This is a genomic window from Streptomyces sp. NPDC027663, assembly GCF_055566415.1.
Genome location: NZ_JBVHSK010000018.1, coordinates 37,922 through 95,592, shown reverse-complemented (window position 1 = coordinate 95,592; position 57,671 = coordinate 37,922). Strand labels below are relative to the sequence as shown.

General features: G+C 73.5%; 46 protein-coding genes and 1 pseudogene (1 of these 47 cut by a window edge). 24 read left to right on the top strand and 23 right to left on the bottom strand.

The window, feature by feature from the left end:
* On the top strand, positions 1-195 hold the end of the coding sequence (gene tuf / locus ACZ4SF_RS33095) for an elongation factor Tu (RefSeq protein WP_468391922.1). The gene continues 975 nt to the left of window position 1, outside the view; 195 of the gene's 1,170 nt are visible here — the last part of the coding sequence; its start codon lies beyond the left edge, outside the window; the stop codon is at positions 193-195.
* A 27-nt stretch (positions 196-222) separates the two neighbouring features.
* Complete coding sequence (locus tag ACZ4SF_RS33090) at positions 223-1,068, top strand: spermidine synthase (protein ID WP_468391920.1); 846 nt, start codon at positions 223-225, stop codon at positions 1,066-1,068.
* Here the strand turns inward: ACZ4SF_RS33090 and ACZ4SF_RS33085 are convergent.
* From ACZ4SF_RS33085 to ACZ4SF_RS33065, 5 genes and pseudogenes are all read right to left on the bottom strand, one after another.
* Positions 1,030-1,294: pseudogene (locus ACZ4SF_RS33085) on the bottom strand (MFS transporter); the annotation flags it as partial. The gene ACZ4SF_RS33090 and the pseudogene ACZ4SF_RS33085 overlap by 39 nt on opposite strands.
* Positions 1,295-2,662 (bottom strand): tetratricopeptide repeat protein, encoded by a 1,368-nt coding sequence (locus ACZ4SF_RS33080; RefSeq protein ID WP_468391918.1) that lies wholly within the window; start codon positions 2,660-2,662, stop codon positions 1,295-1,297.
* Positions 2,659-3,603, bottom strand: coding sequence for a helix-turn-helix domain-containing protein (locus ACZ4SF_RS33075; protein ID WP_468391916.1), 945 nt, complete (start codon positions 3,601-3,603; stop codon positions 2,659-2,661). The genes ACZ4SF_RS33080 and ACZ4SF_RS33075 overlap by 4 nt, the downstream gene beginning before the upstream one ends.
* A gap of 61 nt (positions 3,604-3,664) precedes the next feature.
* Positions 3,665-3,865, bottom strand: a complete 201-nt coding sequence (locus ACZ4SF_RS33070; protein WP_468391914.1) for a hypothetical protein — start codon at positions 3,863-3,865, stop codon at positions 3,665-3,667.
* Positions 3,866-4,102: 237 nt separating this feature from the next.
* Entirely contained in the window at positions 4,103-5,176 is a 1,074-nt protein-coding gene (locus ACZ4SF_RS33065; protein ID WP_468391912.1) for a DUF8017 domain-containing protein, read from the bottom strand.
* A gap of 62 nt (positions 5,177-5,238) precedes the next feature.
* On the opposite strand from ACZ4SF_RS33065, the gene ACZ4SF_RS33060 reads away from it, so the two are divergent.
* On the top strand, positions 5,239-5,700 hold the full coding sequence (locus ACZ4SF_RS33060; RefSeq protein ID WP_468391910.1) for a DUF4442 domain-containing protein: 462 nt from the start codon (positions 5,239-5,241) through the stop codon (positions 5,698-5,700).
* A 103-nt stretch (positions 5,701-5,803) separates the two neighbouring features.
* On the opposite strand, the gene ACZ4SF_RS33055 is transcribed toward ACZ4SF_RS33060, so the two are convergent.
* Complete coding sequence (locus ACZ4SF_RS33055; RefSeq protein ID WP_468391908.1) at positions 5,804-5,980, bottom strand: cold-shock protein; 177 nt, start codon at positions 5,978-5,980, stop codon at positions 5,804-5,806.
* 541 nt (positions 5,981-6,521) lie between these two features.
* Here ACZ4SF_RS33055 and ACZ4SF_RS33050 point away from each other — a divergent pair.
* From ACZ4SF_RS33050 to ACZ4SF_RS33020, 7 genes are all read left to right on the top strand, one after another.
* On the top strand, positions 6,522-8,633 hold the full coding sequence (locus tag ACZ4SF_RS33050; RefSeq protein ID WP_468391906.1) for an RICIN domain-containing protein: 2,112 nt from the start codon (positions 6,522-6,524) through the stop codon (positions 8,631-8,633).
* Positions 8,634-9,053: 420 nt separating this feature from the next.
* Positions 9,054-16,175 carry an SDR family NAD(P)-dependent oxidoreductase gene (locus tag ACZ4SF_RS33045; RefSeq protein ID WP_468391904.1) on the top strand — a complete coding sequence of 2,374 codons (7,122 nt, stop codon included), beginning with the start codon at positions 9,054-9,056 and terminating at the stop codon, positions 16,173-16,175.
* Between the two features lie 4 nt (positions 16,176-16,179).
* Positions 16,180-21,201 carry a type I polyketide synthase gene (locus ACZ4SF_RS33040; RefSeq protein ID WP_468391902.1) on the top strand — a complete coding sequence of 1,674 codons (5,022 nt, stop codon included), beginning with the start codon at positions 16,180-16,182 and terminating at the stop codon, positions 21,199-21,201.
* The gene (locus ACZ4SF_RS33035; RefSeq protein ID WP_468391900.1) at positions 21,198-21,518 is read left to right on the top strand and encodes an acyl carrier protein; all 321 of its coding nucleotides are present in this window, start codon (positions 21,198-21,200) and stop codon (positions 21,516-21,518) included. Before ACZ4SF_RS33040 ends, ACZ4SF_RS33035 begins: the two co-directional genes overlap by 4 nt.
* 3 nt (positions 21,519-21,521) lie before the next feature.
* Complete coding sequence (locus ACZ4SF_RS33030; RefSeq protein WP_468391898.1) at positions 21,522-22,325, top strand: alpha/beta fold hydrolase; 804 nt, start codon at positions 21,522-21,524, stop codon at positions 22,323-22,325.
* Complete coding sequence (locus ACZ4SF_RS33025; RefSeq protein WP_468391896.1) at positions 22,322-23,503, top strand: glycosyltransferase; 1,182 nt, start codon at positions 22,322-22,324, stop codon at positions 23,501-23,503. The genes ACZ4SF_RS33030 and ACZ4SF_RS33025 overlap by 4 nt, the downstream gene beginning before the upstream one ends.
* Positions 23,500-24,567, top strand: a complete 1,068-nt coding sequence (locus tag ACZ4SF_RS33020) for a class I SAM-dependent methyltransferase (RefSeq protein WP_468391894.1) — start codon at positions 23,500-23,502, stop codon at positions 24,565-24,567. The genes ACZ4SF_RS33025 and ACZ4SF_RS33020 overlap by 4 nt, the downstream gene beginning before the upstream one ends.
* A gap of 209 nt (positions 24,568-24,776) precedes the next feature.
* Here the strand turns inward: ACZ4SF_RS33020 and ACZ4SF_RS33015 are convergent, their stop codons facing one another.
* Positions 24,777-25,730 carry a lysylphosphatidylglycerol synthase transmembrane domain-containing protein gene (locus tag ACZ4SF_RS33015; RefSeq protein WP_468391892.1) on the bottom strand — a complete coding sequence of 318 codons (954 nt, stop codon included), beginning with the start codon at positions 25,728-25,730 and terminating at the stop codon, positions 24,777-24,779.
* A 375-nt stretch (positions 25,731-26,105) separates the two neighbouring features.
* Here ACZ4SF_RS33015 and ACZ4SF_RS33010 point away from each other — a divergent pair, with 375 nt between their 5' ends.
* Positions 26,106-26,753 carry a DedA family protein gene (locus ACZ4SF_RS33010; RefSeq protein ID WP_468391890.1) on the top strand — a complete coding sequence of 216 codons (648 nt, stop codon included), beginning with the start codon at positions 26,106-26,108 and terminating at the stop codon, positions 26,751-26,753.
* A gap of 64 nt (positions 26,754-26,817) precedes the next feature.
* On the opposite strand, the gene ACZ4SF_RS33005 is transcribed toward ACZ4SF_RS33010, so the two are convergent.
* Positions 26,818-27,345 (bottom strand): gamma carbonic anhydrase family protein, encoded by a 528-nt coding sequence (locus ACZ4SF_RS33005; protein ID WP_468391888.1) that lies wholly within the window; start codon positions 27,343-27,345, stop codon positions 26,818-26,820.
* Positions 27,346-27,453: 108 nt separating this feature from the next.
* On the opposite strand from ACZ4SF_RS33005, the gene ACZ4SF_RS33000 reads away from it, so the two are divergent.
* From ACZ4SF_RS33000 to ACZ4SF_RS32990, 3 genes are all read left to right on the top strand, one after another.
* The gene (locus tag ACZ4SF_RS33000) at positions 27,454-28,218 is read left to right on the top strand and encodes an acyltransferase (protein ID WP_468391886.1); all 765 of its coding nucleotides are present in this window, start codon (positions 27,454-27,456) and stop codon (positions 28,216-28,218) included.
* Positions 28,219-28,408: 190 nt separating this feature from the next.
* Positions 28,409-28,981, top strand: coding sequence for a helix-turn-helix domain-containing protein (locus ACZ4SF_RS32995; protein ID WP_468391884.1), 573 nt, complete (start codon positions 28,409-28,411; stop codon positions 28,979-28,981).
* 43 nt (positions 28,982-29,024) lie between these two features.
* Complete coding sequence (locus ACZ4SF_RS32990; protein WP_468391882.1) at positions 29,025-29,582, top strand: YbaK/EbsC family protein; 558 nt, start codon at positions 29,025-29,027, stop codon at positions 29,580-29,582.
* A gap of 47 nt (positions 29,583-29,629) precedes the next feature.
* Here ACZ4SF_RS32990 and ACZ4SF_RS32985 read toward each other — a convergent pair whose 3' ends face one another.
* Complete coding sequence (locus tag ACZ4SF_RS32985; protein WP_468391880.1) at positions 29,630-30,880, bottom strand: cation diffusion facilitator family transporter; 1,251 nt, start codon at positions 30,878-30,880, stop codon at positions 29,630-29,632.
* A 60-nt stretch (positions 30,881-30,940) separates the two neighbouring features.
* Between ACZ4SF_RS32985 and ACZ4SF_RS32980 the strand changes: the two genes are divergently transcribed.
* Positions 30,941-31,300, top strand: a complete 360-nt coding sequence (locus ACZ4SF_RS32980; protein ID WP_468391878.1) for an ArsR/SmtB family transcription factor — start codon at positions 30,941-30,943, stop codon at positions 31,298-31,300.
* Here ACZ4SF_RS32980 and ACZ4SF_RS32975 read toward each other — a convergent pair.
* From ACZ4SF_RS32975 to ACZ4SF_RS32965, 3 genes are all read right to left on the bottom strand, one after another.
* Positions 31,294-32,514, bottom strand: coding sequence for a 4-hydroxybenzoate 3-monooxygenase (locus ACZ4SF_RS32975; protein WP_468391876.1), 1,221 nt, complete (start codon positions 32,512-32,514; stop codon positions 31,294-31,296). The two genes, ACZ4SF_RS32980 and ACZ4SF_RS32975, sit on opposite strands and share 7 nt — an antisense overlap.
* A 98-nt stretch (positions 32,515-32,612) precedes the next feature.
* Entirely contained in the window at positions 32,613-34,247 is a 1,635-nt protein-coding gene (locus tag ACZ4SF_RS32970; RefSeq protein WP_468391874.1) for an APC family permease, read from the bottom strand.
* 205 nt (positions 34,248-34,452) lie between these two features.
* Positions 34,453-34,860 carry a CoA-binding protein gene (locus ACZ4SF_RS32965; protein ID WP_468391872.1) on the bottom strand — a complete coding sequence of 136 codons (408 nt, stop codon included), beginning with the start codon at positions 34,858-34,860 and terminating at the stop codon, positions 34,453-34,455.
* Between the two features lie 143 nt (positions 34,861-35,003).
* On the opposite strand from ACZ4SF_RS32965, the gene ACZ4SF_RS32960 reads away from it, so the two are divergent.
* The 5 genes from ACZ4SF_RS32960 to ACZ4SF_RS32940 all read left to right on the top strand — a co-directional run bounded on the left by ACZ4SF_RS32960 (position 35,004) and on the right by ACZ4SF_RS32940 (position 41,378).
* Positions 35,004-35,744 (top strand): hypothetical protein, encoded by a 741-nt coding sequence (locus ACZ4SF_RS32960; protein ID WP_468391870.1) that lies wholly within the window; start codon positions 35,004-35,006, stop codon positions 35,742-35,744.
* The gene (locus tag ACZ4SF_RS32955) at positions 35,741-36,283 is read left to right on the top strand and encodes a SixA phosphatase family protein (RefSeq protein WP_468391868.1); all 543 of its coding nucleotides are present in this window, start codon (positions 35,741-35,743) and stop codon (positions 36,281-36,283) included. Before ACZ4SF_RS32960 ends, ACZ4SF_RS32955 begins: the two co-directional genes overlap by 4 nt.
* Before the next feature lie 207 nt (positions 36,284-36,490).
* Positions 36,491-37,117 carry a YigZ family protein gene (locus tag ACZ4SF_RS32950; protein WP_468391866.1) on the top strand — a complete coding sequence of 209 codons (627 nt, stop codon included), beginning with the start codon at positions 36,491-36,493 and terminating at the stop codon, positions 37,115-37,117.
* 107 nt (positions 37,118-37,224) lie between these two features.
* Positions 37,225-38,388: an exonuclease SbcCD subunit D gene (locus tag ACZ4SF_RS32945; protein WP_468391864.1), complete on the top strand. Its 1,164-nt coding sequence runs from the start codon at positions 37,225-37,227 to the stop codon at positions 38,386-38,388.
* Complete coding sequence (locus ACZ4SF_RS32940) at positions 38,385-41,378, top strand: AAA family ATPase (protein ID WP_468391862.1); 2,994 nt, start codon at positions 38,385-38,387, stop codon at positions 41,376-41,378. Before ACZ4SF_RS32945 ends, ACZ4SF_RS32940 begins: the two co-directional genes overlap by 4 nt.
* 165 nt (positions 41,379-41,543) lie before the next feature.
* Here the strand turns inward: ACZ4SF_RS32940 and ACZ4SF_RS32935 are convergent, their stop codons facing one another.
* Positions 41,544-41,990, bottom strand: coding sequence for an Lrp/AsnC family transcriptional regulator (locus ACZ4SF_RS32935; RefSeq protein ID WP_468391860.1), 447 nt, complete (start codon positions 41,988-41,990; stop codon positions 41,544-41,546).
* A gap of 94 nt (positions 41,991-42,084) precedes the next feature.
* Here ACZ4SF_RS32935 and ACZ4SF_RS32930 point away from each other — a divergent pair, with 94 nt between their 5' ends.
* The gene (locus tag ACZ4SF_RS32930; protein ID WP_468391857.1) at positions 42,085-42,561 is read left to right on the top strand and encodes a rhodanese-like domain-containing protein; all 477 of its coding nucleotides are present in this window, start codon (positions 42,085-42,087) and stop codon (positions 42,559-42,561) included.
* 48 nt (positions 42,562-42,609) lie between these two features.
* Here ACZ4SF_RS32930 and ACZ4SF_RS32925 read toward each other — a convergent pair whose 3' ends face one another.
* The 6 genes from ACZ4SF_RS32925 to ACZ4SF_RS32900 all read right to left on the bottom strand — a co-directional run bounded on the left by ACZ4SF_RS32925 (position 42,610) and on the right by ACZ4SF_RS32900 (position 48,920).
* Complete coding sequence (locus tag ACZ4SF_RS32925) at positions 42,610-43,848, bottom strand: cytochrome P450 (protein ID WP_468391854.1); 1,239 nt, start codon at positions 43,846-43,848, stop codon at positions 42,610-42,612.
* 32 nt (positions 43,849-43,880) lie between these two features.
* A complete protein-coding gene (locus ACZ4SF_RS32920) occupies positions 43,881-45,272 on the bottom strand; it encodes an NAD(P)/FAD-dependent oxidoreductase (protein ID WP_468391851.1) in 1,392 nt (463 codons plus the stop codon).
* The gene (locus ACZ4SF_RS32915) at positions 45,262-45,510 is read right to left on the bottom strand and encodes a ferredoxin (protein WP_468392036.1); all 249 of its coding nucleotides are present in this window, start codon (positions 45,508-45,510) and stop codon (positions 45,262-45,264) included. Before ACZ4SF_RS32915 ends, ACZ4SF_RS32920 begins: the two co-directional genes overlap by 11 nt.
* Positions 45,511-45,672: 162 nt before the next feature.
* A complete protein-coding gene (locus tag ACZ4SF_RS32910; protein WP_468391848.1) occupies positions 45,673-46,350 on the bottom strand; it encodes a hypothetical protein in 678 nt (225 codons plus the stop codon).
* A 340-nt stretch (positions 46,351-46,690) separates the two neighbouring features.
* Positions 46,691-48,382, bottom strand: coding sequence for a DUF885 domain-containing protein (locus ACZ4SF_RS32905; RefSeq protein WP_468391845.1), 1,692 nt, complete (start codon positions 48,380-48,382; stop codon positions 46,691-46,693).
* A 52-nt stretch (positions 48,383-48,434) separates the two neighbouring features.
* Positions 48,435-48,920: an Lrp/AsnC family transcriptional regulator gene (locus ACZ4SF_RS32900; RefSeq protein ID WP_468391842.1), complete on the bottom strand. Its 486-nt coding sequence runs from the start codon at positions 48,918-48,920 to the stop codon at positions 48,435-48,437.
* Positions 48,921-48,980: 60 nt separating this feature from the next.
* Between ACZ4SF_RS32900 and ACZ4SF_RS32895 the strand changes: the two genes are divergently transcribed.
* The gene (locus tag ACZ4SF_RS32895; RefSeq protein WP_468391839.1) at positions 48,981-50,180 is read left to right on the top strand and encodes a trans-sulfuration enzyme family protein; all 1,200 of its coding nucleotides are present in this window, start codon (positions 48,981-48,983) and stop codon (positions 50,178-50,180) included.
* 81 nt (positions 50,181-50,261) lie between these two features.
* Here the strand turns inward: ACZ4SF_RS32895 and ACZ4SF_RS32890 are convergent, their stop codons facing one another.
* From ACZ4SF_RS32890 to ACZ4SF_RS32875, 4 genes are all read right to left on the bottom strand, one after another.
* Positions 50,262-51,698 carry a GNAT family N-acetyltransferase gene (locus tag ACZ4SF_RS32890; protein WP_468391836.1) on the bottom strand — a complete coding sequence of 479 codons (1,437 nt, stop codon included), beginning with the start codon at positions 51,696-51,698 and terminating at the stop codon, positions 50,262-50,264.
* A gap of 293 nt (positions 51,699-51,991) precedes the next feature.
* The gene (locus tag ACZ4SF_RS32885) at positions 51,992-53,578 is read right to left on the bottom strand and encodes an alkaline phosphatase D family protein (RefSeq protein WP_468391833.1); all 1,587 of its coding nucleotides are present in this window, start codon (positions 53,576-53,578) and stop codon (positions 51,992-51,994) included.
* A 133-nt stretch (positions 53,579-53,711) separates the two neighbouring features.
* Positions 53,712-54,542 (bottom strand): alpha/beta fold hydrolase, encoded by an 831-nt coding sequence (locus tag ACZ4SF_RS32880; protein ID WP_468391830.1) that lies wholly within the window; start codon positions 54,540-54,542, stop codon positions 53,712-53,714.
* Between the two features lie 96 nt (positions 54,543-54,638).
* Entirely contained in the window at positions 54,639-55,292 is a 654-nt protein-coding gene (locus ACZ4SF_RS32875) for an NADPH-dependent F420 reductase (protein ID WP_468391828.1), read from the bottom strand.
* A gap of 122 nt (positions 55,293-55,414) precedes the next feature.
* Between ACZ4SF_RS32875 and ACZ4SF_RS32870 the strand changes: the two genes are divergently transcribed.
* Together ACZ4SF_RS32870 and ACZ4SF_RS32865 are read left to right on the top strand one after the other, a co-directional pair.
* Positions 55,415-56,299: an RNA polymerase sigma-70 factor gene (locus ACZ4SF_RS32870; protein ID WP_468391825.1), complete on the top strand. Its 885-nt coding sequence runs from the start codon at positions 55,415-55,417 to the stop codon at positions 56,297-56,299.
* A gap of 259 nt (positions 56,300-56,558) precedes the next feature.
* On the top strand, positions 56,559-57,320 hold the full coding sequence (locus tag ACZ4SF_RS32865) for a GntR family transcriptional regulator (RefSeq protein ID WP_468391822.1): 762 nt from the start codon (positions 56,559-56,561) through the stop codon (positions 57,318-57,320).
* Positions 57,321-57,671: the final 351 nt, after the last annotated feature.

Here is a 57,671-nt window from a genome sequence, read left to right as displayed (position 1 = left end):
CCGCAGTTCTACATCCGCACGGCGGACGTCGTCGGCGCGGTCGACCTCGGCGAGGCCGGCGTCGCCCGGCCCGGCGAGACGGTGGAGATGACCGTGGAGCTGGGACGGGAGGTGCCGTTGGAGCCGGGGCTCGGGTTCGCCGTCCGCGAGGGCGGCAGGACCGTGGGGGCGGGAACGGTCACCTCGGTGGGGTGACGCCACAGGTGACCCCACAATGGAGGCGTGAACGAAGCCATACCCGTCACCCGGGCCGTCGACCACGGCACCGCCAAGCTGATGCCCGATGTCGACCGGGAGCGCGCCTGGCTGCTCACCGTGAACGGGGCGCCGCAGTCGTACGTCGATCTCGATGATCCGGCGCATCTGGAGTTCGAGTACGTGCGGCGGCTGGGGTATGTGCTGGACACCGTCGCCGAGGCGGGCCGCGCGCTGGACGTGGTCCACCTCGGCGGGGGTGCGCTGACACTGCCCCGCTATGTGGCGGCCACCCGGCCGGGGTCCCGGCAGGACGTGGTCGAGGCCGACCGGGGGCTGCTGGAGCTGGTCGGAGAGCAGTTGCCGTTGCCGGCGGGTTCGGGTGTCGTCCTGCATGCCGGGGATGCCCGGGCCTGGCTGGAGGCGGCGCCGGACGATCACGCCGATGTGCTGGTCGCCGACGTCTTCGGCGGTTCGCGGGTCCCGGCGCACCTCACGACGGTCGGCTGCATCCGCGAGGCCGAACGCGTGCTGCGGCCCGGCGGGGTCTATCTGGCCAACCTCGCCGACGCGGCACCGTTCGACTTCCTGCGTTCCCAACTCGCCAATCTGGCTGCCGCCTTCGAGGAGACGGCGCTGATCGCGGAGCCGGCGGTGCTGCGCGGGCGGCGGTTCGGCAACGCGGTGGTCGTGGCCTCCCACCGGCCGCTGGACATCGCCGCGCTGGCCCGGCGCACCGCGGCGGACGCCTTCCCCGCGCGGGTCGAACACGGGCTGACCGTGAAGGAGTTCACCGGCTCGGCCCGGCCGGTCGAGGAGGCCGACGCGGTGCCGTCACCCGAGCCCCCCGACGGAGCGTTCGGCATCGGCTGACGCCGCCGGAGCGGCGGTGACCGGCAGGCCGCGGCAGGTCAGCGATCGGGCGTCCGGGAGCAGCAGCACCAGGGCGGTGACCAGGACCACCAGGGCGGCGCAGCCCCACAGCGCTGCCGTAGGCCCGCACGCCGTCTCGGGCCGGTCCTGCCGGGGCCGTGGCGAGCGGCACGAGAGAGACCGAGCCGAACCCGTCGTACGCGGAGACCCGGGAGCTCTTGTCGTCCTACTGCTCCCCGCACCAGTCCCTGAAGGCATCGAAGTCGGGCGACGGATTCCCGTACACCGCTGATACGGCGCGGAACAGCGGGTCGCCCGTCGCTGCGAACGCCCTCTCTGCCGCGGGGGCGAGTTCTTCGGCTGTCGTCGCGGAATCGAGGCACTGGAGCCCGTCCAGGTCGAACCAGAGGGCGGCGGGAAGAGGAAGCACGTGCTTGAGCGACTCCGGGTCGACCGTCGGCAAATCCATGCCCACCCGGCGGATGAGCTGCCGGGCCCGTGCGCTGTCGGGCGCAGCGCGCTGCGCGTACAGCGCGAGACTGACTCGGCACGGGCCATGGAGGGGCGACGGGAGGAAGCGAAGCGCGTACATCAGCATCTCCCCGGCGTCCGGCAGATCGCACTGCACCCGCAGCAGCGCTTCGTTCACGACCAGCCAAGGATCTCCGGGGTCGAGTGACAGGGCCTGGTGAAGTGCCGCGCGTGTCGCTTCGGCGTCCCTGGCCACCACGGCAGCGCCGGCCCGTTGCCAGACCCCGGCAGCGCGCTGCCTGCCCTCCCGCAGGGCGGTGGCACGTTCTCGGATCGAGGCAACCGTTTCCTCGTCCAGATCGTCCCGGCCGGAGTCGGCGATGATGTCAAGGGCCTCGTCGGGCTCGCCGCACGTCACATAGGCGGCCGCCGCGATCTCGTCCAGTGCCTCCTGGTAGGGGAAGCGCTGTTTCATCGCCTCATAGGCCTCGATCGTCTTGAACGGCACCTGCAGCTCGTACGCGAGCGCCGCGAGGCTCATGTAATAGGCGCAGTAGTTGGGTTCGACGTGCAACGCCCGCTCGTGCAGGAAGAGGGCGTCCTCCGGATGACCGAGTTGCGCCTCCACGCGAGCGGCGCCCACCAGCGTGGCGGTGTGGTCCGGTGTGTGCCGCAGCCCCTCCTGATAGTGGCGCAACGCCTCCGCTGCACGTCCAGCGCGCTCGGCAGCGAATCCCGCCGCGTGGGCGACGTCGGCAGGTGACGGCTCACAGGCCGGCAGCAGCGCGTCGAGCGCGTCCTGCACCTCGAACCATCCGTTGTGGGATTGCTCCATCCAGGAATCCGGTACGGATGCTCCGAAATAACGCCTCAACTCAGTGAGGTGTCGCTCGCGCGTGGCTGCCTGCCCGGCGATGCCCTGCTGGTCGCGGAAGATCTTGATGACGTGGAGGGTCAGCCCGGACGCGGTGTTCGTCAACGGGTGGACGATCTTCTCGGCGCCCTGGCCGAGACACGGTCCGATCCGGTACCGGCCTGTCCCGATCGTGACGACCTTGCCCTCGTACTCGTGGGCCCCGCATGCCGCCAGATCCAGCGGAATCTCCTCCGGCGAAGCGCTCACAGGGCCACGTCCGTTCCTCCGCTGTAGAGCTTGAGATAGAGCGGGCTGCCGATCACCGCCTGCTGTGTGCGGCTCAACAGCACGAACACCGTGTCGAAGGCGAGTTCTCCGCCACCGGACAGGAATGCGCTGGTCTCCGAGGAGACGGCATACCTGCCGTCCACTGCTTCGCTGAAGTACCGCAGTGAGCAGTCCAGCAGCAGGCCCGGCCGTGTCCGGCACTCCAGCCTCACCACGTCGACAGCCGGATCAGCGAGACCGGCCCCGGGGCGCTGCCCGGCCCGGAAGACCCCGGCGTGGTGCACGTACTGGGCGACAACCGCAGGGCCCGCGGCGTCAAGTTCGGTGATGGCTCCCCGCTGGGCCAGCCCCGTGAGCACCTGACGCAGCCGCCGCATGAGTTCGGCCCGGTCGAGGGCCCCGCCGTGCAGCAGATGCGGCCGCCCGAACGTCCCGCCCTCCCGGAAGAGCGCCTCCACCGCTGGGTGCGCGGGGCCGGCCTGCCCTGCCGAAGCCACCATCGTCGCGTGCAGCCGCTCCACCTTGGAGTGCGACACGTAGCAGAAGTAGTCCACCGACGCGACTGCGGAGGCTCCCAGCGTTGTCCTCCGGCCGCCATCGGCAGACGCCGAGCGGTCGCCACCGCCAGGCTGCTGCGGCTCGCCGGCCGTAGGGGCGCCGAGCCGCTCGTCGTCCGCCGCCAGCCACAGACGGCGAAATTCCTGGAGGTCACCGTGGAGTGCCTTCACCACGGGCTCCAGCGACTGCCAACGGGGCACCCGCTCCCCCCGAATGATCTCGCGCACTGTCGCGTGACTCACCGCATGCCCGGTACGCCGCGCTACGTCCCGTGTCGACGGTCTGGCGTTCTCGCGGTGCAGGTGCTCAATGCTGCGACGCAGTAAGTCCTTTGCACTGAGCCCGGCTTCGGTGTCGTCCATGGCTCCTCATCCTGCAGGCCCGGCAACCCGTTTGTTGCCGTTTTCGGACTGTTCCTCCGCCTCACCCCCGCCCACCGCGCCAGAACCCTGGAACGCGCAGCGTGCTGTAGGCACGCAGGATCGCGGCTCTGTCCGCCGGCGCGCTGCCGCGTAGCGCCAGCACCAGTCCCACCAGCCACACCGCCAACGCCACCACCGCGACTGCGCTGGCCACCAGCAGGCCCATTCCCACAGCACCCGGCTCGATGAATCCCTGACGCACAGAGGCCCCCTTCCGGCTCGGTAGCCCGAAACCCGTTCCCTCCGAGCATCCAGGACGGCGGCGCCCCGCGGCCGACGCGCTTACGAGTCCTTCCAGTCCCTTCCGGCCCTTGCCGCTCTCTTCCATCTGCCGGCCGCTCCTTCGGCCCGCGCCCGACGATGAGCAGGGACACCGCCTCCGGCACGATGCGGGAGGCGGTGTGCCGAGCCGGTTTCACCGCTGCCGGGGCGCGCCCGGTCACTGCACCGTCGGGTCGCCGTGCAGCCGTACCGTGCTGAGGATCTTCTTGATCGTCGCGTCGGAGACCTCGTCCTTGACACCCTTGGCGCCGTAGAAGGTCCAGGAGACGAAATTGCCCGCCGAGTTCTTGAAGGCGAACGTAGTCGCCTTGCCGTCGGTGTCGCACTTGCGCTTCTTCGGCGTGCCTGTGGTGTAGGACGTGGCGACGCTGCCCTTGATGCCGGACGCCGTCGTGAAGTCCTTGGCCTTGCCGGCCTTCAGGTACTTCTTGGAGGAGTCCTTCTGGTCGGTGTAGCCGCCGAAGGCGAACGCGGCCGCGTCGCCGTAAGCGGTGCTCGCGGTGTCTTTGGCGCCGTTCTCGCCCTTGGTGCCGGCCGCGGCCAGCGACGACGTCTCCTCGTTGCCGTCCTTGTCGTCGTCGGAGGTGCAGTACTCCGGCTTCAGGAACGCGGGTGCGGAGAAGCCGATGTACGCCGAACCGTCGCCCTTCTCCTGGTCCTCGAAGAACGTGAAGACGCCGGGCCGCCTCACCTCCCAGTCGGGGGGCACGTCGAAGGCCGTGCCGTACTTGGGGTTGACCACGACCTTCCAGCCCGCGACCGTCGGCTGCACGGTCTCGTTCGCGCGCGGGTTGTCGGTCGCGGACGACGTGGGCGTGGCGGACGAGGTGGCCGTCGGGGACGGACTCGTGTGCCGGCCGTCCTTGCCGTTGTCCGCCTCGTCCTTCTCCGAGCCGCCCAGCACCAGGTAGCCGGTCACGGCGGCGGTGACCACGACGGCGGTGGCCGCGACGATCGCGATCAGCTTCGTACGGCCGCCGCCCTGCGGGGGCTGGGACATCGGTGCGGTGGGGGGCTGCTGCTGCCCCCACTGCGGCTGCTGTCCGTACGGCCCGGCCTGCGGCTGCTGCCCGGACTGGCCGCCCTGCGGCTGCTGTGCGTACGGCCCGGCCTGCGGATACTGCTGATATCCGGGCTGCTGGTACGGGTTCGGCTGCTGGTTGCCCGGCTGCTGGTACGGGTTCTGCTGCGGGTTTTGCGCGCCCCCTGGCGGCTGCTGATCTGGCCACATGGCGAATAACCCTAGTGCTGTTCACTGGCCAGGCTGGGCTACTCGTGAGTAACATGAACGGCATGAGCGCAGACCAGATGTCGATCGGCGAGATGCTCGCCGCCACCGTGCCGATGGCCCGGACCCTGAACCTGGAGTTCCTGGAGACCACCCCCGAGAAGGCCGTGGTGTCCCTGCCGGACCAGAGCGCGTACCACAACCACGTGGGCGGCCCGCACGCCGGTGCGATGTTCACCCTCGGGGAGTCGGCGAGCGGGGCGATCGTGCTTGCCGCCTTCGGGGACCAGCTCACGCGTGCCGTGCCGCTCGCCGTGAGCGCCGAGATCTCCTACAAGAAGCTGGCGATGGGCGCCGTCACCGCCACCGCGACGCTGGGCCGCCCGGCCGCCGCGGTCGTCGCCGAACTCGACGCGGGGCAGCGTCCCGAGTTCCCGGTGTCGGTCGAGATCCGGCGCGCGGACGGCGCCGTGACCGGCGAGATGAGCGTGCTGTGGACGCTCCGGCCTACCGACCAGGGGAAGTGACCGCGCGGCGGCGGCACGACCCGAGCGGCACTGCGCCCCGTCCCGGTGATTCCGGGGCGGGGCGCCGGTGATTCCGGGGCGGGCGCCGGTGTTATGGGGCGGTTCAGCGAACCGCGATGACGTTGGTGGCCTTCGCCCCGACGACCTCGAAGACGACCCGCTGTCCCTCGCGGGTGGTCTGCGTCTCCATGCCGGAGAACGGGTGCTTCGCACCGTCCTCGTCGGCGATGATGCCCACGCCGTCCGCCTTGTTGTAGACGGCAATCGTCCCTAGAGGCATCGTCTTTTCCTCCGTGATTGGTCGTGACTGCTGATCTACCCCGGTGAGCAGAGCATCACGCACCGTGTCCGAGGGAGGAAGGGGCGGGGCGGCGCGTCGGCCACGGTTTGACCGGAAGGCGGCGGGGTGCGCCCGGAGATGTGCGGGAGTGGGCTGCGGGTGTGCGCCGGGGGGTTGACCGTGGGGTTGCGCCGGGGGGTTGACCGTGGGTGTGTGCCGGGGGGTCGGCCGCAGCTGTGCGTAGGGAAGTTGGAGATTTCGTGCGCCATCCGGCTTGTGGTGCAGGTGAGTTGACGGATCTGGCGAAGCCGGCGCCGGTGATACCGGCGGTAACCATTGTGCGTTAAACCGACGTTGCCGCCCGGGCTTTCGAACTTCTTGTTTCCTGTGAGGCGCGTGTGCGAAAGTGAGCCTCCCCGCGGGAGGGCAAAGGCCGACGTCGACGTCGTGGCCGGCTCATTTGGTACGCACCAGTCAGGCACTGCTTTCCGACAGGACGCCGTTGTGTATGCCGTCCTGCGGGTGGAAAGGAAATGGTTCCGTGCAGTCCCCTTACCCCCCACGCCCGCCGTACCCGCCCCTGCCCGGCCCGACAGGCGAGTCCGACCGCACTCTCGTCGCCCGGCTCGGCGGCCCGGACGACGCCCGCCATCACGCCGTCGCCCTGCTGCTCGCCCGGCACTGGCGCGCCGCGTGTGACCATGCCGTCGTCTGCCTGGCCACCGCAGGACCTTCCGCGCAGCTGGTCGCCACCGCAGCCTTCCACCAGGTGCTCGGCCGCATGGCCGGCGGTGTGATCGGCGGTGCCCTGCGACCGCAACTGCTGGTGGCCGTCCGTGACATCGTCCGGGCCTGGGCCGCGGACGACGTGGCCTGTGCCACCCTGCCGGAACTGCGCAAAACCACCGGCGGCCGCGGTCTTCGTGCGACAAATCCCGGAACGCCGGAAAGCAGGCAGCTCGCCGCACGCGCATTCCGGGCGCTTCCCGGTGCCGCACAATGCCTTCTCTGGCACACCGAGGTGGAAGCCGAACCCATAAACATACCCGCTGGTCTGCTGGGGGTGGACACAGCCGCCGCGACGACCGCCCTGGAGCAGGCGCGAGAACAATTCCGCGCCGGTTGCGTACGCGCGCACCGGGAACTCGCGCCGTCCAAGGAATGCCGCTTCTACAACCGGCTCCTCGACGTCCCCATCCGCCGCGGCGGGGACCTGCTGCCCGACGTACGCAGGCACCTGACGGTCTGCGGTCACTGCCGGCACGCCGCCGAGCAACTCGGCCGCTTCGACGGTGGTCTGCCCCTGCTGCTCGCCGAGACCGTGCTCGGCTGGGGCGCCCGCCGCTACGTCGAATCGCGCCCCGGCCGCTGCGCACCCGAGGAGTGGCCACCCCCGCAGGCCGTACCCCCGGCGGCCGGCGGCCGGCACCGCACCGGACCGGAGCACCGCCACCGCAAGGCCGTGGCCGTCGGCGCCGGACTGACCTCCCTCGTGCTGCTCGCCACCGTCCTGCTGGCCAGCAGCTGGTCCGATGACAACGGTGTCCCCGCCCCCGGCGCAACCTGGGGCGCCCCCGCCGGCCAGACCACCGGACCGGACCTTGCCGGTGCACACCCCGGCACCTCGCCCTCCGCCGCCTCGGTCGGCGCGCCCGTCGAGATCGCCCACGGCACCCTCCGCGCCCTCGACTCCGGGCGCTGCCTGGACGCGGACGGGGGCCGGGTGGCCACGGGCGCGGGCGTCCGGCTCGCACCGTGCACGTCCGCCGCATCGCAGCAGTGGTCCTACCAGGACGACGGGCTGCTGCGCAGCGCCGTCGATCCCGCCCTCTGCGTCGCCGCCGAGCCTGGCACGAAGCGCGTCCTGCTGGGCGGCTGCGTCGTGCATGCGGGCGAGGTGGCGTACGACTTCACGGTCCGCGGCGAGATCCTGCTCCGCTGGCACAAGGGCCTGGCTCTCACGCCGGGTTCCGGCCGTTCCGCCACGCGGGTCGGGGTGGCGGAACGGGACGGATCGCGGGAGCAGCGGTGGGTGCTGGAGTCCGGGACGGAGGCAGGCGGCTTGCCGCGTTCCGAAGCCGGACGGGAGGGCGCGGGCGCGCCGGGCTCGCCGGGCGGGCCGCATGGGCCGGACGGGCCGGATGGGCCGGATGGGCGGCACGGGCCCCGGGCCGGAGGGTCCGGGCGGACAACCGATGGTGCCGGTGCCGGCGCCGGCACCGGGCCGGATTCCCGTGGGCAGGGGCACGGGAACGCGTCGGGCGGGAAGCCGGGGCATGGTGGAGGGCAGGCCGGCGAGGATGGCGAGCCGCAGGTCGCTCAGGTGCGCGCCGCACGCGAGCGCGGAGCCGGCGGGGACGGAGCCCGGGGTGCCGGTGGCACGGTGAGCGCGGTGGACGCGCCGGGGAGGGCGGGCGGCGTCGTGGCGCCGATGGCCGACGCGGTCACCACGCCGGTCGTGTCACGCGTCGTCTCGCCCGTGGCCTCACGGGCCGCCTTGCCGGTCGTGCCGCACGTCGTCTCGCCGGTCGTGCCGCACGTCGTCTCGCGCGTCGCTTCGCCGGTCACCCGTACCGCCGGAGCCGGAGCCGGAGCCGGAGCCGGAGCCGGAGCCCGGGCCGGGATCGGGGCGGGGCGGCCGTTGCCGGGCTGACCTGCGAAGGGGTCGGCCGGTGGCGGTCGGCCCCGCCCGTACGGTCGCCGGTTGCGCAGGGCGCGCCGGGATCGAGCCAGTGCGCGAAGGCCATGCGGAATTTACAGACTTCGGCGGACTGTCCCGGCGCATAGCACCGAGGTGAGTGCACGGCAAAGGGGGTGGGTGCTTTGGCAGGCTTGTGCCGGTGTGGCGTATGCGGCTGGACGGCGCCAACGTCCGCGTCCGTGAAGGGAATCGCTGGATTTACCGTCCCTTGCGGGGAATTCGGCGCGCTGGCCGAATCGGAGTCTCCGCACGCGGAAAGGTTGCAGCGTTATTGACCCGCGAGTAATGACCTCGCTAGTTTCCAGCCCTCGCACCAGAGTGTCTCCCCGCACACCCCCCACCGTGCTGTCTCGCCGATCGTGCCGGAGCATCATGACCTCCCCTGTGCGTGCCCATGACCTGATCCTGTGCCTCACCCCCTTCGGGGAACCCGACGCCCGTCTCGCCGCCGCCGCATCCGCCGCCGGCGGGCTCGGCATCCTCGACCTGGGCGCAGGCGGCAGAAGAGCCTGTGAACAGCTGTCCCGGCTGAGACGGGCGGCACCGGGACCGTTCGGGATACGGGTGACCGGGCGCTGTGCCCTCACCCCCACGGATCTCGGCGGCGCCGTGGACACCGTGGTCCTCACCCCGGACGCGACCTGGAACGTGACCGAACTTCCCAACGAGACACGGTTGTTGGCGGAAGCCGGTGATCTCACCCAGGCGCGTGCCGCCGTCCGTGCCGGCGCCCACGGGCTGATCGCCCGCGGAGCTGAGAGCGGCGGCCGGGTCGGCGAGCTGAGTACCTTCGTGCTGCTCCAACAGCTGCTGGCCGCCGAGGAGTTGGCCGGCCGCCCGGTCTGGGCCTGTGGCGGGATCGGCCCCCGTACAGCGGCCGCTGCCGTGGCCGGCGGGGCGGCCGGAGTCGTCCTGGACAGCCAACTCGCGCTGCTGGCCGAGTCGGGGCTGCCCGAGACGGTCCGGGCGGTGCTGCGTGCCATGGACGGTTCGGAGACCGTGATGCTGGGCGGGCACCGGGTTCTGCGGCGACGCGGTCCGGACGCCCCGCGACCGCCCGCCGACGACCCGGAAGCCGTCGCCTCCCTGCTCGGCGCGCGTGACCTGCGCGGCCGGCTGCTCCCGGTGGGCCAGGACGGCTTCCTCGCCGCCCGGTTCGCCGAACGGTGGCGGGATGTGCGGGGCGTCGTGCGTGAGCTGTCGGCGGCGGTGCGGGAGGTGGCCGGCGCGGGAGTGCCGACGGGACCCGCCGGCCCGGCCCTGGGGCCCGGCGCGGCCATGAGCGCCGCGCTGGGAACTCGCCTGCCGATCGCGCAGGGACCCATGACGCGCGTCAGTGACCAGGCCGGTTTCGCCGCCGCCGTCGCCGAGGACGGGGCGCTTCCCTTTCTTGCGCTGGCCCTCGCCGACGGCGACCGGGCCCGGGCGATGCTGACCGAGGCGCGTGCCGTGCTGGACGGCCGGCCCTGGGGCGTGGGCGTGCTCGGCTTCGCGCCCGAGGACATCCGCGACGCCCAGCTCGACGCCGTACGGGAGCTGCGTCCCACGCACGCGATCGTCGCGGGCGGCCGGCCCGCACAGGCCGAGGCGCTGGAGCGGGCCGGGATCCGCACGTTCCTGCACGTACCCTCGCCGGGGCTGCTGCGGCAGTTCCTGGACGCCGGTGTGCGCAGGTTCGTGTTCGAGGGGTCCGAGTGCGGCGGGCATGTCGGACCGCGGGCCTCGTTCCCGCTCTGGGAGGCCCAACTCGCCGTACTCGAGGATCACCTGGCGGACGCGGCGGCCGATGCCGGGAACGAGGCGGCGCGGCGACTGGAGGTGTTCTTCGCGGGTGGCGTCCACGACGAGCGGTCGGCGGCGATGGTCGCCGCGCTCGCCGCGCCGCTCACCGCCCGGGGCGCCGCCGTCGGCATACTCATGGGCACGGCCTACCTGTTCACCGAGGAGGCCGTCGTCCACGGCGCCGTCCGGCCGCTGTTCCAGCGGCAGGTCCTCGCCGCCACCGGCACCGCCCTGCTGGAGACCGCGCCCGGCCATGCCACCCGGTGCGTGCCCAGCCCCTTCACCCACGACTACCGGGACCGGGAAAGCGCGTTACGCGCGCAGGGCCTGCCCGACCGGGAGGTCTGGGAACAGCTGGAACGGCTCAACGTCGGCCGGCTGCGCATCGCCAGCAAGGGCGTGACGCGCGCCGACGGCGGCGCGTTGCAGACCGTCGGCGAGGAACGGCAGCTCAGCGACGGGATGTTCATGGCGGGCCAGGTCGCGGTCCTCCGTTCGACGGCCACCACCGTGGCGGCCCTGCACCGCGCGGTGACCGACGGCGCGGCCGGCTTCCTGACGGCAGGGGCCGCGGCGACCCTACGAGGCGCACGCCGCGCCGGAGCCGTCGGTGCCGCACGGCCGGCCCCCCGGTCCGCCGCCGAACCCCGGCTGCCCGCCCTGCCCCCGCCACCCCCGCCGCTCGACATCGCGATCGTCGGTATGGCCTGCATGTTCCCGCAGGCCCCCGACCTCGCCACCTTCTGGGCGAACATCGTCGCGGGACGCGACGCCGTCACCGAGGTACCCCCCGACCGCTGGGACCCCGCAGTCCACCACACCGCAGGCAGCACCGTGTCGAAGTGGGGCGGCTTCCTGCCCCCGATCCCCTTCGACCCGCTGCGCTACGGCATCCCGCCGGCCTCGCTCGGCAGCATCGAGCCCGTCCAGCTGCTGTCCCTGGAGGCGGCACGCCGGGCCCTGGACGACGCCGGATACGGCGAACAGGGACGGGAGTTCGACCGTGCCCGCACCTCCGTCGTGTTCGGAGCCGAGGCGGGCAGCGACCTGTCCAACGCCGCCACCCTGCGCGCCGTCCTTCCGTCGTACTTCGGCAGGGTCCCGGACGGACTGGAGGAGCAGCTGCCCCGGCTCACCGAGGACTCCTTCCCCGGCATGCTGGCCAATGTCATCTCCGGCCGGATCGCCAACCGCCTGGACCTGGGCGGCGCCAACTACACCGTCGACGCCGCCTGCGCCTCCTCCCTCGCCGCCCTCGACGTGGCCTGCAAGGAACTCGTCTGCGGCACCAGCGACCTCGTGCTGTGCGGCGGCGCGGACCTGCACAACGGCATCAACGACTACGTCCTGTTCTCCTCCGTCCACGCCCTCTCGCCGACCGGCCGGTCCCGCGCCTTCGACGCCACCGCCGACGGCATCGCCCTCGGTGAGGGCGTCGCCTGCCTGGTCCTCAAACGGCTCACGGACGCGGAACGCGACGGCGACCGTATCTACGGCGTGGTCAAGGGGCTCGGCTCGGCCAGCGACGGCCGTTCCCTCGGCCTGACCGCGCCCCGGCCGGAGGGCCAGCGGGCCGCACTGGAGCGTGCGTACCGCAACGCCGGTGTCCCGCCCGCCGCGGTCGGCCTGGTGGAGGCCCACGGCACGGGGACCGTCGTCGGTGACCGGACCGAACTGACCGTGCTCGGCGACGTGTTCACCGAGGGGGGCGCCGAGACCGGCGGGTGTGCGCTCGGCTCGGTCAAGTCGCAGATCGGCCACACCAAGTGCGCCGCCGGACTCGCCGGCCTGATCAAGACCGCCCTCGCGCTGTACACCGGGGTCAAGCCGCCCACCCTCCACCTGGAGCGGCCCAACCCCGCCTGGGACGAGGGCTCGGGTCCGTTCGTCTTCCACACCCGCGCCCGGCCCTGGGCTGCACCGGCCGCCGAACGCTTCGCCGGCGTCAGCGCGTTCGGCTTCGGCGGCACCAACTTCCATGCGGTGCTGGCGGCGTACGGGAACGGCCTGCCACCCCGGCAGTGCCTGGACGCCTGGCCCGCCGAGCTGTTCCTCTTCCGGGGCCGGGACATGGCGGTGGCCCGCAAGGAGGCCGCGGAGATCCTCCGCGCCGCCGAGTCCGACGGCAGCCCCTGGCGGCTGCGCGACCTCGCCCTGGCCGCGGCCCACCGCGCCGATGCCTCGCACGAGCCGGTACAGGTGGCGTTCGTGGCCCGCGACACCGAGGACCTGGCCGGGCAGTTACGGCGCCTCCTCGCCGGGGAGGACGAACCGGGTGCCGGGGAGCGCCGTGCGGCCCCCGGTGCCACCGCGGCCCCGGGCCCGGTCGCCTTCCTCTTCCCCGGCCAGGGCAGCCAGCGCACCGGCATGCTCGGCGACCTCCTGATCGCCGTCCCCGAGCTGCGGCACTACCTGCACCTCGGCCGCGACCACGCCGACCGGCTCTATCCGCCGGCCGCCTTCGACGACACCGTCCGCGAGCGCCACCGGGCCGCCCTCACCGACACGCGGGCCGCGCAGCCCGCCCTCGGCATCACGGGACTGGCCGCCCACGCCTTCCTCACCTCCGCGGGCGTCGAGCCGGACCTGGCCGCCGGGCACAGTTACGGCGAACTGGTCGCCCTCACCGCGGCCGGTGCCCTCGATCCCGAGACACTGCTGGAGCTGAGCGCCGAGCGTGCCGCCGCGATCCTGGCGGCGGCCGGCGACGAGCCCGGCGCCATGGCCGCCGTCGGCGCCCCCGCCGAGGACGTCGAACGTGCCCTGCGCACGGCCGCGGCACCCGAGTCGGTCGTGGTCGCCAACCTGAACTCACCGGCGCAAACCGTGATCTCGGGACCCACGGACGACGTGGACACCGCCGTACGGTCGCTGCGCGCGGCCGGGCTCGGGGCACGTCGGCTCCCCGTGGCCTGTGCCTTCCACAGCCCGCTGGTGGCCGCCGCGGGGGAGCGGTTCGCCAAGATCCTCGCGGACAAGACGGTCCGGGCGCCCGAGTTCCCCGTCTGGGCCAACCGTACGGCAGCGCCCTACCCGCCCGATCCCGAGTCGGTGCGCGCCGGACTCGCCGCCCAGATCGGCGCCCCGGTCGCGTTCGCCGCCCAGATCGAGGCGATGTACGAGGCCGGAGCCCGGATCTTCGTCGAGGCGGGCCCGGGCACGGTCCTCACCCGGCTCGTCGGGCAGATCCTCGGCGACCGCCCGCACCGCACGGTCGCCTGCGAGCCCCGGCCCGACAGCGGTCTGGCCGGCTGGCTGGACGCCCTCGCCCGACTCGCCCTCGCCGGGCTGCCGGTGCGCACCGCATGGCTCTTCCAGGGCCGCGACGCCGTCGACGCCCTGCGCACCCCGGCACCGAAGCGGCCCGGCTGGACGGTCGACGGACACCTCGTCCGCACCGCCGACGGGGCACTCCTGCCCGGTGCCCTCGCACCGGCCCGACGCGTCGTGGAGGCGACTGTGACCACCGACCAGCCCAGCGGCGCCCCGGCCGGCCGAGAGGCACTGATCTCCGAGTTCCTGCGCACCAGCCGGGAGATGATCGCCGCCCAGCGCGACGTGCTGCTCACGTACTTCGGCGGCGGCACGCCACCACAGGCACCCGTCGGGCAGGTGGCACCCGCACACGCTTCGGATGTCGCTCAGACCGTGGCGCCCGCTCAGGCCGCTCAGGCCGCTCAGGCCGTGGCGCCCGCACACGCCCTGGAGTCCGGCCGGACCATGGCACCGGCGCATGGTGCGGAGCCCGTCCAGCGTCCCGCCGCCGAGCCGCAGCCGGGCCACCCGGTGGCGGCCCGCCCGCCGGACGACGTGGAGCGCGTCGTGCGGGAGATCATCAGCGAGCGCACCGGCTACCCCGTCGACATGATCGAACCCGGACTGGACCTCGAGGCCGACCTGAGCATCGACTCGATCAAACGGGCCGAGATCGCGGGGGAACTCGCCAAGCGCCTCGGCATCGCGGGCGGCGCGGAGGTCCTGGACGACACCGAGCTGGAGGAACTGGCCAAGGCACGCACCACGGCGGCGGTGACCAAGTGGCTGACGGAGCGGATCGGCACGGGCGGCGACCGTGCGACCGAGGAGCAGGAGCCGGTGAGCCCGCCCGCCGACGGCACCCCGGCCCCGGCCGGCCTCCCCCGCGGCGTCCCGGCACCGGCCGGCGTTCCTCTCGGTGTGCCGGCACCGGCCGGCTTCCCCCTCGGCGTCGCCCCCCGGCGCTACGAGCTGCGCCCCGTCCCGCTGCCGAGCCCGGACCGCGCCGCCGCCCTGTCCGGCCGGCGGTTCGTCATCCTCGGCGGCGAGGCGGAGGACGAGAACACACGCGGCGGCAACGGCCACGGCAACGGCGTCGCGGCCCGGCTCGCTGCGCAGCTCGCCGCGCACGGCGCCGACGCGGTGCCCCTCGACCGCGGCCACCTCCTCGGCCCGGCCGACGGCACAGTCGACGGCGTCCTCTACCTCGGCGCGCTGCCCGGCCCGGACCTGCCGGTCCTGCCGGACGCCTTCCCGGTGCTCCGGGCCGCGCTGGCGTGCGCCCCCGGGCTGCTGCTGGCCGTACGGCCGGCAGCCGGCGCCGGCGCGCTGCGCGCCGCGGGCCTGGACGGTCTGTTCCGCAGCGTCGGCCGCGAACACCCCGGCCTCCTGGTACGGGTGCTGGCGGTCGCCGACACCACCCCGGCGGCCGTCGCCGACGCAGTGCTCGCCGAGTTGGGCGCGCCGGAACCGGCACCCGTCGTGCTGCGTACGGCGAGCGGAGGGCGGCAGGGCCTGGACCTGGTGCCCGTGCCGCTCGGCCCGCTCGCCGGCACCGGAGCAGGACCGGCCGGGGAAGGCGCCGCCGAGGCCGCCGCACTGGGGCTCGACCGGGACTCCGTCGTGCTGCTCGTCGGCGGTGCCCGGGGCATCACCGCCCGGTGCGCGGCCACGCTGGCCGCCGCCTCCCGGTGCCGGATCGAGCTGCTGGGCCGTACGCCCGCGCCCACCGCACCAGAGGCCCCGCACACCGCAGCCGCGCGTACCCCCGCCGAACTGCGGGCAGCGCTCGCCGCGGGACCCGGCGCCCAGCAGCCTGCCGAGATCAACCGGCGCGCCGAACTGATCCTCGCCCAGCGGGAGATCACCGCCACGCTCACCGAACTAGCCGCCCTCGGCAGCGCGGTGCGCTACCGCTCGGTGGACTTCCGGGAACGGGACGCCGTCCTGCAGGCGGTCAAGGAGATCCACGCCGAGCACGGACGGCTCGACGGGGTCGTCTTCGCCGCCGGAGTGATCGAGGACCGGCTGATCGCCGAGAAGACGCCCGAGTCCTTCCAGCGGGTGTACGGCACGAAGACGGCCGGGGCCGGCGCGCTGTTCGCCGCTCTGGACGACCTGCCCACGGCACCGGCGTTCACCGTGCTGTTCGGCAGCATCGCCGCCGTCCTGGGCAACCGCGGGCAGAGCGACTACGCCGCCGCCAACGGCGCCCTGGAAGCGCTGGGCGCCGACTGGGCCGCCCGTACCGGCCGGCGAGCACTCACCGTCCACTGGGGGCCCTGGGCGCCGGACGGGAACCACCCCGGCATGGTCGGCGCGGAACTCGGCCGTGAGTACGCCCGGCGCAAGGTCGCCCTCATCGACCCGGACGAGGGCACCATGGCCCTGCTCAAGGAACTCGCCTGGGGCGACCCGGCGGCCCGCGCCGTCGTCTACACCGCGTCGGGCTGGTAGTCACATGACGGAGCGTCATATCGCGGTCGCCATCGTCGGGATGGCGGTGCTGCTGCCCGGCGCCCGAGGACTGGACGCCTACTGGCGCAATCTGCGGGACGGTGCCGACGCGATCAGCCAGGTTCCGGCCGACCGCTGGGACCCCGGCCACTACCGGCCCGGATCCGCCGCCGGGCCCGCCGTCGCCGGCCAGGTGTACTGCCGGCGCGGCGGGTTCCTCGACGGTCCGGCCGAGGTGGAGGTCACCCGCTACGGCATCATGCCCTCGGCGGTGCCCGGCACCGAGCCCGACCAGCTGATCGCCCTCGACGTGGCCGCCGCCGCGCTCGCCGACGCGGGCGGCACCGAGCGGCTGCCCGAGCGGCACCGGGCCGGGGTCGTCCTGGGCCGCGGCGGCTATCTCACCCCCGGCCTGGCCCGGCTGGACCAGCGGGTCCGCACCGCCACCCAACTCGTGCACACGCTCGGCGAGTTGCTGCCCGGCCTGGCACCGGACCAGCTCGACCACGTCCGGGAGGCGTTCACCCGGCAACTCGGCCCCGACAGCCCCGACGCGGCGATCGGCCTGGTCCCCAACCTCGCCGCCTCCCGCATCGCCAACCGTCTCGACCTGCGCGGACCCGCCTACACCGTGGACGCCGCCTGCGCCTCCTCACTGGTCGCCGTCGACCAGGCGGTCACCGCCCTCACCACCGGCCGCTGCGACCTGATGCTGGCCGGGGGAGTGCACCACTGCCACGACATCACCCTGTGGAGCGTCTTCTCACAGCTGCGCGCCCTGTCCCCGACGGAGCGCATCCGCCCCTTCCACCGTGACGCCGACGGCATCCTCATCGGCGAGGGCACCGGCGTCGTCGTACTCAAACGGCTCGCCGACGCCGAACGCGACGGTGACCGTGTCTACGCCGTGATCCGCGGTACCGGCGTGGCCGGCGACGGCCGTACGGCAGGACTCGTCTCGCCCGATCCCGGCGGGCAGACGCGGGCCGTACGCGAGGCCTGGCGGGCCGCCGGACTCGATCCCGCGGCGCCGGATGCGATCGGCCTGCTGGAGGCGCACGGCACCGCCACACCCGCCGGTGACACAGCCGAACTCACCACCCTGGCCGAGGTGTTCGGCCCCGGCGCGGGGTACGGGTGGGACGACCGTCCGGTCCTCGGCTCGGTGAAGTCGATGATCGGCCACACCATGCCGGCCGCCGGAGCGGCGGGCCTGGTCAAGGCCGCGCTCGCCCTCCACCACCGCACCCTCCTGCCCACCCTCCACTGCGACGACCCGCACCCGGCCCTCGCCGCCACGCGCTTCCGCACGCTGGAGCGGGCACTGCCCTGGGAGACCGGGGCAGGGCGGGCGGTCAGGCGGGCCGCCGTGAACGCCTTCGGGTTCGGCGGGATCAACGCGCACGTGGTCCTGGAGGAGGCCCCGAGTGGCTATCCGGCTTTGCCGATCTCGACGGAGGCCCCGGGTGGTCATTCGGCTTTGCCGGTCCCGAAGGAGGCACCGGGTGGTCATTCGGCTTTGCCGGTCCCGAAGGAGGCACCGGGTGGTCATCCGGCCTTGCCGGTCCCGAAGGAGGCCCCGGGCGGGCACCCGGCCTTGCCGGTCAAGGAGGCACTCCCGGCGGCATCCGTGGGCGTCACCGAACCCGAGCGGATCCTCCTCCTCGCGGCCGGCGACACCGACGGCCTCGCCGCACTCCTCGACGCCGACGACTCCGCCGTCCTCGCCGCCGGACTCGACCCCGTCCTGCCGCACGCCGGGGCAGGTCCGGCACGGCTCGGTGTCGTGGACCCGACCGGCAAGCGGCTCGCCCTGGCCCGGCGCGCGCTCGTCAAGGGCCGCCCCTGGCAGGGCCGCAGCGATGTGTGGTTCCGGCCCGGACCCCTGCTCGGTCGCGCCGGCGGCAGGCTGGCGTTCGTCTTCCCCGGTCTGGAGGGCGAGTTCACGCCCCGCACCGACGACATCGCCGCCCACTTCGGCCTGCCCCCGGTCGCCGGCGCCGGCCCGGACGTCCAGGTCGGCGATGTAGGCCGGCACGGCTTCGGCGTGGTCGGCGTGGGCCGGCTGCTGGACCAGGCGCTGCGCCGCATGGGCGTCGTGCCGGACGCGGTTGCCGGGCACAGCGTCGGCGAATGGACGGCCATGGCCGCGGCGGGACTGTACTCGGCCGGCCAAGTGGACGCCTTCATGGCCCGGTTCGACCCGGACGCCGTCAGCGTGCCCGGCCTCGCCTTCGCCGCCGTCGGTACCTCGGCCGCCCACGTCCGCACCACCTTGGCCGACGCTTGGGCGGACTCGGGGATCGTCCTCTCGCACGACAACGCGCCCCGCCAGTCCATGATCTGCGGCCCGGGTGCGGCGGTGGAGGAGTTCGTCCGGTCCTTGCGATCCCAGGGCGTGCTCTGTCAGGTGCTGCCGTTCCGGTCCGGCTTCCACACGCCGATGCTCGAACCGTTCCTCGCGCCCATCAAGGCGGCCGCCGACCAATTCCGGCTCCACCCGCCGACCGTGCCGGTGTGGTCCGGGACGACCGCGGCGCCCTTCCCGCGGGACGAGGCTGCGGTACGCGAACTGTTCGTACGGCACCTGCTGGAGCCCGTCCGCTTCCGCGAGCTGACCGAGGCCCTGTACGCCGCCGGACACCGCGTCTTCGTCCAGACCGGTCCTGGTCGGCTGACCTCACTGATCGGTGACACCCTCGGCGAGCGTGATCACCTGGCCGTAGCCGCCAACTCGCCCCACCACAGCGGAGTGGGCCAACTCCGGCGCACCGCCACCGCGTTGTGGACAGCGGGGGCAACCGTGGCCCCGGCGACACCGGCCCCTGCCACGGCGCCTGGTGCGGGGGTGGCTCCGGGCGCGCCGGCCCACGCCGCGGAGGCCCCGCCGACCGGTGCCCGCACGCCCGTCCGCCTCGACCTCGGCAGCGCCCTGGTCTCGCTGGAGGGCCCGGTCCGCGACGCACTGCGGGCGGAACTGCGCCTGGCGGAGACGGCTCCCGAACCGGCCCGGCCCGGCAGCCCCGCCCTCGAGGACCTCGCCCTCCGTCACCCGGCTGCCGCCGAGCTGAGCGCCCTCCTGCGGGACACCGCACACACCGCGGCGGAGCTGATCGCGGCGAGCCACCGGCCCGACAACCGGACGGCCTCGGCTCCCACCCCGCCCGCGGTGCCCCCGGTCATGCCCCCGCTCACGTCCGCGGTCCCCCCAGCGGTCACCTCGCTCACGCCCCCGGTCACCCCCGCCCAGCCCACGGTCACCCAGGTCACCCCCACACCCACGGTCCCTCCGACGCCCCCCACCACCGCCACCACCTCCCTCCACGTCTCCACTCACACCATGCCCCACCTCCTGGACCACTGTTTCTTCCCCCAACGTCCCGGCTGGCCCGATCTGGCCGATCGCTGGCCGGTGGTCCCCGCCACGACGATCGTCCGGCACATGATGGACGCGGCGGAGGCAGCCGCGGCCCCCGGCCTGCACGCCGTGGCCGTGCACGGCGCCCGCTTCGACCGCTGGCTCACCGCCACCCCTCCCGTCGACGTCCCGGTCACCGTCACCCCCGTACCCGGCCGGCCGCGGCATGTCGGCGTCACCTTCGGCCCCACCGCCCGCGCCGTGATCGAACTCGCCCCGCACACGCCCCCACCGCCCCCGACGGTCCCCCTCGGGGACGCCCCTGAGCGCCGGCCCGAGCACTCGGCGGCTCAGCTGTACCGCGAACGCTGGATGTTCCACGGTCCCGGCTTCCAGGGCCTGACCGAACTCACCGGCATCGGCGAGCGGCACATCCGGGGGGTGATCACCACCCCCGCGGCCCCTGGCGCCCTGCTGGACAACGTGGGCCAGCTGCTCGGCTACTGGATCATGGCCACCCGTACCGAGCGGACCGTCGTCTTCCCCGTGCAACTGCGGGAGGTGCGGTTCCACGGTCCGCACCCGGGCCCCGGCACCGAGGTGGGCTGCCTGCTGCGGATCACCTCCCTCACGGACACGGTCCTGGAGGCGGACGCGGAGCTGACCGTCGGCGGCCGGGTGTGGGCGCGCATCACCGGCTGGCAGGACCGCCGCTTCGACAACGACCCGACGACCCGCCCCGTCGAACGCTTCCCCGACCGGCACACGCTCTCCACGGCCATGCCCGGTGGCTGGACGCTGGTGCACGAGCGGTGGCCGGACCTCGCCTCGCGCGAGCTGATCATGCGCAACGCGCTGGGCGGAGCGGAACGCACCGAGTACGCCGAGCGCCCGCCCCGCGGCCGCCGGCAGTGGCTGCTCGGCCGGATCGCGGTCAAGGACGCCGTACGGCACTGGCTGTGGCAGCACGGCGAAGGGCCCGTCTTCCCGGCGGAGATCCGGGTCGGCAACGACGAACTCGGCCGCCCCCGCGTCACCGGCGTGCACGGACGTGAGCTGCCCCCGCTGGACGTCTCGCTCGCCCACCGCGCCGAGACGGGAGTGGCGATCGTACGGCCGCACCGGCCCGAGCCCGGCCCCGGCATCGACATCGAAGAGGTCACCGAACGCGACCCGGCCACCCTCACCACCGCACTGGGGCCGGCCGAACTGCGGCTGCTGCGCGCCCGGTGCGACCACGGCGGCGAACCGGAGACCGTGTGGTTCACCCGTTTCTGGGCCGCCAAGGAGGCCGTCGCCAAGGCCGAGGGCGCCGGATTCGGCGGCCGTCCCCGGGACTTCGCCGTGCTGGAGGCCGCTCCCGACGGCAGCCGGCTGCTGGTCTCCGGCCGCCTGGAGCGCGCCTACACCGTGCACTGCGCCCCGGTGAGCAGTCCGCCCGCCCTGCCCCGGCGGGCCTATGTGGCGGCCTGGACGACGGGCCCCGAAGCCGACGCCGGACCGCACGACGCAACGGCCGGGCGCGCAGCGGACCGGCCGGGCGAGTGCGCAGCCGGCAGACCGGGCGAGTGCGCAGCCGGCCGACCGGGCGAGTGCACACCCGACCGAGCAGTCGACGGAGCAGTCGATCAAGCAGCCGACGCAGCAGCCGAGGAGTACGCCCGATGAACCCCACCCAGCCGGCCCCGGCGCAGCCCACCGCGGACACCGTGCTCGCCGACGTCACCGGCATGCTCCGCACCGTCCTCGCGGAGTACGGCGACGACGACGTGGTGATCGGCATGTCCACCACCTTCAACCGCGACCTGGAGCTGGAGAGCATCGACCTGGTCACCCTGGCGGGCCTGCTGGAGGAGCGGTACGGGCAGCGGGTCAACCTCGCCGAGTTCCTGGCCGGCATGGAGTTCGACGAGATCATCGAACTGACCGTCGGCCGGCTCGTGGAGCACGTGGTGTGGAGCCTGAAGACCACGCAGGCGGGCTGAACCATGGCCATGGTCGACGCCGGAGGCATCCGGCTGCACGTCCAGCGCACCGGCCCCAGGCACGGCCGCGGCACCATCGTTCTGGTGCACGGACTGCTCACGGACAGTCTGGCCAGTTACTACTTCACCGTCGCCCCCGCATTCGCGGCGGCCGGACTCGACGTCGTCATGTACGACCTGCGCGGCCACGGCCGCAGCGAGCGCCCGCCGCACGGCTACACCCTCGACCACAACATCGCGGACCTCGAGGCCCTCCTCGGCAGGCTCGCCGTCACCGGGCCCGTGCACCTCGTCGGCAACTCCTACGGCGGCACCATCGCCTTCGGCTACACGGCCCGCCACCCCGGCCGCGTGGCCAGCCTGACCCTCATCGAATCCGAGCCGGCGACCGCCGCCTGGGCCGTGAAACTCGGCCGCATCCTGCGCCGGGTGACGGCCGAACTGGCGTACAACGAGCCGGACGCCATCGCCTGGATCACCGCCCACCGCGGTCACAACACCGCCCGCCTCGCCAGGGGCGCGGCCCGCCTCGCCCGCGAGACCACCCTCGGCCGCGACATCCCCGCGAGCCGGGTCCTCACCGAGGCCGAGATCACGGCCGTACGCTGCCCGGTCCTCGGCGTGTACGGCGGCGACTCGGACCTGGCGGACCTGGTGCCGGTGCAGCGGCGGCTGCTGACGGACTTCCGCGCGGTCGTCCTGCCGGGGCACGAACACTCGGTCCTGGTCGAGGCGCCCGGCCCCGTCGGCAGGCACATCCTGGACCTGGTCGACGGCGTCGCGCATGCGGAGGCGGGTGTCCGGTGAGCGGCTTCCTCTTCGTCGTGCCGCCGCTGACCGGGCACATCAACCCTGCCGTCGGCGTCGCCGCCTGCCTCACCGCGCGCGGACACCGCGTGGCCTGGGTCTGCGCCGACCCTGCGCTGGTGCGGCGGCTCGCCGGCCCGGACGCGGTGGTGTCCGGGTGCGCGGGACCGGTGCCGGGCACCGAGGGCGCCATACGGCCGCCGGAGCTGCGGGGAGCTGAGGCGCTGCGGTTCCTGTGGGAGTGGTACCTGCTGCCGCTCGCCGACGCGATGGCGCCCGGGGTCGGCGCGGCCGTCGCCGAGTTCCGCCCCGACGTGGTCGTAGCCGACCAGCAGGCCTTCGCCGGCGCCCTGGTCGCCGAGCGCCTCGGGCTGCCCTGGGCCACCTCCGCGACCACGTCCGCCGAGTTCAGCGGCGCCTATGACGGCCTGCCCAAGGTCGCCGACTGGCTCCGGGAACGCCTGGCCGGGCTGCGCGCCCGTACCGGCGACCCGTCCGGCACCGCGGACCCGCGCTACTCACCCCACCTGCTGCTGGTGTTCAGTACCCCCGAACTCATCGGCCCGCAGGCGCCGTTGGCGCCGCAGATCCACTACGTGGGGCCCTCGCTCACCGGCCGGCCGACCGCACCCGGGTTCCCGTGGGAATGGCTCGACCAGGGCCGGGCCAAGGTCCTGGTGACCCTCGGCACGGCCAACACCGACGCCGGCGCACGGTTCCTCGCCGAATGCCACGTCGCGCTGCGGGAACGCGCCGACCGTGTGCAGGCCGTGATCGCCGACCCGGGCGGTGCGCTCCCCGCCACGACGGCCGGCAAGGACGTGCTGATCCTGCCGTCCGTTCCGCAGCTCCCGCTGCTGGCGCGGATGGACGCCGTCGTCTGCCACGCGGGCCACAACACCGTGTGCGAGGCCCTGTGGCACGGCGTACCGCTCGTCGTCGCCCCGATCCGGGACGACCAGCCGGTGGTGGCGGGACAGGTCGTGGACTCCGGCGCCGGCGTCCGGGTCAGGTTCGGCCGCAGCACCGCGGCCCGGCTCGGCGAGGCCCTCGACACCGTCCTGCACGACTCCGCCCACCGGGCCGCCGCCGCCCGGGTCCGCAGCGCGTTCCGCGCGGCGGGCGGCGCACGGACCGCGGCGGACCACCTCGAGCGAATGGCAGCGGAGAGCCGATGAGCGACGCCCGCGACAAGACAGCCCGTATCGCCGCCCTGCGCCCCGCATACCAGGCGGCCCTGGCGGCCGGCACCGACCGCTTCTTCGCGCCCCGGCGCACCACCTGCCCCTGGTGCGCCTCCGGCCGGCTCACCCACCGCCTGCGCACCACCGACCTGCTCCAGCACAAGCCCGGCAGCTTCACGCTCGACCGCTGCGCCGACTGCGGCCACATCTTCCAGAACCCGCAACTCACGCCGGAGGGACTGGAGTTCTACTACCGCGACTTCTACGACGGTCTCGGCGAGCAGCGGATGAGCGGCACCTTCGGCGGGCGCGCCGCGATGTACCGGGGCCGCGCCGAGGCGCTGCTGCCGTACGAACCGGCCCCGAAGACCTGGCTGGACGTCGGCACCGGCCACGGTCACTTCTGCGAGAGCGCCCGCGCCGTCCTGCCGGACACGGCCTTCGACGGGATCGACTTCACCGACGGCGTCGACCTGGCCGCCCGGGCGGGGCGCGTGGACCATGCCTACCGGGGTGCCTTCCCCGACCTGGCTGCCGAACTCACCGCCCGCTACGACGTGGTGAGCATGTTCCACTACCTGGAACACAGTACCGACCCCGACCGCGAACTGCGCGCCGCCCACCAGGCCGTACGCCCCGGCGGGCACCTCCTCGTCGAGGTACCGGACCCCGAGAGCCGCTACGCCCGGCTCCTCGGCCGCTGGTGGCTCCCCTGGCTCCAGCCGCAGCACCTGCACCTCATGCCGGTCGGCAATCTGCGCCGCCGCCTCACGGACCTCGGGTTCACGGTGGTGGCCGAACAGCACGCCGAGGCGCACGACCCCGTCGACCTGCTCGCCGCCGTCTGGCTGGCGCTCGACCACGCGGCCCCGCGCGAGGACGCGCCCTGGCTCCCCGAGCCGCCGGGACCCGTCCGCCGGATCCTGCGCACGGCCCTCCTCCTGACGGGCGTCCCCGCACTCCTCACCGCCACCGCCCTCGACCGCTTCGCCGTACGCCCCCTGTCCCACCGCCTGGGCGTCTCCAACGCGTACCGTCTGGTGGCCCGCAGGGACTGAGACCGCAACGCACACCCGGCCCCCGGGCGGGACGCCCGGCCGGCAAAGCGGTCCGGCACCGCCCCCTCACAACCCGCGAGTCGGGCGGGCGGGCGGGAAAGCCGGTCGCACGGAACCGCCGGCCCGATCGACGACAGGGTCGGGCACCGACTCCCGCCAGGGCTCCCTCACAACGCGCGAGTCGGGCGGGCGGGTGGGCGAAGAACCGGCTACAACACCTTCGCGCGGATCAGCCCCGACAACACCAGCGCCCCCGGCAGCAACGGCGCCCAGTCCGTCAGCACCCGGTACCCGATCACCGTCGCGGTCGCCACCGCGGGTGTGGAGCCGAAGGCGACCAGCGTCCACAACAGCGCCGCGTCCACCGCGACCCCGCCCGGCGCGGGCACCGCTCCGACGGCCGTGCCCGCCGCCAGGTGGGCCAGCACCACCTGCTCCCACGGCAGCCCCAGCCCGAGCGAGGCCCCGACGCAGGCCAGCGTCGTCGCCTGCAACAGCGGCATCGCCACCGCCCCGCCCCAGAGGGCGAGCACCCGGCAGGGCCGGGTGTGCACCGTCCGCGCGTCGGCCAGGGCGGAGCGCAGCAGTCCGGTCACCGGCCGGCGCAACGGCCGTACGACCGTGAGCAGCACCCCCGCCACCGCGAGCGCCCCGCCCACGACTGCGGCGAGCGGCACCAGCAGCCGGCCGTCCGGTACCAGGTCCCCCAGGCGCCGCCAGGCCGGCGACGCCGCCAGGAACACCAGCAGCACCACCGTCTTCGCGGAGGACTTCGCCAGTGAGTACAGCCCGATCGACGCGGTCGCCCGCTCCAGCGGCACGCCCCGGCCGCGCAGGAAGCGCAGGGTGACGGCGTGGGCGCCGAGGCCGCCGGGCAGCACGTGGTTGGCCGCACCCGCGGCGAACTGCGAGGCCAGCAGCAGCCCAGGCGGCACCCGGTCGGGCAGCGCGCCCTGCCGGACGCAGGAGGCGGCCACCCAGCCGAGGCAGGTGAAACCGGCTCCGGCCAGGAGCCATCGCGCGTCGGCCGCGACGAGCCGCCGGATCCCCTCGTTCACCACGGGCCGGTTGGCCAGGGCCCAGCCGCAGGCGAGCAGCAGGGGAGCCAGGCACAGTGCCAGCCGGACCGGCCCGGCCGGCATGCGGAACGCCGGTCGGGTCACGGCGGCGGGGCACGGGGCCTCCGGCGCGGGGAGGGGGTGAGCGGAGGGCGCGGGGAGCGGGGGAGCGGAAGGTGAGGGGGAGAGCGGAGGGGTGAGCGGGGAGGAGGGGGACGGTGAGGACACGGGGACGTCGTCCTTCCGCGGCAGGCCCCATGGTGGGGCCTCGGGGAAGCGGGGCGGGCGAAACCGAGGGGGAGCCTTCCCCTCCCGCGTGACAGGGGGATGTCCGGAAACGAAAGGCGTAGGGGCGGGACGGTGCCGCCCGGGCGGGCACGAGCGAGCAGCCGTTCACCGCCGACCAGGTAGCCTTCCCTTGGGGTGCGCTGTGCATGCGGCGTTCCGGCCGGCAAGGACAGCAACAGGGGAGGAACCGGCGTGCACGTCCAGGAATGGCTCGACTCGGTGCCTGCGGGAGCCGTGTACGCCGTGGTGGCCCTGGTGATCGGACTGGAGAGCCTGGGCATCCCGCTGCCGGGCGAGTTCGTCCTGGTCTCGGCGGCCCTGATGTCCTCCCGGCACTCGGGGATCAACCCGATCGTCCTCGGTGTGTGCGCGACCGCCGGCGCCGTGATCGGCGACTCCATCGGCTACGCGATCGGCCGCAAGGGCGGACGCCCGCTGCTGGCCTGGCTCGGCCGGAAGTTCCCACGGCACTTCAGCGCGGGCCATGTGGCCACCGCCGAGCGCTCCTTCGAGAAGTGGGGCATGTGGGCGGTCTTCTTCGGCCGTTTCGTGGCCCTCCTGCGCATCTTCGCCGGCCCCCTCGCGGGCGTCCTGCACATGCCGTACTGGAAGTTCCTGATCGCCAACGTCCTCGGCGGCATCTGCTGGGCGGGCGGTACCACGGCCGTCATCTACTACGTGGGCGTCGTCGCCGAGGACTGGCTGAAGCGCTTCTCGTACCTGGGCCTGGTGGCCGCGGCCCTGGTCGGCCTGGCCTCCATGCTGATCATCAAGCGCAAGGCGAAGAAGGCCCAGCAGCAGCACGAGCGGGAGCCGGAACCTGTGACCGCCGGGGAGTAGGGCCCCGCAAGGAGCGCGGGGAACCGCGCGATCGGCCCCACCGCACCCGCGCTCGCCGGACTGCCTACTGATGCACCCCGCGATGCGCCTTGGCCAGCTCCGCGTACATCGTTCCGTTGAGGGTGACCCCGGCCCGCTCCTCCTCGGTCAGCTCCCGCTTCACCTTCGCGGGCACACCCGCCACCAGGGACCCCGGCGGCACGACCATCCCCTGCGGTACCAGGGCCTGGGCGGCGACGAGCGATCCTGCCCCGATCACCGCTCCGTTGAGCACGGTCGCCCCCATCCCGACGAGGCAGTCGTCCTCCACGGTCGCCCCATGGACCACCGCGTTGTGCCCGATGGACACCCGCTCCCCGACGGCCACCGGAAATCCGGGGTCGGCGTGCAGGGTGACGTTGTCCTGGACATTGGCCTGCGCCCCCACGGTGATCTTCTCGACGTCACCGCGCACCACGGCCCCGTACCAGATGCTCGTTCCCGCGTGCAGCGTGACGTCCCCGATGACGGAAGCCGTGGGCGCCACGAACGCCTCCGGATCCACCTGGGGCTCCTTGCCCCCGATACCCACGATCAGCGCCTTCTGCGTCATCACCGTCTCCTCGTGTCTGCGGTACACGGCACGGTACGACACCGGTTGGGGCAAAGATCACAGCAGCCCGCCCTCTCGCCGGAAGCGACCGCTGAGTAACGTGAGCCCGTGCCGAAGCGCAAGAACACGTTCTCATCCTGGCGACAGGGCCTGGCCCAGCGAGCCGTACACGCGGCCTGGTCCTGGGCGCAGCGCAAGGGGTCGGTCACGGCCGAGCACCCGGCCGGCTTCCGGTTCGGCGCGATCGGCGAAGCCACCCGGCTGGCCTTCCCGCTCGGCACGGTCTTCGGTGAGCCCTGGATCCGGCTGGGCTCCCACTGCATCATCGCCGAGCAGGTCACCCTCACCGCCGGCCTGATGCCGGACCTGGACCTGGGCCCGGAGCCGATCCTGCGCATCGGCGACGGCGTGGTCCTCGGCCGTGGCAGCCACGTCATCGCGGACACGACGGTCACGATCGGCCGCGACTGCTACTTCGGCCCGTACGTCTACGTCACTTCCACCAACCACTCCTACGACGACCCGCACGAGCCGATCGGCAGGCAGTGGCCGCGGATGGAGCCGGTCGAGATCGGCCCCGGCTGCTGGATCGGCACCGGCGCGGTGATCCTGCCGGGCGCGCGGATCGGCCGGAACGTGGTCGTGGCCGCCGGCGCGGTGGTCCGCGGCACGGTTCCCGACCACGCGGTGGTGGCGGGGGCGCCCGCCCGGGTCGTACGGCGCTGGACGTCCGACGACGGCTGGCAGCCGCCGCTGCGGACCCCGGCCCCGGTGCCGATCCCGGACGGGACGACGCCGGCACAGCTGCGGGCGCTGGCGGAACTGGACGAGGCCGCGGTCGCCCGGCTCGCCGAGCTGGAACCCGAGAGCTGACGCGACCGGTCACACGGGTGGCAACGCGCCCGGCGGCGACCGGTGTGAGGGGCGGGACGACGCCCAGGGAGCCGAGCGCGAAGCGGGGCTCGCAGTACAGTTCGATGAACGATCAGGTGCATCTCACCGTAGTTCAGTGGATCGAACTGCGCTGTCAAACATAGTGAACTTCCCGGATATTGGACACAATGTGTCGGATCTCGAACTCCTGACCCAGTGCCTCGCGCGCAACGTCAAGCACTGGCGTGCGGTACGCGGCTTCACGCTGGACGTGCTCGCCGCCCGGGCCGGTGTCAGCCGCGGCATGCTCATCCAGATCGAGCAGGCCCGCACCAACCCCAGCATCGGCACGGTCGTCAAGATCGGGGACGCGCTCGGCGTCAGCGTCACCACCCTCCTCGACTACGAGCAGGGCCCGAAGGTCCGCGTCGTCCCGGCCGACCGCGCGGTGCGGCTGTGGCACACCGAGGCCGGCAGCTACAACCGCCTGCTCGCCGGCACCGAGGCGCCGGGACCGCTGGAGCTGTGGGACTGGCGGCTGATGCCGGGCGAGAGCAGCCCGTCCGAGCCGCACCCCGGCGGCACCGTCGAGCTGGTCCACGTCACCGCCGGTGAGCTGACGCTCACGGTGGAGGGCGAGGAGTACCGCGTCCCGGCCGGCGCGAGCGCCTCCTTCGAGGCCAACGTCCCGCACCGGTACGGCAACAAGGGCGCGGTGCCGATGGAGATGGTGATGGCCGTGTCGGTGCCGCCCGTGCCGTGAGACGCCGCTACGGCCGGCGGCCGGGTGTTGCTAGCGTGCGGCCATGCGCGCACCCATCGGAGACTTCGACACCGCCATCCCCGCCCCGGACTGCCTGGACGAGCTGACCGCGCCCGTCGCCGATGCCGTACGCCAGTGGCAGGGCGGGGTTCCGGCCGACCGGATCCTGTACGTCGACACGGAAGCGCAGTGGGCCGACACGGCGACGTTCGTGGAGCACTACGGGCGCGACCTGCTGGAGCAGTCGGCCAACTGCGTGGTGGTCGCGGGCAGGCGGGGCGGTGAGACCACCTTGGCCGCCTGCGTGGTGCCGTCCACCACCCGCATCGACGTCAACGGCGTCGTCCGCCGCCAACTGGGAGCCCGCAAGGCCTCGTTCGCCTCGATGGAGACGGCGACCGGCGAGACCGGCATGGAGTACGGCGGCATCACCCCGCTCGGCCTGCCCACCGGCTGGCCGGTGCTGGTGGACTCGGCCGTCGTCGACCTGCCCTACGTCCTGGTCGGCAGCGGCCGGCGCCGCGGCAAGCTCCTGGTGCCGGGCAAGGCCTTCGCGGAACTGCCCGGCGCACTCGTACTGGACGGACTGGGTACCGCCTGACCCCGGGCCGCGGGCCGGCCCCGCTTCGGCCGGAGCCGGCGCCCGCCTCAGGCCGTCGCGTGGTGGGCCAGAGCCAGATGCGGGTCCGTCTCGCCCGGGGCCGGTGCCGGGTCGGCGTGGACCAGGGCCGCAGTGAGCCGCGGTACGGCGTGCAGCAGGGCGTGTTCGGCCTCGACGGCGATCGCGTGGGCCTGCCGTACCGTCGCCTCGCCGTCCACCACCACCGCGAGTTCGGCCCGCAGCCTGTGCCCGATCCAGCGCAGCCGCAGCTCGCCCACCCCCCGCACTCCGGGCACCCCGCGCACTGCCCGCTCGGCCCGGTCCACCAGCGCCGGGTCGACGGCGTCCAGCACCCGGCGGAACACCTCGCGCGCCGCGTCCCGCAGCACCAGCACGATCGCCGCGGTGATCGCCAGACCCACGACGGGGTCGGCCGATTGCCACCCCAGCGCCGAGCCCGCGGCGCCCAGCAGCACGGCCAGCGAGGTGAATCCGTCGGTACGGGCGTGCAGCCCGTCGGCGACGAGCGCTGCCGAGCCGATCTCACGGCCCACCCGGATGCGGTACCGGGCCACCCACTCGTTGCCGGCGAAGCCGGCCAGCGCGGCCACCGCGACCGCCGGAAGGTGTGCGACCGGGCGCGGGTCGAGCAGCCGCCCGACGGCCGCCCACGCGGCGAAGGCCGCCGAGGCGGCGATCGTCAGCACGATCACCAGTCCGGCGAGGTCCTCGGCCCGTCCGTAGCCGTAGGTGAACCGGCGGGTCGCCGCACGCCGGCCCAGCACGAAGGCGATGCCGAGGGGTACGGCGGTCAGTGCGTCGGCCGCGTTGTGCACCGTGTCGCCGAGCAGCGCCACCGACCCCGACACGGCCACCACGACCGCCTGCGCCAGCGCGGTCGCCCCGAGCACGGCCAGGGACACCCACAACGCCCGCATCCCGCGCGCCGACGCTTCCAGCGCCGGGTCCAGTTTGTCGGCGGTCTCATGGGAATGCGGGGCGAGGAGGTGGCCGAGACGGTGCCGTAGTCCGGGGGAGGGGGCGTGGCCGTGCGCGTGCTCAGGACCGTGCCCGGCGGCCCCGCGTACGTGCCCATGACTGCGGCCGCCGTGCCCGTGCCCGTGTGCATGGCTGGGGCTGCCTTGTCCGGGGGCGTGTTCCTCGCCGTGGCCGCCGTGCCCGTGCGGGTGCTCGTCGTGCCGGTCCCGCCGGTCGTGCCGGTCGTGCCCGTCCCGGTGTTCGCGCTCGCCGTGCGGCCGCGCGTGCGAGTCGTGCCGGTCGTCGTGCCCGTCGCTCACGTGGAACTCCTTCCGGTGGGCGTGGTGGACGCACGGTGCCCCCCCGGCCATTATGTGCGTATGAGCGCACGCATGCACCTATCACCTGCGTACCATGCGCACGAGCGCAGCCCGGGCGAGGAGCAGTTCGCGGTCGCCGCCGGGCTTCTCGCCCTGCTCGGCGACCGCACCCGGCTCGCTCTGCTGCACACCCTGACCGGGGGCGAGGCCGACGTCACCACGCTCACCGAAGCGTGCGGCGCCGCCCGCCCGGCGGTGAGTCAGCACCTCGCCCGGCTGCGGCTCGCCGGCCTGGTGGACACCCGCAAGGAGGGGCGACGGGTGATCTACTCGCTCCGCCACGGACATGTGCGCCGGCTGGTCGAGGAGGCCCTGAAGACGGCCGACCACCGCCTGGCCGAGGCCGGGCGGGCTCAGTAGGCGGCGGCCGTGCCGAGGTACTGCTCGGCGAAGGCCGCCGCCGCTGCGGGCGAGGTGAACAGCCGGCGCAGCCGGGCCAGCGTGGTACCGGCGCGGTAGGGGGCGCCGCTGGAGGTGCCGTGGTAGATCCCGGACAGCCACTCCGAGAACTCCTGGTAGTCCCACACCCGGCGAAGACACGCGTCCGAGTAGCCGTCCAGACCGGTGCCGTCCCCCTTGGTCAGGTAGGCGCAGAGGCCGTCGCCGAGCAGAAAGGCGTCGTTCAGGGCGAGGTTCATGCCCTTGGCCGCGATCGGCGCGACGAGGTGCGCGGCGTCGCCGGCCAGGAAGAGACGGCCGAAGACCATGGGTTCGACCACGTAGTTGTGCATGTCCAGCACCCGCTTCTCCAGCAGTCGTCCCTCCCTCAGCGGCGGCCGGCCGGTGGCCTCCAGGCGCTGCCGGAGTTCGTTCCAGACGCGCTCGTGCGGCCAGTTGGCCGGGTCGTCGCCGGGTGGGCACTGGAGGTAGTAGCGGGTCACCTCGGGGCTGCGCGCCATGTGCCCGGCGAACCCGTTCGGGTGCATGCCGAACAGCACACAGTCCGCGGACGGCGGGGCCTCGGCCAGCAGCGCCAGCCAGCCGATGCCGTAGTCGTGCCGGGAGATGCGCGCCCGCGCCGGCAGCGCGTCCCGGCTCGCCCCGCGGGCCCCGTCGCAGCCGGCCACGAACTCGCAGCGCACCAGCTGCCGTTCCCCGCTGTCCGGGTCGGTGTACGAGACGGCGGGCCGGTCGGAGTCGAGGTCGTGCAGGCGGACGTCCCGGACACCGAAGCGGATCTGCCCGCCGCGCACGTCGGCGTACTCGCGCACCAGGTCCGTCACCAGCAGGGGCTGCGGATACACCCAGTGGTGACGTCCCGTCAGCTCGCCGTATCGGAACCGGTGGCCGCGGCCGTCGAAGCGGAACTCGCACTCGGTGTGCCGCTGGGCGCGTGCGGTCAGGTTGCCGGCCAGGCCGCGCTGTTCCAGACCACGTACGGCCCATTCCTCGATGACCCCGGCGCGTGGCCGCTGTTCGATGAACTCCCGGCTCTCGGCCTCCAGGACCAGACAGTCGACGCCCGCGGCCCGCAGGATGTTCCCGACGGTCAGGCCGGCCGGTCCGGCGCCGATGACGACGACCGGAAAGCGGGACGGAGCAGGGGAGTTGGTGTGGGGGGAGGGTGACGTCACGCGAGCATTATGACGGTGTCCCGTCAGCAGGGCCGACGGGACACCGTTCGTGAGGCGGGTACGGGACGGTGGGCGGGGCGCCTCCGTGACCGTACCGGTCAGTGCGCGGGCGCGTCCGTGACCACGACCTCTTCGATGCTGCGCTCGATGGCCTCGGGCTTCGAGGCGGTCGCCTTGGCCCAGTAGTAGATGGCCAGGGAGAAGGCGGCGACGACCAGGATGTCCCAGTACATCGGGATGCTGCCCCGGCCGCCGAAACCGCCCAGGTAGGAGATCAGGCCCAGGCCGGCCAGGTAGGCGGGCAGCCACTGCGCGGCCTTGAAGTCCAGCCGGGGCGCGTCGGGCAGCCGCTTGGCGGTGGCGTACCAGGCGTAGGAGCCCAGCAGCACATAGCCGAGCAGGATGGCGAAGCCGAGGCGCCACAGGGTGTCCCAGCCGGCCCAGTAGATGATCAGGTTCGCGACCACGAAGGACAGCGGCGAGATGAGCTTGCCGAAGGGCAGCCGGTAGGGGCGCTCGTGGTGCGGCAGGCGGTCGGCGAAGACGCCGTAGGCCAGCGGCGCACCCGCGTACATCAGCACGCTCGCCGAGGTGATGAAACCGACCAGCTCCTGCCAGCTCGGGAACGGCAGGAAGCAGACCACACCGGTGACGAAGGACATCAGCAGGCCGAACCACGGCACACCGCGCTTGTCGGTCTTGGCGAAGGCCTTCGGCGCGTAGCCGTTCTTGGCCAGGCCGAAGGAGACGCGCGAGGTGGCGGTGGTGTAGATCAGGCCGGTGCCGCCGGGCGAGATGATCGCGTCGACGTAGAGCACCCAGCCCAGCCAGCCCAGGCCCACCAGCGTCGCCAGGCCCGCCCACGGACCGCTGATGCCGGGGAAGTCCAGCTTGGCCCAGCCGTGCGCGAACGAGCTGTGCGGCAGCGCGGCGATGAACACGATCTGCAGCAGGATGTAGATCACGGCGCCGATCGCCACCGAGCCGAGGGTCGCCCGCGGCAGGTCGCGCTTCGGGTTGCGGCTCTCGCCCGCCAGCTGGATCGCCTGCTCGAAGCCGAGCAGCGCGAAGATGATGCCGCTGGAGCTGATGGCGCCGAGGACGCCCTTCATGCCGAACGGCGCGAAGCCCTCCGAGGTGAAGTTGCTCCCGTGGAAGTTGCCCACCGCGATGATGAAGATCGCTGCGAGCGGGACGGCGATCTTCCACCAGGTGGCCGCGCTGTTGGTGTGCGCCAGGGCCCGGACGCCGAAGAAGTTGACGCCGACGAAGACCGCCATCAGGGCGACGGCCGTGAGGAAACCGCTGGTCGTGAGCGTGCCGTCGACGTGCTGCAGGCCCTGGGCCCACTTCCAGTGACCGGCGTAGCCGATCATGGCCTCGACCTCGATCGGGGCCACGGTCGCCGCCTGCAGCCAGGCGAACCAGCCGAAGGACATGCCGGCCAGGCCGCCGAACGCGTAGTGCGGGTAGCGGGCGGTGCCGCCCGCCACCGGGAACATGCCGCCGAGCTCGGCGTGCACGAGCGCCAGCAGCACGATCGCCACCGTGCCGATCACCCACGAGATGATCGCCGCGGGACCGGCCACGACGACCGCCTTCTCGGCGCCGTACAGCCAGCCGGAGCCGATGATGGACCCCACGGAGGCCCACATCAGACCGATCAGTCCGACGTCCCGGCGCAGACCGCCGGATTCCGTCTTGGCCTGTGGCAGGGCGTCGACTTTCGCCATGTCAAGTGGCCTCTCAGTTCATGAACGCAGAATTAACGAGCAAGGAGGCCACAGGCTAGGAAGGCTTTCCGCCCCGACAAAAGACTGTTTTACAAAACTTGACCCAGGATCTTGACTGTCTTGGGATGGAGCCTTGGTACAGGTCAGAGCGGTAGTGAGAATGTCAATATTCAGCGGAGAATTGTGATGAAGGAGAACAGTCACACTAGGGCAGGCGGGGAATCTCGATCGCCGGGCACCGGTTCATGACCATTTCCAGACCCGCAGCCCTGGCCCGTTCGTAAGCCGCCGCGTCGACGACCCCCAGCTGGAACCACACGGCCTTCGCGCCCTTGGCCGCGGCTTCGTCCGCCACCGCTCCGGCCAGCGCGCTGTTGAGGAAGACGTCCACCACGTCCACGCCGAAGGGGATGTCCGCCAGCGAGGCGTAGCCGCGCTCGCCGTGCACCGTCTCCGCCTTGGGGTGCACCGGCACGATCCGCTTGCCGAACCGCTGCAGCACCTGGGCCACTCCGTACGCCGCCCGGCTCCGGTTCGAGGACAGGCCGACCACGGCCCAGGTGTCTCCCAGGTCGGTCAGGATCCTGCGGATCGTCGCGTCGTCGCCGTACATCGGCCGCCTCCTCGGGCTGCGGGGAACTGTTCGTCGGGGCAACAGCACCCAGGTGGGTGCCGATTCCCGCCGTACCCCGCCACGGTGACCGGAATCGGTGCAAGCTGCCTGCATACGGCCGTCCGCCCGCCTACGCTCGCCCCGTGCTGCGCATCCTGGACGCCCGAACCGGTGAGCCCGTCTCCGCCGTGCCCGCCCGCCGCGGTCTGACGCGTATCGAGGCCCACGCCTCCGGCCTCGACCCGACGGCCCTGCGGGTGCTGCTCACCGCCGACCTGCTGGTACGGGCGCTGGAGCTGGGCGGCACCCCGGTCTGGGCGATCCTCACGGCACCCCGCGAACTGCCCGAACTCCGCGCGGCCGGCACCCGGCTGGCCGTCCGCCCCTTCGAGGACGGCCGGGACCTCGCGTCCGGACTGGGAGAGGCTCAGGTGATCCATGTGGCCGAGGGCGACACCGCCACCGTGCGCGCCGAGGGACCGGTGGCCGCCGTGGCGCCGGTGGCCTGGGCCGGCCCGGGGCCGTCGCTCCCGGTCCTGCTCGACGACCCGGCCGCCCTGCGCCTCGCCCTCCTCCGGGCCCCCCGGCAGGAGCCCGCGCGGCTCGACGGCACCGCCCTGGCGCAGGCCGCGGCGCAGCTCGCCCACTGGCGCCGGGCGGTGGCCGGATGGGCGCGGCGGCCGTCACGTCCGGTGCCCGAGGAGGTGCGGACGCGGCTGCGGGCCGCCTGGGAGGACGATCTCGACCTGCCCGGAGTGCTCGCGGTCCTGCGGGACGTGGAGCACGACCCGGACCTGCCCGACGGCGCCCGCTTCGAGACGTACGCCTACGCCGACCGGCTGCTCGCCGTCGAGCTGGCCCGCGACCTCGGGAGCCTCACGTGATCGAGCGGGCGGGCGCGGGCCCGCTGCGCCGGCTGGTGGTGCTGCGGCACGCCAAGTCCGCCTGGCCCGAGGGGGTCGAGGACCACCGCAGGCCGCTCGCGGCACGCGGGCTGCGGGACGCAACGGCCGCCGGACGGGCCCTTGCCGCCGCCGGCTCCCTGCCCGACCTCGCCCTGTGCTCCACCGCCGTCCGTGCCCGCCGTACGTGGGAGCTGGCCGCCGCCGAGTGGGCCACCCCGCCGACGGTGCACTACGACCGGCGGCTGTACGGGGCCGGCGTGCCGGAGCTGCTGGAGGTCGCGCGTGAGGCGCCGCCGGAGGTCGAGACGCTGCTGGTGGTCGGGCACAACCCGGGACTGGAGGAACTGGTGCAGGCGCTGGCCGCGGACGGCCTCGACGACACCCTGGACCGGGTGCGGGAGAAGTTCCCGACGGCTGCGATCGCCGTGCTCGACTGGCGCGGCAGCGGCTGGCCGGCCCTCGCCCCGGGCGTGGCGCTGCTGACCTCGTTCACGGTGCCGCGCGGGCGCAAGGAGTAGCGTCCCGAAGGGGCGCGAGGCCGTCTCGACGGGGCGTGGCGGCTCCGCCGGCCGGGCGTGACCCGTCACGTCGGTGCCGCGGACGTGCGACGGGCGTGGCGGCTCCCCCTGCCGGGCGTGACCCGCCACGTCGGTGCCGTGGACGTGCGACGGCACGGAGCGGAGCTGCCCGTCCCGGCGCTTCCGCACAGCGCATAGGCTGGCGGGATGCAGGACGAGTACCGCACAGTGGCCCGCGCGGGCGTGCACGAGACCGAGATCAATCGCTCCCGCTTCCTGTGCGCCCTCGCCCCGGCGGCCACCGAGCGGGAGGCACAGGACTTCATCGCCTGCGTCCGCAAGGAGCACGCCGACGCGACCCACAACTGCTGGGCGTACGTCGTCGGCGCCGACGCCTCCGTGCAGAGGGCCAGTGACGACGGCGAGCCGGGCGGCACCGCCGGCGTCCCCATGCTCCAGATGCTGCTGCGCCGTGACATGCGCTACGTCGTCGCCGTCGTCACCCGCTACTACGGCGGGGTCAAGCTCGGCGCGGGCGGACTCATCCGCGCCTACGGCGGTTCCGTCGGCGAGGCGCTGGACGTGCTCGGCACGATCACCCGGCGCCGTTTCCGGCTGGCCACCGTGACCGTCGACCACCAGCGTGCGGGCAAGGTGCAGAACGACCTCAGGTCCACCGGGCGTGAGGTCCGCGACGTCCGCTACGGCGAGGCTGTCACCATCGAGATCGGCCTGCCGGACGCCGACGTGGACGCCTTCCGCGGCTGGCTCGCCGATGTGACGGCGGGCACGGCCGGGTTCGAAGTGGGCGGCGAAGCCTATGGAGATGCGTGACGATTGCCGCTAATCAGACATAAAGGCTCCATGGTGTCCGGGTCGTGACGGGCTGATACGGGAGTAACCGCCCGTGATGTCAGACCCGGCCGTTAGGGTCGGGGATCATGAGACTCCTGCACACGTCCGACTGGCACCTCGGCCGGGCCTTCCACCGGGTGAACCTGCTCGGGGCCCAGGCGGAGTTCATCGGTCACCTCGTCGGCACCGTGCGTGAGCGCGCGGTGGACGCGGTGGTCGTGTCGGGCGACGTGTACGACCGCGCGGTGCCCCCGCTCGCCGCGGTCGAACTGTTCGACACCGCCCTGCACCGCCTCGCGGACCTCGGCGTGCCCACCGTGATGATCTCCGGCAACCACGACTCGGCCCGCCGCCTCGGCGTCGGCGCCGGACTCATCGACCGCGCGGGCATCCACCTGCGCACCGAACCGTCCGCCGCCGGCACCCCCGTCGTGCTCCAGGACGCCCACGGCGACATCGCCTTCTACGGCCTGCCCTACCTCGAACCGGCGCTGACGAAGGACGAGTTCGGCGTCGAGAAGGCCGGTCACGAGGCCGTGCTCGGCGCCGCCATGGACCGCGTCCGCGCCGACCTCGCCGCCCGGGCGCCGGGCACGCGCTCCGTCGTCCTCGCCCACGCCTTCGTCACCGGCGGCCAGGCCAGCGACAGCGAGCGGGACATCACCGTCGGGGGAGTGGCTGCCGTCCCCGCCGGAATCTTCGACGGCGTCGACTACGTGGCACTCGGACACCTGCACGGCTGCCAGACCATCACCGAGCGGGTGCGCTACTCCGGCTCCCCGCTCGCCTACTCCTTCTCCGAGGCCGACCACCGCAAGAGCATGTGGCTGATCGACCTCCACGCGGACGGCTCGGTCACCGCCGAGCGCGTGGACTGCCCGGTGCCCCGCCCGCTCGCCCGCCTCCGCGGCACCCTGGACGACCTCCTCGCCGACCCTGGCCTGACCCGCCACGAGGACGCCTGGATCGAGGCCACCCTCACCGACGCGGTGCGCCCCGCCGAGCCCATGGCCCGGCTCACCGAACGCTTCCCGCACACCCTGAGCCTGGTCTTCGCCCCCGAGCGTGCCCCCGACGACCCCGAGGTGTCCTACGTCCGCCGCCTCGCGGGCCGCAGCGACCAGCAGATCGCCCAGGACTTCGTCGCCCACGTGCGCGGCGCCGGACCCGACGAACGCGAGGCGGCCGTGCTGCGCGAGGCGTTCGACGCCGTCCGCGCCGCCGACGCCGTGCGTGAGGTGGCGCGATGAGGCTGCACCGGCTCGACATCACCGCCTTCGGACCCTTCGGCGGCTCCCAGACCGTCGACTTCGACGCCCTGTCCACCGCCGGGCTCTTCCTGCTGCACGGCCCCACCGGCGCCGGCAAGACCTCCGTCCTGGACGCCGTCTGCTACGCGCTCTACGGCTCCGTCCCCGGCGCCCGGCAGAGCAGCCAGGGCATGAACCTGCGCAGCGACCACGCCCAGCCGGCCACCCGCACCGAGGTCCGCCTCGAACTGACCGTCGCCGGACGCAGGCTGGAGATCACCCGGCAGCCCCCGTGGGAGCGGCGCAAGCTGCGCGGCAAGGGCACGACGGTCGACAAGGCCCAGTCCTGGCTGCGCGAGTACGACGGCAGGGCGGGCGCCTGGAAGGACCGCAGCCGCTCCCACCAGGAGATCGGCGAGGAGATCACCCAACTGCTCGGCATGAGCCGCGAGCAGTTCTGCCAGGTCGTCCTCCTTCCCCAGGGTGAGTTCGCCCGGTTCCTGCGCGCCGACGCCGAGGCCCGGAGCAAGCTGCTCGGGCGCCTCTTCGACACCCAGCGCTTCGCCGACGTCGAGAAGCGGCTCGCCGAACGCCGCCGCGCCACCGAGACACGCGTGCGCGAGGGCGACGCTGCCCTGCTCGCCGACGCCCACCGCATGCAGCAGGAGGCCGGCGATGCCATGGAGCTGCCCGAGCTGGCCCCCGGGGACCCGGGGCTGGCCGAGGCCGTGCTCGGTGCCGCCGCCGTCGCCCGCAGCACCGCCCGGGAGCGCCTCACCGTCGCCCACTGCCGCCTCTCCGCCGCCGAGTCCGCCCACACGACGGCCCGTCGCACCCTGGACGAGGTACGCGAACTCGCCCGGCTCCAGGCCCGGTTCGCCGAGGCCGTGCAGCGCGCCGAGCGCCTGCGGGCACGGGCCGGTGCGTACCGCGAGGCGCAGCAGCGCATGGAGCGGGCCCGCAAGGCGGAAGTGGTCGCGCCCGCCCTGGAGCTGCGGGAGGCCGCCGAGGCGGAGCACCGCCGGGCCGCCGCGGCCGAGGCCCACATCCGCGGGCGGCTCCCCGGCTCCTGTGCCGACGCCGGGGCGAGCGGACTTGCCGCCGCCGCCCGCCGGACCGCCGAGGAACTGGGCGGCCTGGACGCGGCCCGGCGCGCCGAACGCCGGCTCGGCGAACTCGCCGACGAGCGCGCCGGACTGGACCGGCAGGAGCGCGCCGACGAGGAGGTCCTGCGCGAAGCCGACGCCTGGCTCGCCGACTGGGACGGCACCCGGGCGGTCCTCCAGACCCGGATCGACTCCGCCCGGGAGGCCGCCACCCGCGCCGAACAACTCGCCGTCCAGCGCGCCCCCCTGCAACGGCGGCTCGACGCGGCCCGCACCCGCGACCAGCTGGCCGCCGACCTGGAAGAGGCCCGGCAGCACGCGCAGGCCTCGGAACAGCGCGCCCTCGACGCCCGCGCGCACTGGCTCGACCTCAAGGAACAGCGGCTGACCGGCATCGCCGCCGAACTCGCCGCCCACCTCACCGACGGTGAGCCCTGCGCAGTCTGCGGAGCCACCGAACACCCCGCGCCCGCCCGCAAGATCGCCGGACACGTCGACCGCGAGACCGAGGACCGCGCCCTCGCCGCCTCCCAGCGCGCCGAGGAAGAGCGCGCCGAGGACGCACGGCGCCTCGGCCTGGTCCGCGAGGCCCTGGCCGCCGCCTCGGCCGAGGCCGGCGACACGCCCACCGACCGGCTCGCAGCCGAAGCGGAGCACCTGGAGCAGGAGTACGCCCGCGCCCGCCGCGAAGCCTCCGCCCTGCACGCCGCCCAGGAACAGCTGCGGCGCACCGAGCAGGAACGCGAGCAGCGCCTCGCCGACCGCCAGCAGGCAGCCGTGCGCAGCGCCTCCCGGCTCACCCGCCGCGACACCCTGGACCGCGAACAGGCGCTGCTCGAGGCCGAGTTGGTGCAGGCGCGCGGCAGCGCCGACAGCGTGGCCGCACGCGCCGCGCAGCTGGAGCGGCAGGCGGCACGGCTCACCGAGGCCGCCGACGCCGTGCGCGCCGCCGAGGACGCGGCCCAGCGGCTGAAGGACGCCGACGCCCGCCTCGCCGACGCCGCCTACCGGGCCGGCTTCGACACCCCGCAGGCCGCGGCGGCCGCCCTGCTGGACCCCGCCTCCCACCGCGAACTCCAGCATCGCCTGGACGCCTGGCAGCAGGAGGAGGCCACCGTCCGCGCCGTCCTCGCCGAGACCGGCACCGCCGCAGCCGCCGAGCAGCCGCCCGCCGACCTGGCCGGCGCCGAGCGGGCGGCGGCCGGCGCGGAACGGCGCCTGCGCGAGGCCGCCTCCGCGCGCGACGCCGCCGCCCGCTGCCGCACCGAGCTGGACCGCCTCTCCGCCCGCGCCGCAGGTGCCGTACGCCGGCTCGGCCCGCTGCGCGAGGAGCACGACCGAGTGGCCCGGCTCGCCGCGCTCACCGCGGGCACCGCCGCCGACAACGAACGCCGGATGCGCCTGGAGTCGTACGTGCTCGCCGCCCGTCTGGAGCAGGTCGCCGCAGCCGCGACCGTCCGCCTGCAGCGGATGTCCTCGGGCCGCTACACCCTCGTCCACTCCGACGACCGCACCGGACGCGGCCGCAGCGGCCTCGGTCTGCACGTCGTCGACGCCTGGACCGGCAGGGAGCGCGACACCGCCACCCTGTCCGGCGGCGAGACCTTCTTCGCCTCCCTCGCGCTCGCCCTCGGCCTCGCCGACGTCGTCACCGACGAAGCCGGCGGCGTCCGCCTCGACACCCTCTTCATCGACGAGGGCTTCGGCAGCCTGGACGACCAGACCCTCGACGAGGTCCTCGACGTCCTGGACTCCCTGCGCGAACGCGACCGCAGCGTCGGCATCGTCAGCCACGTCGCCGACCTGCGCCGCCGCATCCACGCCCAGCTGGAGGTGGTCAAGGGCCGTTCGGGATCGGCGCTGCGCCAGCGCGGAGCTGTCTAGCGGGCGCTCGGATCAGGCCGGAGCATGCCGCGGCGTCCGGTGCGGTGCCTCGCGAGGCGGAGGATCTGCCGCGTACCGGGCGCACCCGGGTGATCCGGCGACGCGGCGAGGTGCCGTGCCGGGCGCCTTGGGCCCGGGCTGATCCGAACGACACCCCGTGGCGGCTCAGTGGCCCAGCGGGCGCCGGGGCAGCGGGGAGGAGTACACGACGCTCGTGGTCACCGAGCCCAGCGCCCCGATCTTCCCGGAGATCTCCTCCAGGTGGGACATCGACCGGGCGGCGACCTTGATGACGAAGCAGTCGTCGCCCGTCACATGGTGCGCCTCCAGGATCTCGGGCGTCGCGGCCACCAGGTCGTGGAACGGCTTGTAGTTGCCGTTCGGGTAGCGCAGCCGGACGAAAGCCAGGATGGACAAGCCGAGCCGCTCGGGGTCGAGCACCGCCGCGTATCCCTGTATCACGCCCGCCTCCTCCAGCCGCCGGACCCGCTCCGTGACGGCGCTCGCCGACATGGAGACGGCGCGCGCCAGCTCGGCGTAGCTGGCCCGCCCGTCGCGCTGGAGGACTTCGAGGATGCGCCAGTCGGTGGCGTCCGGGGAATACACGGTCATCCCGGATGGATAGCAGGGGAATCCCCGGCGGGGCAAGGGCAAGCCCGTGGATCTTCCCTTCAGGGAGCCGCCCGCCGGCCGTAGATTTCCAGTCATGATCGAAACGACTTCCGAGAACCCCGTCCTGCGCGTCGCCCCCGCCGCTCCCGCCGAGGCGGCCGCCTACTTCCGGGCGAGCCTCGCCTTCCACGCCGACGTCTCCGACGTGGCCGCCGCGCTCGCGGCCGACGGTGACCCCGGCTTCGTCGTCGTGGACTCCCGCTCCACCGAGTCCTGGGACCAGGGCCACATCCCCGGCGCCGTCCACCTGCCGACCGCGCTCATCCCCGAGCAGGCCGGACAACTCCTCGACCGGTCCGTGCCGGTGGTGACGTACTGCTGGGGTCCCGGCTGCAACGGCGCCACCCGCGCCGCCCTCGCGCTCGCCGAACTCGGCTACCAGGTGAAGGAGATGCTCGGCGGCTTCGAGTACTGGGCGCGCGAGGGCTTCGCCTACGAGACCTGGCAGGGCCCGGCCCGCCACGACGCCGACCCGCTGACGGCACCCGTGACGGGCGACTGCGGCTGCTGACGCCCGTCCCGCGCAGGTGCGGACCCCGGCGCAGGCGCTCTCAGCCGCTCAACGCAGCCCGTCGAAGGCGATGTTCAGATGCCGGGGGCCGCGCAGTACGGCGTTCGGCCGGTACGGCGGAGGGTCCTCGACCAGGCGCGGGTTCTCCAGCCGCCGGGCCAGCTCGGACAGCGCGAGCTGTGTCTCCAGCCGGGCGAGCGGGGCACCGAAGCAGCTGTGGATGCCGCTGCCGAAGCCCAGGTGCTGGATGTCCCCGCGGTCCGGGTCGAAACGCCCGGGGTCCTTGAACCGCTCAGGGTCCCGGTTCCCGGCCGCGATCATGAGCCAGATCCGCGAGCCCTTGGGGATGGTGACCCCGCGCACGTCGATGTCGGTGATGCAGGTGCGCTGCGGAACGATCTGCACCGGCGGCTCGTACCGCAGCAGCTCCTCCACGATGTTGACCGACAGGTGCGGGTCCTCCCGCAGCCGCTGCAGGACGTCCGGGTGGCGCAGCAGGGTGAGCATGCCGTTGGTGATGAGGTTGACCGTCGTCTCATGACCGGCGATCAGCAGCAGCACCGCGGTGCTGAGCACCTCCATCATCGTCATGGAGCCTTCCGGGCCGTCGCTGCGCACGAGGTCGGAGAGCAGGTCGTCCTGTGGTTCCTTGGTGCGCTGCTCGGCCAGCCCGGCCAGATACATGCCGAGCGCCATCCGCGACTCCTGCAGGGACTTCACGAACTCCTCGTCCGCACCCTGCCGGGCCCCGGGGTCGAGGCTCGCGACCAGTGGATCGACCCAGGCGCGGAACTTCGGCTCGTCGTCCCGCGGCACACCGAGCAGCCGGCAGATCACGGACACGGGGAAGGGGTAGGCGAACTGGTCGACCAGGTCGATCTGCCGGGCGTCTCCGAAACCGTCGATCAGGTGGGCGACGGTCGCCGCCATGTCGCCCCGCAGGTGGTCGACCCGGTCGGGCCGGTGGGGCGGCCCGAAACCGCTGTTGGCGATGCGCCGCAGCCGGTCGTGCTCGGGCGGGTCGAGGCGGAGGAAGGACGGCGGCAGTCCGCCCGTCTCCTCCGCCTCGTTCAGCGGGTCGCCTCCGGAGGCGGCCACGTTGCCGGCGTCGGAACTGACCCGCGGATCGTGCAGCAGGGCCTTGATGTCGTAGTACGAGCTGAGGACGAAAGGACCGCCCTCCTCCTCGTGCAGCACCGGGGTCTTGCGCAGCTCCTCGTACAGCGGGTATGGGTCGGCGCGGTTCGCGAAGTCGGTGATCCGGCGAACCAGCGAGGCTTCTGTCATGACAGGTCCTTGGACATCGGGCCGGGAGGCGGTCAGTGGCGGGCGGGGTGGAAGACCAGCTGCTGGTCGGCCGGCGAGTAGCCGCTCAGGGTCACCATGGGGCCGTGGGTCGGCAGGGACGGGTCCGGGAAGTCGGCATCCACCGGCTGCCGGCCCTCGGGACGCCGGTCCATCGTCGGGTACTCCACCGGGAACGGCGCGCCCTGCTCGATCTGCCGCTTGTAGAACTCCAGCCACCGCGTGTTGTCGAAGGTGACGGCGGCCACGACCCGGCCCTTGTGGCCGTAGACACCGACGAACCGGCGCTCCGCCAGCGACCCTTGCGTGATCATGAGCTGCTCGCCCATCGGCGGTACCCCGACCGACTTGATGTTCACGCCGAACATCGAGGACCAGAAGGCGGGCATCCACAGATGCGGACGCCGGTCGGCACCGTGGCAGATCATGTTGTGCGCGGCCGTCTCCGCCTGGGCGACGGCATTGCCCCAGTGCTCCAGCGACAGGAACTGGTAGCCGAACAGCGCGTGCGGGGAACGCGCCACATCACCCGCCACGAAGACGTCGTCCGTGACGATGCCCCGGAAGTCGAAGGCACGGCAGCCCGCGTCGCAGGCGATGCCCCGGGGGCCCGCCCCCAGCCCCGACCCGGCCAGCCACTCGGTGTTGCGCAGCGAACCCAGCGACACCACGACCACGTCCGCCTCGACGACGCTCTCGTCGGACAGATGGACCGCCCGTACCCGGCCGACCTGGTCCCCCTCCAGCGCGGTCACCGTGACATGGGTGCGCAGATCCACGCCGTTCTCGGTCGCGAGGTCGGCCGCGACCGCCCCGACGACCCCGCCCAGCGCACCCGCCAGCGGCGCGCCCGCACGTTCCGCCACGGTGACCGGGATGCCCATCTCGCGGCACGCCGAGGCGACCTCCGAACCGGCGAACCCGGCACCGATGACGAACACCCGGCGCGGCCCCGCCTTCAGCCGCTGCACGAGCCCGGCCGCGTCCTCACGCGTGCGCAGCAGGAAGACACCGTCCAGCCGCGCCTCCTCCTCCTTCGGCCAGGGCCGGGCGCGGACACCGGTGGCGATGAGCAGCCGGTCGTACTCCACCTCGTCCCCGTCGGCCAGCCGCACCCGCTTGGCCGTCAGATCCAGCCCGGCCGCCGCGACGCCGAGACGCCACTTGGCGTCGATCTCCCAGCGGTGCGGCAGCTCGGTGTGGAGCGGGGACGCCTTGCCCAGCAGCACGGACTTGGACAGCGGCGGACGGTCGTACGGCTCGTACGGCTCGTCACCGATCAGGGTCAGCTCACCGGCGAAACCCTCGGCGCGCAGGGTCTCGGCAGCCCGCAGACCGGCCAGCGAAGCACCCACGACGACGATCCGGCCCTCGCGCCTGAGCCATTCCAGGTGGTCAACGGCCATCGGAGGCCTCCCCGGCGGCACCGGCCACCGGCGCACCCCCGGCACCGTCCAGCCCGTCCGCCGTGATCGCCTGCACCGGGCACGCGGCGACGGCACGTGCCAGCCGCTCCCGCTGCTCCTCGTCCGCACGCGGGTTGTAGATCAGCGACTCCTCGCCGTGCATGGCGAAGACGTCGGGCGCGAGGAACGCGCACTGTGCGTACCCCTGACACTTGTTGAGATCGACGACGAGCCTCATCGACGCTCCGCCCTTTCCGGTGGCCAGGTCCGGCGTGCGCACCGCGGCATCCGCGGGCGGCTCCGGACGGCGGTCGTCCCCCGCTCGCCAGCATGCGAGCCGAGGCGGGGTGCCCGCGCGCGGGGCACGCCGATCGAGTGAGCGGCTCCCTGGAGCCGGCCGTCATCCGGCCGCCGCCGGCCGGGGCCGGTCGCGGCGGCGCACGCTGACGATGTGCAGGCTGAGCAGCAGCGACCACGCCGGGAAGACAAGCTCCGCCCAGGGCACGTTCGACGAGACGAAGAGCAGGACCAGGGCGCAGAGAAATCCCACGACGGTGAGCCAGCGCGGCAGGACGCCGAGGCGGTGGCCGATGACCGACATGGAGGACACGAAGACGGCCGCCATCCGCATGGCGAACTCCGTCATCAGCGCGTACGCCAGGTGGCGGCCGAAGTCCCAGGCGGCCGGCGGCGGCACCACACCGGTGGGGTGCTGCACCGCGAGCACGGAACCGGCCGATGCGGCGGCGCCGAACATCATGGCGGTGAAGACCAGCCCGCTGCCGAGGAAGACGGTGCCGAGGAACTTGTCCTCGACGGCACCGACGTGCGCGCGCACCGCGCCGACGAACCACAGGAACAAGATGCCCGCGAACGGCACGAGCGCGAGGGCCGCCCGCAGTGCGTTGCGCCGCCCGGAGTCCGTGAACGCCTGAGCGCCGGACGCGTCGGCTCCGTCCGGGAGCCCCAGCCTGACCAGGACGATCGCCGCCGCCAGGAGCAGCGCGAAGAGGACACCGGCGAGTCCCGCGGCGCGGGGTGCCTCCAGTGCCTGCTGTCCCGGCCCCTTCTCGTGCATGCCCGGCCCGCCTCTCGCTTCGGCCCCCGGGCACCAGCTAGCCGCTGTCGCCCGGCCGTCGCCAGCGGGAGGCGGCCGTACGGCCGAGTGGCGCGCGGTGCCGCGCATCGGAGGCGCGGAGTGCGGTACGGCGGGGCGGAGTGCGGTGCTGTTCCACGCGCGCCGGCGGGGTTGAGTGGGGTACGCCCCCCGTGCCGGCGGGCGGAGCGCGGTACAGCACCCCCGTGCCGGCGGGCGGAGCGCGGTACAGCACCCCCGTGCCGGCGGGGCGGAGTGCGATACGGCGAACCGCCCCGCCGCCGGCCGGGCGACGGGGCGGGACGGAGCACCGCTACGGGCGTCAGAGCCGGGACAGCTCGTCCACCAGATCGTCCAGACCCAGCGAACCCTGGGACAGCGCAGCCATGTGCCACGCCTTCAGGTCGAACGCGGCACCGTGCCGCTCGCGCGCCTTCTCCCGGCCCAGCAGCCACGCCCGCTCACCGAGCTTGTAGCCGATCGCCTGGCCCGGGATCGTCAGGTACCGGGTCAGCTCGCTCTCCACGAAGTCCGCCGGCCGGCTGCTGTGCGCGCCGAAGAACTCCTGCGCCAGCTCCGGCGTCCACCGCTCACCGGGGTGGAACGGAGAGTCGGCCGGGATCTCCAGCTCCAGGTGCATGCCGATGTCCACGATCACCCGGGCCGCGCGCATCATCTGCGCGTCCAGGTAGCCGAGCCGCTCCTCGGGGTCCTTCAGGTAGCCCAGCTCGTCCATCAGCCGCTCCGCGTACAGCGCCCAGCCCTCGGCGTTGGCGCTGACCCCGCCGATCGTCGCCTGGTAGCGGGAGAGGCTCTCGGCGACGTGCGCCCACTGCGCGAGCTGCAGATGATGCCCGGGCACGCCCTCGTGGTACCAGGTCGACACGAGGTCGTAGACCGGGAAGCGGGTCTCGCCCATCGTGGGCAGCCAGGTGCGGCCGGGCCGGGAGAAGTCCTCCGTCGGGGGCGTGTAGTAGGGGGCGGCCGCACCGCCGGGCGGGGCGATGCACGACTCCACCTTCCGCACCCGCTCGGCCAGGTCGAAGTGCGTGCCGTCCAGGTCCTCGATGGCCTTGTCCATCAGGCCCTGCAGCCATGCGCGGACCTCCTCCACACCCTCGATGTGCCGGCCGTGCTCGTCGAGGTGCGCGAGCGCCACCCAGGGGGTCTCGGCGCCGGGCAGGATCTTCTCCGCCTCCCGCTTCATCTCGCCGAGGAGCCGGTGGAACTCCGCCCAGCCGTAGGCGTACGCCTCGTCCAGGTCCAGGTCGGTGCCGTTGAAGTAGCGGGCCCAGCGCGCGTACCGCTCGCGGCCCACCACGTTCGGGGCGCCCTCGATCGCCGGCGCGTACACGTCCCGCAGCCAGTCCCGCAAGCTCAGCAGGGCGCCGGTCGCCGCACGCGCCGCCTCGTCCAGCTCCGCGCGCAGCGCCTCGGGGCCCGCTGCGGCGAAGTCCTCGTACCAGCCGCGGCCCGAGCCGTCCGTGTCCGTCCACTCGGTCAGCTGCCCGATGAAGGTCTCGGTGGGCCGGGGCGAGCCGAACAGCTTGCGCTCCAGGCCGAGTTCCAGTGACGCGCGGTAGCCCGCGAGTGCGTCCGGCACAGCACGCAGCCGCTGCGCGATCAGCGCCCAGTCCTCGTCCGACTGCGTCGGCATGATCGTGAACACGTCCCGCACCGCATGGCCGGGCGTGTGCATGTTGCCGACCGCGCGCAGGTGCTCGTCCGCGTCGAGGACGGCGAGTTCGGCGGTCAGCCGCTCGCGCAGCAGCCGTCCGCAGCGCCGCTCCGCGTCGCTCTCCGCGCCGGGCTGCCGCTCCGCCTCGTCCAGCCGGACGAGCGTGGTCCGGGCCAGCTCCGCGAGGGCCTCCTGACCGGCGGGCGAGAAGTCGGGCAGTCGGCTCGAACTCTCCCTCACACCCAGATACGTACCGGTGACCGGGTCGAGGGCGATGAGGTCGTCCACGTAGGCGTCGGCGACCTGACGGGGCAGCGGGCTCTTGGTCTCAGACATGCGGCCATCCTCGTACGAGGAGGATCTCCGCGTCACCCACGTACGGGGGGATTCAGCTCTGGGCGTGGACGGGCGGCAGCAGCGGCCCGCACTCCCACTGCTGGAAGATCAGCCGGGTCTCCACCCGGGCCACCTCGCGCCGCGACGTGAACTCGTCCAGCACCAGCCGCTGCAGGTCGGCCATGTCCTCGACGGCCACATGCACCAGATAGTCGTCGGGACCGGTCAGATGGAACACCGTCCGGGCCTCCGGCAAGGCCCTGATCCGCTCCACGAAGGGGCCCACCAGTTCCCGCCGGTGCGGTCTCACCTGCACCGACAGCAACGCCTGGAGCCCCCGCCCGAGTCTGGCCGGATCCAGCTGCAGCCGGTGACCGAGGATCACGCCCGAGCGGCGCAGCCGGGTCACCCGGTCCAGGCAGGTCGACGGTGCCACGCCCACCTGCGTGGCGAGATCGCGGTAGGTGGTCCGGGCGTCGTTCTGCAACAGGCGCAGCAGATGCAGATCGACCGGATCCAGTACGACAGATTCGGCCATTGGCCGAACGTAGCACGGTGTTCGATTCCAGTGAACCGTTCGATGTTCACCCTTCCGCCCATGGACACAGCCAGCACGGGTGCCTACAACGACGTACGCACCGCATCGAGAGCCCTGGCCACCGAGGCCGTGCACGCCGGCCGCGACGACCTCGCCCGCCAGGGCCTGCACGCCCCGCCGATCGACCTGTCCACCACCTACCCCTCCTACGACAGCCGCGCCGAGGCCGCCCGCATCGACGCGTTCGCCACCGACGGCGCCGACCCGGTGGGGCCGCCGGTCTACGGCCGTCTCGGCAACCCGACCGTCGCCCGCTTCGAGACGGCGCTCGCCCGCCTGGAGGGCACCGAGTCCGCGGTCGCCTTCGCCAGCGGCATGGCCGCGCTCAGCGCGGTCCTCCTCGCCCGATCGGCAATGGGCCTGCGCCATGTCGTCGCCGTCCGCCCCCTGTACGGCTGCAGCGACCACCTGCTCACGGCCGGGCTTCTCGGCACGGAGGTCACCTGGACCGACCCGGCCGGCATCGCCGACGCCGTGCGCCCGGACACCGGTCTGGTGATGGTCGAGTCCCCGGCCAACCCGACCCTGGCCGAACTCGACCTGCGGGCCGTCGCGCACGCCTGCGGCTCGGTCCCGCTGCTCGCCGACAACACCTTCGCCACGCCCGTGCTGCAGCGCCCGGCCGAGCAGGGCGCCCGGATGGTGCTGCACAGCGCCACCAAGTACCTCGGTGGGCACGGCGACGTGCTGGCCGGCGTGGTCGCCTGCGACGAGGAGTTCGCGGGCCGGCTTCGGCAGATACGATTCGCCACCGGTGGTGTGCTGCATCCGCTGGCCGGCTATCTGCTGCTGCGCGGCCTCGCCACCCTGCCGGTACGGGTGCGGGCCGCCTCCGCGAACGCAGCCGAGCTGGTGCGCCGGCTGGCCGACGACCCGCGCGTGGCCCGAGTGCACTATCCGCGGCTCGGCGGCGCGATGATCGCCTTCGAGGTGCACGGCGACCCGCACGAGGTCATCTCCCGGGTCCGGCTCGTCACCCCCGCGGTGAGCCTGGGCAGCGTCGACACGCTCATCCAGCATCCCGCGTCCATCAGCCACCGCATCGTGGACGCCGAGGACCGGCGTGGGGCGGGCGTGAGCGACCGGCTGCTGCGGCTGTCCGTGGGCCTGGAGGACGTGGACGACCTGTGGTCCGACCTGGACCAGGCCCTGGGCGAGCGAACCCGCCGCCCGCAGCCGCTGCGGGAGGCAGTGGCCTGAGGACGGGCGCCGGGCGCGGGGGGCTCGGCGCCGTTCGCGGTGGCCGGTGCGCCGGGCAGGGCGGTCGGGTTCGGCGTCGGGTCAGTCGCGGCGGGCCGGGCCGCTCACCCGGTGGCGGTCGGTGTCGTGCGGGGAGCGCTGGGCCGCCGGGGCCGCGCCGAGGCGGGCCGTGATGACCAGCGTGCCCTCCTCGATCTGGTAGTCCAGGGGCAGGCCGAGGCCGCGCATCGCGGCGACCATGCCGGTGTTGGAGGCCTGCGTCACGGCGTACACGCTCTCGCAGCCGGCCTCCACCGCCATCGCCACCAGCCGGCCCAGCAGTTCGCCGCCGATGCCCCGCTGCTGCCAGTCGTCCTCGATCAGCAGCGCGACCTCGGTCTCGTCGCCGTCCCACAGCAGATGACCGAGCCCGACGATCCGGCCGGACGCGGTCTGCGCGGCCAGCGTACGGCCGAAGCGGGGGCTGAGCAGATGCCTCAGATAGCGGTCCGCGTCGCCGACCGGGCCGTGGTAGCGCAGGCCCAGGGTGCGCGGCGAGCACCGATCGTGCATCGCCCTGGCCGCGGCCAGGTCCCCGGTGTCGGCCCGGCGCACGGTGATGTCGTTGCCCTCGGGCAGGGTCAGCACGTCCTGGCCGCGGGGAATGCGCGGTCCGAGCCGGCTGTCCAGTTCCACCAGCGCCCGGGCCCGCGCGAACTCGGTGGGCGTGAACGGCAGGTGAGGCCGCTCCACGGTGAGCACACCGCCCTCCGGCGCCGGCAGCCGCATCAGGGTGTCCTCCAGGACGCCCTCGACCGGCACCGGTTCCGGTCCGCGCCCGCCACCCGCCGGGCTCCCGGGCAGCGTGCGGATCGTGCAGCGGCCCAGCAGCTGGCGCAGCGCCAGCGGCAGTTCGGCGGCGTCCAGAGCGGTGCGAGCGGCGAGGCCCAGCACCCGGGTGGGGGCGTCGACCAGGTCGTGGGCGTCGGCCCGCTCGATCCAGGTGGCCGTGCCCCCGGCCAGCGCGACGGTCCGGGTGATCTCCGCCGCCGCCAGCGCGCCCGGCGCCCGCAGCAGGAACTCGTCCACGGTGCCGTCGGCCAGCGGGTGCGTCTGCAGGCTCAGGATGTCCACTCGCTCTTCGGCGAGCGCCGTGCACAGGGCGGCCAGGGAGCCCGGCTCGTCCTTCACCGTCGTCCGCAAACGCCACAGCGCGCCGGCGACCTGCACGGCGGCGGACTGCTCGGACGGCCCGGCCGGCCGCGTCGGGGCGGCCTTCCGGGCGCCGGTATCGCTCACCGGCGGTGCGTGTCCGTGGCGGCGTGACCACCACACGTGGAAGCCCGCCGTCGCGGCCAGCGCGAGCGCCGAGATCATGAGCAGGGCCGGTCCGTCCGGCCCGTGCCCGATCAGGTTCGCCACCGCGTCCGCCACGGCGACGGCCGTGAAGAGCGCGGCGAGTTCGACGACGTCCCGCCGCCAGTGGTGTACGGGCCGTCCGTGCTTCGCCCGGGTCACATCAGACATCTCTGGAGTCATGCAACCACTGTGAAGCAAAGGTGTTGCGTGATCACGAACTGATTGTGACCGATGGGTAAAGCATGCTTCCGTCCTTTTTCTCGCGATTTACGCGGTGGCAACGCGGCAGTGTTCCGGCGGAATCCAGGCGGCCGGCTCTCCGGCAAGGGCGTCCCGCAGGCGCCGAGCCCGGGTGACCGGCCGGGAAGAGCCGCGGCGTGCCGCGGTCACCGCCAGGTGCGGCTCCTCCCCGTGTGCCCCGGACCGCTCGGCCTGAACGCCACGGAACCCCGGAAGGACCCGCGCCCGTCGTCCTACTGGCCGACGCGGCCCGGCTGCAGCGTCCGCGTGAACAGCACGGTGCCGTCCTGCTCGCGCAGCCGGACCGTCAGCTCACCGCTGTCCCCGTCGATGTCCACCTCGCCGAAGAACTGGTAACCACCGGCGGGCGACACGTTCGACGCGGTCGGCGCCTTCACGAACACCCGCTCCGGGCCGAAGGTGCCGTCCAGTGCTGCGGCCGGGAACGCACCGGCGTTGAGCGGCCCGGAGACGAACTCCCAGAACGGCTCGAAGTCGGTGAAAGCGGCCCGGGACGGCTGGTAGTGCTGGGCAGACGTGTGGTGGACGTCCGCCGTCAGCCACAGCGTGCCGGTGATCCGCCGGTGCTTGATGAACCGCAGCAGCTCCGCGATCTGCAGCTCACGGCCGAGCGGGTCGCCCGGGTCGCCCTGGGCCACCGCCTCGAAGTTCGGCTTGTTCTCCATCGGGTCCGGCACGACGAGCCCGAGGGGCATGTCGGCGGCGATCACCTTCCACACCGCGCGCGACCGGGCCAGCTCCCGCTTGAGCCACTCCAGCTGCTCCCGGCCGAGGATGCCCTGCGGGTCCACGGTCTGGTCGTCGGTGGAGTTGGCGTTGCGGTAGGTCCGCATGTCCAGCACGAACACGTCCAGCAGCGGGCCCTGGTGCAGCACCCGGTGGACGCGGCCCTCCTTGGCGCCGGGACGCAGCGTGGAGACGGGGAAGTATTCGCTGAACGCCCGCCGGGCGCGCGCGGCGAGGACGTCGATGCTCTTCTCGGTGTACCGGGTGTCCGTGGAGGCGATGACCTCACCCGGGTACCAGTTGTTGCGCACCTCGTGGTCGTCCCACTGGACGACCGAGGGCACCTGGGCGTTGAACCGGCGCAGGTTCTCGTCGAGCAGGTTGTAGCGGAAGTTGCCGCGGTACTCGGCAAGGGTCTCGGCGACCTTCGACTTCTCCTCGGTGGTGATGTTCCGCCAGGTGCCGCCGTCGGGCAGCGCCTGGGTGGAGCCGATGGGTCCGTCGGCGTAGATGTTGTCGCCGCTGCACAGGAAGAAGTCGGGGTCCAGCTTCGCCATGGCGTCGTAGATCCGGTAGCCGCCGCGGTCGGGGTCGATGCCCCAGCCCTGGCCCGCCAGGTCACCCGACCACAGGAAGCGCACGCCGTCCCGGCGGCGCCGGGAGACCGTGCGGAAGGTGCCGGTCACGGGCTCGCCGGTGCGGCGCGGGTCGTCCGGGTCGGCGAGCAGCACGCGGTAGTGGATCTGCTCGCCGGAGGGCAGCCCGTGCAGCCGCGTGGTGCCGGTGAAGTCCGTGCCGGGGCCCAGCAGCGGGCCGTGCCATCTGCGCGGGCTGCGGAACGACTCGGTGGCCGAGGTCTCCACGATCATCCGGGCGGGCCGGTCCGCACGCACCCACACCAGGCCGGAGTCGGCGGTGACATCGCCCGTCTGCACGCCCCAGCCCGCTCCGGGGCGTCCGGAGCGGGCGAAGGCCGGGGCCGCGCCGAGGCCCACGGGCAGGGTCAGGGCCGCCGACGCGGCGAGGGAGCCGCGCAGTACGCTGCGGCGGCCGGGGAACGGACGGTGGGACATGGCTGCGCCTCCAGGGACGGGATCCGGCCGGTGTGCAGAGCCACACCTACTGGGGCGCTGCGGCGCGCACGCAAACCACGAGTGAACAACCGGCCGTGCCTGGGGTCGGTTGACGGGCCGTCGGAATCCTGGCTCAGCGGCTGCCGTCCAGGATGACCCGTGCGACCAGCGCCGGGTCGTCGTTCATCGGGCAGTGGCCGCAGCCGGGCAGCCGGACCAGCCGGGCATGCGGGATGAGCTGTTTGGCCCGGATCCCCTGGCGGCGCACGAGCAGCCGGTCCCGGGTGCCCCAGGCCACCGTGACCGGCAGACCCGGCAGGTCGTCGGTGAACCGGACGGTGGTGCCCGCCCGCAGGGTCGCCTCGAAACCGGTGGCCCCCACGAGCGCGAGCGTCTCGGCGACCACCGCCTCGGGGGAACGCCGCGTGGGCCGGGCGTAGATGGTGCTCGTGAGCGCGGTCCGGCCGGCCGCCGTGCGCGCCAGCCGCTCCACCAGCGGCAGCGGGAGGCGCTGGGCGATGCCCCGCATCGCGAGCAGAACCGTGAAGGCGTACCGCCGCTCGGCCTCCGTCCAGAAGCCCGCCGGCGAGAGCGCGGTGACCGACCGCACGAGCTTCTCCCGGCCCAGTTCCAGCGCGAGCAGGCCGCCCAGGGAGTTGCCGGCTATGTGCGGGCGCTCCAGTTCCAGGGTCTCGAACAGGCCGCCGAGCACGGAGTTGGTGGTGGGCAGGTCGTAGGCCAGGCCGTCGGGCAGGCCCGGCGACGCACCGAAGCCCGGCAGGTCGACGGCGATCACGTCACGTTCGGTGGCGAGGATGTCCACGACCGGGTCCCAGGCCTGCCGGTGGTGGCCGATGCCGTGCAGCAGGACCAGCGGTTCGCCGCGGCCCACGCGCGCGTAGGACACGGTCACATCGCCCGGGCCGTGCGGGGTGGGGACCTTGAAGGAGACGGTGGCGGACATGAGGTGCTCCTCGTGTGGGCTGCTGACGGACGCCGTAGACAGCTTGTCAGCAATTGCTACCGACGGGTAGCCCCGGGGCGCGCCGCCGTACGGCCCTCACACCGCCCGCCGCACCTCGATGTTGAATTCGGGGCTGCCGAAGCGCCCGAACATGGTGAGCCACAGCGGCAGATACATCTCCACCGCGCGCGCCGCGCGGATGCCGCCCAGGTCCAGCACCCGCCCGGCCGGCCACCCGAACTCCACGAGCAGCTCCGTCACCTGCTCCTTGGCCCGCGCGTCCTCCCCGCACACGAACACGTTGTGCTCGCCCGGCACCAGCGCCGGCTTCACCATCACCTGGCAGTTCACGGTGTTCAGCGTCTTCACCACGCGCGTGTGCGGGAACGCGCGCTGGATCCGCTCGCCCACGCTGTCCGACTCGACAGGGTCCAGGCGCGGCTGCTCGTCCTCGAACACCAGCGGGTTGGAGACGTCCACCAGCACCTTGCCGTCCAGGTGCTCCGCGCCCGTCGCCCGCAGCGCGTCCAGCGCAACCGGGCCGCCCACCGCGTTGACGACCACCTCGCCGGCCGCTGCCGCCTGTGCGAACGTCCCCGCGTGCGCCCGCCCGGCCGCCGCGGTGGCCCACTCCACAGCCACCGGATTGTCCGCTGTCCGCGACCCGAGGGTCACCTCGTGCCCCAGCTCCAGCAGTCTGCCGCCCAGCGTGCGGCCCACCTCGCCCGTGCCCAGCACCCCGTACCGCATCGGCCACCTCCAGGTCGCCGGCCGCCGCCCGCCGACGGTCCGCGGTCATTGTGATCCGGACCGCTCCCGGACCCGGTCATTCCGGGTGGACACCGGCAGGGCGTGTCGGATGGGATGGGGCGGTGACCGCCGACCCCGCCACGGACGTCTTCGAAGAGCACCGGCCCCTGCTCATGGGTGTCGCCTACCGCATGCTCGGCCGGGTCGCCGACGCCGAGGACGTGGTTCAGGACGCCTGGCTGCGCTGGTACCACGCCGACCGGACGGAGGTCCGCGAACCGGGCGCCTACCTCGTGCGCATCACCACCCGCCTGGCCATCGACCGGCTGCGCCAGGTGCAGTCACGCGGCGAGGCGTACGTCGGGCCGTGGCTGCCCGAGCCGTGCCGCACCGACTTCGGCGACACCGCCCCGGACTCCGCGGACCGCGCCGTGCTCGCCGACACCGTCTCCCTCGCCGTCCTGGTCGTCCTGGAGTCGCTGTCCCCGCTGGAGCGCGCGGTCTTCGCGCTCCGGGAGGCGTTCGGCTACCCCTACGCCGAGATCGCCACGCTGCTGGACCGCGGCGAGCCGGCGGTGCGACAGCTCGCCGGGCGGGCCCGCCGGCACGTCGCGGAGCGGCGCCCGCGGTACGAGGTCGACCCCGCCCGGCGCCGGGACCTGACGAAGCGTTTCCTCGCCGCCGCGGCCGAGGGCGACCTGGAGGGGCTGATGTCCCTCCTCGCCCCGGACGTCCGGCTGGTCGGAGACAGCGGCGGCAAGGCCAAGGCACCGCTGCGCACCCTGCACACCGCCGACAAGGTCGGACGCTTCCTCGTCGGCGCCGCCCGCAGACAAGCGTCGGCCCTGTCCTTCCGGCTCCTGGAGGTCAACGGCGGCCCCGCCCTGCTGGTCCTGGCCGACGACAAGCCCGACAGCCTGTTCCAGCTGGACATCGCCGACGGCCGCATCACCGCCGTCTACATCGTCCGCAACCCGGACAAGCTCCAGCACCTCACCGGCAACTGAACCGAGCCGCCCCCGGAGCCCCCGCCACCACGGCGGTGGTTTCGCCGTACGTCGGCGACTTTGCCGCGATGTCACACGGACCGCCGTGCAAGAACGCCCCGTGAACGCTCCGCGGCAGGTCGCCCGCGCGTTCATGACGGGACCGAGGATTGGTCTTGACCAAGGGTGGTGACCGCCCTATGGTCGCAGATAAGTGCAACAACCTTTAATAAACAAGGGCGCTAAAAACCGCCGGACCACGGCTCTTGCGGAGGACAGGGTGGGGACCACGCAGCTGGAATCGGTACCGGAACCGAAGTACTGGCATCTCAAGACCGTGCTCACCGAGGCACTCGACTCAGAGTTCTCGGTCGGCGAGATCCTGCCCAACGAGCGCGACCTCGCGGCCCGTTTCGGCGTGGCCCGGGCCACGCTCCGCCAAGCTCTCGAACAGCTGGAGCTGGAAGGCCGCTTGCAGCGCCGCCGCGGTGTGGGCACCACCGTCGCGCCCCCGCGCGTGGGCGTGGCCGTCGGCACCCGACAGCACGCCTGGCCCGGCGCCGCCGGAGACGCCTGGCATTCCGTCGACTGCGCCCAGGCCGCGCCGCCCGCCGCCGTCGCCGCTGCCCTGGAGACCGGCACGGACGAGCCCGTCCACATCGTCCGCCGCTCCCGCATGTCCCACGGTCAGCAGGTCGCCACCGAGCTGCTCTACATCCCGGCGGCTTCCGTGCCCGGCCTGACCGCGATCGACACACCGTCCGGCCCGGCACGCGCGCGTGCGGTGCTGCGGGAGCTGCAGCACCTGCCGCTCGAGGGACAGGACCGCGCCGTCGAGCTGGGCTCCGCGCGCGCGGAGGACGCCAAGGAACTCGACCGGCTCCCCGGCTCACCCGTCCTCGTCGTCACCACCCGCTTCGTCGTCCAGGGCCGCACCGCGGCACTCTCGGTGGCGACCTACCGCGCCGACACCTGCCGGCTGACCTTCGGCGAATCGGCGGGCGTGGAAATACACCACGACCCCGAACGCCAGGCCTCCTGACGAACAGTGCGCCCCGGCACCACCCGGGGCGCACGCCCGCAACCCAGGCCCCCGCCGACTCCCCAGGGGCGCGGCAACTGCGCGCCCAGCCCCAACACCGCGGCACTGCTGCGACACTCGCCCCCGGCGGGCCGGTACGCCGACGCACTCCCGCTCGCAACCGAGGGCGCCGCCGACTCCCCAGGGGCGCGGGGAACTGCGCGCCCAGCCCCAACGGCGCGCACTGCTACGACACTCGCCCCCGGCACGGCGATACGCCGACGCACTCCCGCTCGCAACCGAGGGCGCCGCCGACTCCCCAGGGGCGCGGGGAACTGCGCGCCCAGCCCCAACGGCGCGCACTGCTACGCG

Coding starts and splice junctions, on each gene's coding strand:
- ACZ4SF_RS33075 (WP_468391916.1), bottom strand. CDS start 3,603: ATGGACGACACCGAAGCCGGGCTCAGTGCAAAGGACTTACTGCGTCGC.
- ACZ4SF_RS33065 (WP_468391912.1), bottom strand. CDS start 5,176: ATGTGGCCAGATCAGCAGCCGCCAGGGGGCGCGCAAAACCCGCAGCAG.
- ACZ4SF_RS33060 (WP_468391910.1), top strand. CDS start 5,239: ATGAGCGCAGACCAGATGTCGATCGGCGAGATGCTCGCCGCCACCGTG.
- ACZ4SF_RS33055 (WP_468391908.1), bottom strand. CDS start 5,980: ATGCCTCTAGGGACGATTGCCGTCTACAACAAGGCGGACGGCGTGGGC.
- ACZ4SF_RS33045 (WP_468391904.1), top strand. CDS start 9,054: ATGACCTCCCCTGTGCGTGCCCATGACCTGATCCTGTGCCTCACCCCC.
- ACZ4SF_RS33040 (WP_468391902.1), top strand. CDS start 16,180: ATGACGGAGCGTCATATCGCGGTCGCCATCGTCGGGATGGCGGTGCTG.
- ACZ4SF_RS33035 (WP_468391900.1), top strand. CDS start 21,198: ATGAACCCCACCCAGCCGGCCCCGGCGCAGCCCACCGCGGACACCGTG.
- ACZ4SF_RS33030 (WP_468391898.1), top strand. CDS start 21,522: ATGGCCATGGTCGACGCCGGAGGCATCCGGCTGCACGTCCAGCGCACC.
- ACZ4SF_RS33020 (WP_468391894.1), top strand. CDS start 23,500: ATGAGCGACGCCCGCGACAAGACAGCCCGTATCGCCGCCCTGCGCCCC.
- ACZ4SF_RS33005 (WP_468391888.1), bottom strand. CDS start 27,345: ATGACGCAGAAGGCGCTGATCGTGGGTATCGGGGGCAAGGAGCCCCAG.
- ACZ4SF_RS32990 (WP_468391882.1), top strand. CDS start 29,025: ATGCGCGCACCCATCGGAGACTTCGACACCGCCATCCCCGCCCCGGAC.
- ACZ4SF_RS32980 (WP_468391878.1), top strand. CDS start 30,941: ATGAGCGCACGCATGCACCTATCACCTGCGTACCATGCGCACGAGCGC.
- ACZ4SF_RS32970 (WP_468391874.1), bottom strand. CDS start 34,247: ATGGCGAAAGTCGACGCCCTGCCACAGGCCAAGACGGAATCCGGCGGT.
- ACZ4SF_RS32965 (WP_468391872.1), bottom strand. CDS start 34,860: ATGTACGGCGACGACGCGACGATCCGCAGGATCCTGACCGACCTGGGA.
- ACZ4SF_RS32950 (WP_468391866.1), top strand. CDS start 36,491: ATGCAGGACGAGTACCGCACAGTGGCCCGCGCGGGCGTGCACGAGACC.
- ACZ4SF_RS32945 (WP_468391864.1), top strand. CDS start 37,225: ATGAGACTCCTGCACACGTCCGACTGGCACCTCGGCCGGGCCTTCCAC.
- ACZ4SF_RS32940 (WP_468391862.1), top strand. CDS start 38,385: ATGAGGCTGCACCGGCTCGACATCACCGCCTTCGGACCCTTCGGCGGC.
- ACZ4SF_RS32935 (WP_468391860.1), bottom strand. CDS start 41,990: ATGACCGTGTATTCCCCGGACGCCACCGACTGGCGCATCCTCGAAGTC.
- ACZ4SF_RS32930 (WP_468391857.1), top strand. CDS start 42,085: ATGATCGAAACGACTTCCGAGAACCCCGTCCTGCGCGTCGCCCCCGCC.
- ACZ4SF_RS32925 (WP_468391854.1), bottom strand. CDS start 43,848: ATGACAGAAGCCTCGCTGGTTCGCCGGATCACCGACTTCGCGAACCGC.
- ACZ4SF_RS32920 (WP_468391851.1), bottom strand. CDS start 45,272: ATGGCCGTTGACCACCTGGAATGGCTCAGGCGCGAGGGCCGGATCGTC.
- ACZ4SF_RS32915 (WP_468392036.1), bottom strand. CDS start 45,510: ATGAGGCTCGTCGTCGATCTCAACAAGTGTCAGGGGTACGCACAGTGC.
- ACZ4SF_RS32910 (WP_468391848.1), bottom strand. CDS start 46,350: ATGCACGAGAAGGGGCCGGGACAGCAGGCACTGGAGGCACCCCGCGCC.
- ACZ4SF_RS32905 (WP_468391845.1), bottom strand. CDS start 48,382: ATGTCTGAGACCAAGAGCCCGCTGCCCCGTCAGGTCGCCGACGCCTAC.
- ACZ4SF_RS32900 (WP_468391842.1), bottom strand. CDS start 48,920: ATGGCCGAATCTGTCGTACTGGATCCGGTCGATCTGCATCTGCTGCGC.
- ACZ4SF_RS32895 (WP_468391839.1), top strand. CDS start 48,981: ATGGACACAGCCAGCACGGGTGCCTACAACGACGTACGCACCGCATCG.
- ACZ4SF_RS32890 (WP_468391836.1), bottom strand. CDS start 51,698: ATGACTCCAGAGATGTCTGATGTGACCCGGGCGAAGCACGGACGGCCC.
- ACZ4SF_RS32885 (WP_468391833.1), bottom strand. CDS start 53,578: ATGTCCCACCGTCCGTTCCCCGGCCGCCGCAGCGTACTGCGCGGCTCC.
- ACZ4SF_RS32880 (WP_468391830.1), bottom strand. CDS start 54,542: ATGTCCGCCACCGTCTCCTTCAAGGTCCCCACCCCGCACGGCCCGGGC.
- ACZ4SF_RS32875 (WP_468391828.1), bottom strand. CDS start 55,292: ATGCGGTACGGGGTGCTGGGCACGGGCGAGGTGGGCCGCACGCTGGGC.